53 protein-coding genes, 6 tRNA genes and 1 other RNA gene (1 of these 60 only partly in view) are annotated in these 57,671 nt (G+C 39.1%); 41 read left to right on the plus strand and 19 right to left on the minus strand.

Annotated features, from left to right (window positions below; all coding sequences use genetic code 11):
• The 5 genes from H5087_RS06485 to H5087_RS06505 form a co-directional block, all read left to right on the plus strand.
• Positions 1–469: the 3' portion of a hypothetical protein gene (locus tag H5087_RS06485; RefSeq protein ID WP_182671503.1), read on the plus strand. It extends 398 nt beyond the left edge of the window; the window shows 469 of its 867 coding nt (coding positions 399–867); the start codon falls outside the window, past its left edge; the stop codon is at positions 467–469.
• Positions 470–671: 202 nt separating this feature from the next.
• Positions 672–1,379, plus strand: a complete 708-nt coding sequence (locus tag H5087_RS06490) for a hypothetical protein (protein WP_182671504.1) — start codon at positions 672–674, stop codon at positions 1,377–1,379.
• Between the two features lie 278 nt (positions 1,380–1,657).
• Complete coding sequence (locus H5087_RS06495) at positions 1,658–3,400, plus strand: potassium/proton antiporter (RefSeq protein ID WP_182671505.1); 1,743 nt, start codon at positions 1,658–1,660, stop codon at positions 3,398–3,400.
• A 603-nt stretch (positions 3,401–4,003) separates the two neighbouring features.
• Positions 4,004–5,164 carry a reverse transcriptase family protein gene (locus tag H5087_RS06500; RefSeq protein ID WP_182671506.1) on the plus strand — a complete coding sequence of 387 codons (1,161 nt, stop codon included), beginning with the start codon at positions 4,004–4,006 and terminating at the stop codon, positions 5,162–5,164.
• Positions 5,164–5,859: a retron Ec48 family effector membrane protein gene (locus H5087_RS06505; protein ID WP_182671507.1), complete on the plus strand. Its 696-nt coding sequence runs from the start codon at positions 5,164–5,166 to the stop codon at positions 5,857–5,859. The genes H5087_RS06500 and H5087_RS06505 overlap by 1 nt, the downstream gene beginning before the upstream one ends.
• 90 nt (positions 5,860–5,949) lie before the next feature.
• On the opposite strand, the gene H5087_RS06510 is transcribed toward H5087_RS06505, so the two are convergent.
• Genes H5087_RS06510 through H5087_RS06520 form a run of 3 tightly spaced genes read right to left on the minus strand, consistent with a single transcriptional unit; the run spans position 5,950 to position 7,818 of the window.
• Positions 5,950–6,573, minus strand: coding sequence for a hypothetical protein (locus tag H5087_RS06510; RefSeq protein ID WP_182671508.1), 624 nt, complete (start codon positions 6,571–6,573; stop codon positions 5,950–5,952).
• The gene (locus H5087_RS06515; RefSeq protein WP_259397746.1) at positions 6,560–7,168 is read right to left on the minus strand and encodes a sigma-70 family RNA polymerase sigma factor; all 609 of its coding nucleotides are present in this window, start codon (positions 7,166–7,168) and stop codon (positions 6,560–6,562) included. Before H5087_RS06515 ends, H5087_RS06510 begins: the two co-directional genes overlap by 14 nt.
• Before the next feature lie 14 nt (positions 7,169–7,182).
• On the minus strand, positions 7,183–7,818 hold the full coding sequence (locus H5087_RS06520) for an energy transducer TonB (protein ID WP_182671509.1): 636 nt from the start codon (positions 7,816–7,818) through the stop codon (positions 7,183–7,185).
• 156 nt (positions 7,819–7,974) lie between these two features.
• Here H5087_RS06520 and H5087_RS06525 point away from each other — a divergent pair, with 156 nt between their 5' ends.
• The 3 genes from H5087_RS06525 to H5087_RS06535 all read left to right on the plus strand — a co-directional run bounded on the left by H5087_RS06525 (position 7,975) and on the right by H5087_RS06535 (position 9,574).
• On the plus strand, positions 7,975–8,481 hold the full coding sequence (locus H5087_RS06525; RefSeq protein ID WP_182671510.1) for a DUF3087 domain-containing protein: 507 nt from the start codon (positions 7,975–7,977) through the stop codon (positions 8,479–8,481).
• A gap of 34 nt (positions 8,482–8,515) precedes the next feature.
• Positions 8,516–8,965: a low molecular weight protein-tyrosine-phosphatase gene (locus H5087_RS06530; protein ID WP_182671511.1), complete on the plus strand. Its 450-nt coding sequence runs from the start codon at positions 8,516–8,518 to the stop codon at positions 8,963–8,965.
• 99 nt (positions 8,966–9,064) lie between these two features.
• Complete coding sequence (locus H5087_RS06535; protein ID WP_024607634.1) at positions 9,065–9,574, plus strand: hypothetical protein; 510 nt, start codon at positions 9,065–9,067, stop codon at positions 9,572–9,574.
• Positions 9,575–9,642: 68 nt separating this feature from the next.
• Here H5087_RS06535 and H5087_RS06540 read toward each other — a convergent pair whose 3' ends face one another.
• Complete coding sequence (locus H5087_RS06540; RefSeq protein ID WP_182671512.1) at positions 9,643–10,758, minus strand: energy transducer TonB; 1,116 nt, start codon at positions 10,756–10,758, stop codon at positions 9,643–9,645.
• A 249-nt stretch (positions 10,759–11,007) separates the two neighbouring features.
• On the opposite strand from H5087_RS06540, the gene ribA reads away from it, so the two are divergent.
• The 6 genes from ribA to csrA all read left to right on the plus strand — a co-directional run bounded on the left by ribA (position 11,008) and on the right by csrA (position 17,080).
• Positions 11,008–11,631 carry a GTP cyclohydrolase II gene (gene ribA / locus H5087_RS06545; RefSeq protein WP_002961931.1) on the plus strand — a complete coding sequence of 208 codons (624 nt, stop codon included), beginning with the start codon at positions 11,008–11,010 and terminating at the stop codon, positions 11,629–11,631.
• Between the two features lie 81 nt (positions 11,632–11,712).
• Positions 11,713–12,501 carry a BPSS1780 family membrane protein gene (locus H5087_RS06550; RefSeq protein WP_182671513.1) on the plus strand — a complete coding sequence of 263 codons (789 nt, stop codon included), beginning with the start codon at positions 11,713–11,715 and terminating at the stop codon, positions 12,499–12,501.
• Positions 12,501–12,953, plus strand: coding sequence for a regulatory protein RecX (locus tag H5087_RS06555; RefSeq protein ID WP_002961933.1), 453 nt, complete (start codon positions 12,501–12,503; stop codon positions 12,951–12,953). The genes H5087_RS06550 and H5087_RS06555 overlap by 1 nt, the downstream gene beginning before the upstream one ends.
• A 19-nt stretch (positions 12,954–12,972) precedes the next feature.
• Positions 12,973–15,573: an alanine--tRNA ligase gene (gene alaS, locus H5087_RS06560; RefSeq protein ID WP_182671514.1), complete on the plus strand. Its 2,601-nt coding sequence runs from the start codon at positions 12,973–12,975 to the stop codon at positions 15,571–15,573.
• Between the two features lie 6 nt (positions 15,574–15,579).
• A complete protein-coding gene (locus H5087_RS06565; protein ID WP_024597680.1) occupies positions 15,580–16,797 on the plus strand; it encodes an aspartate kinase in 1,218 nt (405 codons plus the stop codon).
• Positions 16,798–16,888: 91 nt separating this feature from the next.
• Complete coding sequence (csrA, locus tag H5087_RS06570; protein WP_004587515.1) at positions 16,889–17,080, plus strand: carbon storage regulator CsrA; 192 nt, start codon at positions 16,889–16,891, stop codon at positions 17,078–17,080.
• A 50-nt stretch (positions 17,081–17,130) separates the two neighbouring features.
• On the opposite strand, the gene H5087_RS06575 is transcribed toward csrA, so the two are convergent.
• The 3 genes from H5087_RS06575 to H5087_RS06585 form a co-directional block, all read right to left on the minus strand.
• Positions 17,131–17,598 (minus strand): YcxB family protein, encoded by a 468-nt coding sequence (locus H5087_RS06575; protein ID WP_024597681.1) that lies wholly within the window; start codon positions 17,596–17,598, stop codon positions 17,131–17,133.
• 134 nt (positions 17,599–17,732) lie between these two features.
• A complete protein-coding gene (locus H5087_RS06580) occupies positions 17,733–17,924 on the minus strand; it encodes a hypothetical protein (protein ID WP_002961938.1) in 192 nt (63 codons plus the stop codon).
• Positions 17,925–17,982: 58 nt separating this feature from the next.
• Positions 17,983–18,156 (minus strand): DUF1328 domain-containing protein, encoded by a 174-nt coding sequence (locus H5087_RS06585; RefSeq protein WP_002961939.1) that lies wholly within the window; start codon positions 18,154–18,156, stop codon positions 17,983–17,985.
• A gap of 519 nt (positions 18,157–18,675) precedes the next feature.
• Between H5087_RS06585 and H5087_RS06590 the strand changes: the two genes are divergently transcribed.
• The 5 genes from H5087_RS06590 (at position 18,676) to H5087_RS06610 (ending at position 23,162) form a co-directional block, all read left to right on the plus strand.
• Complete coding sequence (locus H5087_RS06590; protein ID WP_182671515.1) at positions 18,676–18,921, plus strand: OadG family protein; 246 nt, start codon at positions 18,676–18,678, stop codon at positions 18,919–18,921.
• An 11-nt stretch (positions 18,922–18,932) separates the two neighbouring features.
• Entirely contained in the window at positions 18,933–20,714 is a 1,782-nt protein-coding gene (oadA, locus tag H5087_RS06595) for a sodium-extruding oxaloacetate decarboxylase subunit alpha (RefSeq protein WP_002961941.1), read from the plus strand.
• A gap of 13 nt (positions 20,715–20,727) precedes the next feature.
• Complete coding sequence (locus H5087_RS06600) at positions 20,728–21,858, plus strand: sodium ion-translocating decarboxylase subunit beta (protein WP_002961942.1); 1,131 nt, start codon at positions 20,728–20,730, stop codon at positions 21,856–21,858.
• Positions 21,859–22,000: 142 nt separating this feature from the next.
• Complete coding sequence (locus H5087_RS06605; RefSeq protein ID WP_024604017.1) at positions 22,001–22,972, plus strand: aldo/keto reductase family oxidoreductase; 972 nt, start codon at positions 22,001–22,003, stop codon at positions 22,970–22,972.
• A gap of 13 nt (positions 22,973–22,985) precedes the next feature.
• On the plus strand, positions 22,986–23,162 hold the full coding sequence (locus H5087_RS06610) for a hypothetical protein (protein ID WP_007583822.1): 177 nt from the start codon (positions 22,986–22,988) through the stop codon (positions 23,160–23,162).
• 82 nt (positions 23,163–23,244) lie between these two features.
• Here H5087_RS06610 and H5087_RS06615 read toward each other — a convergent pair whose 3' ends face one another.
• Entirely contained in the window at positions 23,245–24,558 is a 1,314-nt protein-coding gene (locus tag H5087_RS06615) for a peptidoglycan DD-metalloendopeptidase family protein (protein WP_182671516.1), read from the minus strand.
• Positions 24,559–24,881: 323 nt separating this feature from the next.
• Between H5087_RS06615 and tyrS the strand changes: the two genes are divergently transcribed.
• On the plus strand, positions 24,882–26,081 hold the full coding sequence (tyrS, locus tag H5087_RS06620) for a tyrosine--tRNA ligase (protein ID WP_007585427.1): 1,200 nt from the start codon (positions 24,882–24,884) through the stop codon (positions 26,079–26,081).
• Positions 26,082–26,144: 63 nt separating this feature from the next.
• Here tyrS and H5087_RS06625 read toward each other — a convergent pair whose 3' ends face one another.
• From H5087_RS06625 to folE2, 4 genes are all read right to left on the minus strand, one after another.
• Positions 26,145–27,089: a regulatory signaling modulator protein AmpE gene (locus H5087_RS06625; protein ID WP_182671517.1), complete on the minus strand. Its 945-nt coding sequence runs from the start codon at positions 27,087–27,089 to the stop codon at positions 26,145–26,147.
• The gene (mtnN, locus tag H5087_RS06630; RefSeq protein ID WP_182671518.1) at positions 27,090–27,797 is read right to left on the minus strand and encodes a 5'-methylthioadenosine/S-adenosylhomocysteine nucleosidase; all 708 of its coding nucleotides are present in this window, start codon (positions 27,795–27,797) and stop codon (positions 27,090–27,092) included. It abuts the gene before it with no gap.
• A 122-nt stretch (positions 27,798–27,919) separates the two neighbouring features.
• A complete protein-coding gene (locus H5087_RS06635) occupies positions 27,920–28,516 on the minus strand; it encodes a DUF2726 domain-containing protein (RefSeq protein ID WP_182671519.1) in 597 nt (198 codons plus the stop codon).
• Positions 28,517–28,631: 115 nt separating this feature from the next.
• Positions 28,632–29,552: a GTP cyclohydrolase FolE2 gene (gene folE2, locus H5087_RS06640; protein ID WP_002962551.1), complete on the minus strand. Its 921-nt coding sequence runs from the start codon at positions 29,550–29,552 to the stop codon at positions 28,632–28,634.
• A gap of 231 nt (positions 29,553–29,783) precedes the next feature.
• Between folE2 and arcB the strand changes: the two genes are divergently transcribed.
• Positions 29,784–32,102 carry an aerobic respiration two-component sensor histidine kinase ArcB gene (gene arcB, locus H5087_RS06645; RefSeq protein WP_182671520.1) on the plus strand — a complete coding sequence of 773 codons (2,319 nt, stop codon included), beginning with the start codon at positions 29,784–29,786 and terminating at the stop codon, positions 32,100–32,102.
• Positions 32,103–32,118: 16 nt separating this feature from the next.
• Here arcB and arcA read toward each other — a convergent pair whose 3' ends face one another.
• From arcA to trmB, 4 genes are all read right to left on the minus strand, one after another.
• Complete coding sequence (gene arcA, locus H5087_RS06650; protein ID WP_002962549.1) at positions 32,119–32,835, minus strand: two-component system response regulator ArcA; 717 nt, start codon at positions 32,833–32,835, stop codon at positions 32,119–32,121.
• 490 nt (positions 32,836–33,325) lie between these two features.
• Entirely contained in the window at positions 33,326–34,930 is a 1,605-nt protein-coding gene (locus H5087_RS06655) for a sensor histidine kinase (protein ID WP_182671521.1), read from the minus strand.
• A 151-nt stretch (positions 34,931–35,081) separates the two neighbouring features.
• On the minus strand, positions 35,082–36,107 hold the full coding sequence (gene rsmC, locus H5087_RS06660; protein WP_024605357.1) for a 16S rRNA (guanine(1207)-N(2))-methyltransferase RsmC: 1,026 nt from the start codon (positions 36,105–36,107) through the stop codon (positions 35,082–35,084).
• A gap of 62 nt (positions 36,108–36,169) precedes the next feature.
• The gene (gene trmB / locus H5087_RS06665; RefSeq protein ID WP_182671522.1) at positions 36,170–36,895 is read right to left on the minus strand and encodes a tRNA (guanosine(46)-N7)-methyltransferase TrmB; all 726 of its coding nucleotides are present in this window, start codon (positions 36,893–36,895) and stop codon (positions 36,170–36,172) included.
• Positions 36,896–37,056: 161 nt separating this feature from the next.
• On the opposite strand from trmB, the gene mutY reads away from it, so the two are divergent.
• Together mutY and H5087_RS06675 are read left to right on the plus strand one after the other, a co-directional pair.
• Positions 37,057–38,118: an A/G-specific adenine glycosylase gene (gene mutY, locus H5087_RS06670; protein ID WP_182671523.1), complete on the plus strand. Its 1,062-nt coding sequence runs from the start codon at positions 37,057–37,059 to the stop codon at positions 38,116–38,118.
• A 35-nt stretch (positions 38,119–38,153) separates the two neighbouring features.
• Complete coding sequence (locus H5087_RS06675; RefSeq protein WP_182671524.1) at positions 38,154–38,426, plus strand: oxidative damage protection protein; 273 nt, start codon at positions 38,154–38,156, stop codon at positions 38,424–38,426.
• 48 nt (positions 38,427–38,474) lie between these two features.
• Here the strand turns inward: H5087_RS06675 and H5087_RS06680 are convergent, their stop codons facing one another.
• Positions 38,475–41,252, minus strand: a complete 2,778-nt coding sequence (locus H5087_RS06680) for a hybrid sensor histidine kinase/response regulator (RefSeq protein WP_182671525.1) — start codon at positions 41,250–41,252, stop codon at positions 38,475–38,477.
• Positions 41,253–41,583: 331 nt separating this feature from the next.
• Between H5087_RS06680 and H5087_RS06685 the strand changes: the two genes are divergently transcribed.
• The 9 genes from H5087_RS06685 to H5087_RS06725 all read left to right on the plus strand — a co-directional run bounded on the left by H5087_RS06685 (position 41,584) and on the right by H5087_RS06725 (position 48,717).
• Positions 41,584–41,659 (plus strand) — tRNA-Phe (locus H5087_RS06685).
• 71 nt (positions 41,660–41,730) lie between these two features.
• Positions 41,731–41,806 (plus strand) — tRNA-Thr (locus H5087_RS06690).
• 51 nt (positions 41,807–41,857) lie between these two features.
• Positions 41,858–41,933, plus strand: a tRNA-Phe gene (locus H5087_RS06695).
• Positions 41,934–41,990: 57 nt separating this feature from the next.
• Positions 41,991–42,066: transfer RNA gene (locus H5087_RS06700), tRNA-Thr, on the plus strand.
• A gap of 132 nt (positions 42,067–42,198) precedes the next feature.
• Positions 42,199–42,274, plus strand: a tRNA-Phe gene (locus tag H5087_RS06705).
• Between the two features lie 102 nt (positions 42,275–42,376).
• A tRNA-Thr gene (locus H5087_RS06710) sits at positions 42,377–42,452 on the plus strand.
• A 463-nt stretch (positions 42,453–42,915) separates the two neighbouring features.
• On the plus strand, positions 42,916–44,331 hold the full coding sequence (locus H5087_RS06715; protein ID WP_182671526.1) for a TolC family protein: 1,416 nt from the start codon (positions 42,916–42,918) through the stop codon (positions 44,329–44,331).
• Positions 44,321–45,637 (plus strand): efflux RND transporter periplasmic adaptor subunit, encoded by a 1,317-nt coding sequence (locus H5087_RS06720; RefSeq protein WP_182671527.1) that lies wholly within the window; start codon positions 44,321–44,323, stop codon positions 45,635–45,637. The genes H5087_RS06715 and H5087_RS06720 overlap by 11 nt, the downstream gene beginning before the upstream one ends.
• Positions 45,634–48,717 carry an efflux RND transporter permease subunit gene (locus tag H5087_RS06725; RefSeq protein WP_002962744.1) on the plus strand — a complete coding sequence of 1,028 codons (3,084 nt, stop codon included), beginning with the start codon at positions 45,634–45,636 and terminating at the stop codon, positions 48,715–48,717. Before H5087_RS06720 ends, H5087_RS06725 begins: the two co-directional genes overlap by 4 nt.
• A 130-nt stretch (positions 48,718–48,847) precedes the next feature.
• On the opposite strand, the gene ssrS is transcribed toward H5087_RS06725, so the two are convergent.
• A non-coding RNA gene (gene ssrS, locus H5087_RS06730) (6S RNA) lies at positions 48,848–49,030 on the minus strand.
• Positions 49,031–49,223: 193 nt separating this feature from the next.
• On the opposite strand from ssrS, the gene H5087_RS06735 reads away from it, so the two are divergent.
• The 5 genes from H5087_RS06735 (at position 49,224) to H5087_RS06755 (ending at position 54,453) form a co-directional block, all read left to right on the plus strand.
• Positions 49,224–49,787, plus strand: coding sequence for a UPF0149 family protein (locus H5087_RS06735; RefSeq protein WP_002962745.1), 564 nt, complete (start codon positions 49,224–49,226; stop codon positions 49,785–49,787).
• 28 nt (positions 49,788–49,815) lie between these two features.
• Complete coding sequence (gene pepP, locus H5087_RS06740) at positions 49,816–51,138, plus strand: Xaa-Pro aminopeptidase (protein ID WP_182671528.1); 1,323 nt, start codon at positions 49,816–49,818, stop codon at positions 51,136–51,138.
• 15 nt (positions 51,139–51,153) lie between these two features.
• Positions 51,154–52,341, plus strand: coding sequence for a 2-octaprenyl-6-methoxyphenyl hydroxylase (gene ubiH, locus H5087_RS06745; protein ID WP_182671529.1), 1,188 nt, complete (start codon positions 51,154–51,156; stop codon positions 52,339–52,341).
• Positions 52,338–53,504 carry an FAD-dependent monooxygenase gene (locus H5087_RS06750; protein WP_182671530.1) on the plus strand — a complete coding sequence of 389 codons (1,167 nt, stop codon included), beginning with the start codon at positions 52,338–52,340 and terminating at the stop codon, positions 53,502–53,504. Before ubiH ends, H5087_RS06750 begins: the two co-directional genes overlap by 4 nt.
• 127 nt (positions 53,505–53,631) lie before the next feature.
• Positions 53,632–54,453: a hypothetical protein gene (locus H5087_RS06755; RefSeq protein WP_182671531.1), complete on the plus strand. Its 822-nt coding sequence runs from the start codon at positions 53,632–53,634 to the stop codon at positions 54,451–54,453.
• Between the two features lie 211 nt (positions 54,454–54,664).
• On the opposite strand, the gene H5087_RS06760 is transcribed toward H5087_RS06755, so the two are convergent.
• Positions 54,665–55,864, minus strand: coding sequence for an alpha/beta hydrolase-fold protein (locus H5087_RS06760; RefSeq protein WP_182671532.1), 1,200 nt, complete (start codon positions 55,862–55,864; stop codon positions 54,665–54,667).
• Between the two features lie 375 nt (positions 55,865–56,239).
• Between H5087_RS06760 and rpsF the strand changes: the two genes are divergently transcribed.
• Genes rpsF through rplI form a run of 4 tightly spaced genes read left to right on the plus strand, consistent with a single transcriptional unit; the run spans position 56,240 to position 57,670 of the window.
• Positions 56,240–56,581, plus strand: coding sequence for a 30S ribosomal protein S6 (rpsF, locus tag H5087_RS06765; protein ID WP_002962750.1), 342 nt, complete (start codon positions 56,240–56,242; stop codon positions 56,579–56,581).
• Between the two features lie 43 nt (positions 56,582–56,624).
• On the plus strand, positions 56,625–56,942 hold the full coding sequence (gene priB / locus H5087_RS06770; RefSeq protein WP_004588456.1) for a primosomal replication protein N: 318 nt from the start codon (positions 56,625–56,627) through the stop codon (positions 56,940–56,942).
• A 12-nt stretch (positions 56,943–56,954) separates the two neighbouring features.
• On the plus strand, positions 56,955–57,182 hold the full coding sequence (rpsR, locus tag H5087_RS06775; protein ID WP_002962753.1) for a 30S ribosomal protein S18: 228 nt from the start codon (positions 56,955–56,957) through the stop codon (positions 57,180–57,182).
• A 35-nt stretch (positions 57,183–57,217) separates the two neighbouring features.
• Positions 57,218–57,670 carry a 50S ribosomal protein L9 gene (gene rplI, locus H5087_RS06780; RefSeq protein ID WP_002962755.1) on the plus strand — a complete coding sequence of 151 codons (453 nt, stop codon included), beginning with the start codon at positions 57,218–57,220 and terminating at the stop codon, positions 57,668–57,670.
• The last annotated feature ends 1 nt before the right edge of the window (position 57,671 follow it).

Raw genomic sequence — 57,671 nt, forward strand, 5'->3', positions numbered from 1 at the left:
CAATTATGAAAATTCTTTACGGGGAGTTCATCACGAGCTTAGTTCTTTAATTTATTTACGCTCCCCTTTTGTTAATCTTGCATGGCAAGGTCTTTTGCCTGAAAGTTGGAGTCCTGCTTCCTCGAATTATGAGGCTTTAACGCAAGATATAAGTATAGGGCCTGATTATGAAAATGGATTTTTATCTACCTACGGTAAAACTAATGTTGAGAACGACTTTAATATTTTCGCCGAATTTGCTTTTTCTGAGCCTGAAAAGCTACGAGACCTTGCTGCTAAGTATCCAACTATAGCTAAAAAGCTGAGTTTATTTATTACTGCATATAAGCAGGTTTTTCCTGAGTATCGGCAGAGCTTCGAAGAGTATTTCACTAATACGGGTTTAAGCGACGCTGCTATAAAACCTGATAATGTAGAGATTACAATCCACAGTGATTTCAGTAATATTAAGCCTCAAATAATTCACTAAGTAAACTTAGTAAAGGGCTTATGTTTTACATATAGTCATGGTTCATACTTAAGATATTCCTCTGTTAAAGAAGCATAAATCGAATACTCTGAAGCAGCTTTTTATGTACCTTGAATCATTGTAATAATAACTTCTTAGGATTTCTCTACCTCACTTTAAATGATATGATTTCGACAATTAAATAATAAATAAGGACATTTTTATGGATATTATGATTGGTCAGCAAGCTCTTAAAAAGAAAAATCAGCTAACTCAGTTATCAGAGCGAGCAATCGGTCGAGACTTCAAAGAGCAAGCAGCATTAGCTATACAAATGACACAATGTAGTGCAGCCGTTTATCGTCGATTACAACGAACTTATAAATCAACTGTAACGCCACGAGATGAAAAAAGAGTTAAAGCTGGTGGCTTAAGCACACAATCAGTTACTTTTTCAACAAGTAATAGTAGCCAAAAATCTTTTAATAGCTTACTTCCTGCAATGCGTGGAAGGGCTGCACCTACAAACACTTCAAAAACGTCAAATGATGTTGCAGTTGCTTCTAATCAGCCACAAGCAGTTAGCTTATTAGCTTTGTTACACCCAGTTATAAGCGGCGACATAATGAAAACGGGTAATGCTGTTGAAAAAACAGCGACTATATTAGGGTTAGTAACAACGACTGTTGGTTTTGTAGTTCCTGCCGGTGGAGCCGTATCATCAATTGTTAGTTGGGTAGGAAGTGGTGCTACGTATTCAGGTTTCTCAATGTCAAGAATTCGTCCTGATGCCCCAGACCGCGCTTATCACCAACTAACAAATTATATTTCATGGTTAGCTGCTTGGAATAAAAAAGCCTGTGAACTAATTGATATAGCAGATCCAAACGGACAATGGACGTTTCGAGATATTGAGCACGGATTTTCATAAGAATTAGGATTATTAATAATAGTTTTAAATATTTCGTATATCTTGTCATTGCTTAAATAGTCAAAAGCCTGCTTATTGCAGGCTTTTTTGTTTTTAAATTAAGACAGAGGCTAGTAATACCAAGCTTAACGACGCTCTAGCTATTAAATAAACTATTTAAATATAGACTTAAGTGCCCGCATTTATATTTTTTAGGTTATTGTATAGCATGAGCTTTAAGCTTTTTGGTAGCTATAAATTCTTACTTTTTAACTCATATAAGGCTGTAAACCCACACTATGTTTGTAATTGATAATATCATTCTCGTTAGTGCCATTTTAATTTTACTTGGAGTGATCTCGAGCAAGTTATCTGCACGCGTTGGCTTACCAGTGCTGGTGCTATTTTTACTTGTAGGCATGCTCGCAGGTGAAGATGGTATTGCAGGTATATCTTTCGACAACGCAGAGGCCGCACATGCTCTGGGTACTCTCGCGCTTGCTATTATTCTATTTGATGGTGGCTTACAAACGCCCACCAGTTCAATTAAACAAGTGTGGAAACCCGCGTCTGCTTTAGCAACCATCGGTGTGTTATTTACCGCTGTAATTACAGGCCTTGTGGCCACTTATATTTTAGACCTACCCATATTACAAGGTGTATTACTGGGCGCCATTGTTGGCTCTACAGATGCCGCAGCCGTGTTTGCACTTTTACGAAGTGCGGGTATTCACTTAAATAAAAAGCTTAAATCTACCCTTGAAATAGAAAGCGCCTCGAACGATCCAATGGCTATTTTTCTAACGGTTGGGTTGCTCGAAATGCTCGTTAATGACATGCCAGTAGGGCTGGGTTTACTACAGTTATTTGCTCAACAAATGGGTGTTGGCGCTATTTGTGGTCTTTTAATTGGTAAAATATCGGTTTGGTTTATTAATCGAATTAAACTAAATGCATCGGGTTTGTATTTAGTGATGGTAACCGCATTTGGACTGCTTTCATTTGGCCTTTCTGCAACGCTCGGCGGCAGTGGATTTTTAGCTGTATTTATAACGGGTGTTATTTTAGGTAACAGCAAATTTGTATATAAACGCGGTATTTTTCTGTTTCATGACGGCTTAGCATGGCTTGGGCAAATAACCATGTTTGTTGTATTAGGACTTCTTATTAATCCGTCGTCGTTGGTTGATGTATGGCTAGAAGGATTGCTTATTGCACTAGCACTCATTTTTGTTGCTCGCCCATTAGCGGTAGCGCCTATTTTAAAACTGTTTGGCTTTAATAATCGCGAAACCTTGTTTGTATCTTGGGTTGGCCTTAGAGGCTCAGTGCCCATTATTTTAGCTATATTCCCATTACTATTTGGTCTTTCAGGGGCAGAGCTTATTTTTAATGTTGTTTTTTTCGTGGTGTTAATTTCAGCCACGTTACAGGGCTCAACAATGCCGTGGATGGCTAAAAAACTAAATTTAGTAGAGCCGCCACCTGATTTGGCTGCTGCAACACTCGAAATCACAGCGCTAAACGATATTGATATAGAAATTGTAGAATACACCTTAAGTGATGTTTCTCGGGTTTCTGGGCGCAGCTTGTCACATGCTGCACTTCCTGAGAGTGTAGTTGTTGCTATGATCACACGGGGTCCGTCAATCATACCGCCACGAGGCTCAACTAAGTTAAAAGCAAATGACCATTTATTTGTTGTTTTAAAACCAGATAACAGACCTTTTGTTGATTTAGTTTTTACAGCAACCGATAAAACAAACCACCAAGATAGCCACTTAGCCCACAACGAACTTAAAGTGAAAGGGGTAACGTTGGTAGGCGATATATTTTACTCTTACCACATGCAAATAGACGCCCCAGAGGGCATAAGCTTGGAAGAAGTGATCAACCAAAAGCTTTCAGGAGAGGTCATTAAAGGCGATATTGTTGTTATTGGTAATGTGCAAATACGCGTTATAACAATGGTGCATACACGCATAGTTACCATTGGCTTAAAGTACTTAAACAATCCAGAAAAACGACTTTTAAAGCCGTAATCATTAACAATGATTTATTTAGCGCTAGGCTCTCGTTTATAGCGTACGTAGGTTGGGTTGAGTGGCACGAAACCCAACGATTCTCCAATGCAATGAGCACACCGAAAGCTAGTTATATGTAGTGTTTATTGTAGGCGAACAGCTTGCTGGTTTGCTTTGTATCAGCCCTATGTTTTTTGCTTACTTAATTACAAGAATTATTGTTTCGTACATTACAATTGTTTAAATAGTTATAACTACGGGGCCCCTGAATCCAATATGAATTAGAGAAAAAGCTTGCTAGAAGATGGTATTACAAATATGATTATTTTAGCACGTGCGTACCGCTCGTTCTTTGCAGCCATATAATAAAGTAGAAAAAGATGTCCTTCAAAAGAGGACGGTACTTAATGTACTTTACGGGAACACCCCCAAGGCCGCCAGCCCAAGTGTACGGTAGTGGCGCTTCGCTTACTACTCGCCCCCTTAAGGGCCGGCAGCAGCACCTTCGGTGCTGAAACGAACTGGTTCGAAGAAACGTATGCAGTTGTTTTCTGCTAAATATGGTGTAAAAGAGTATAGTTTCTTCATTAAACGAATTTCGTTGGACCAGTTTATTTTCAAATGGATTATTGTAAATACCCAAAAGCCCCGATAAAGACAATTAATAATTTGTCACTTCATTTAGGTGTCCAAACTAGCGACATCAATAAAGCTTTGCTAATTCCTGCAGACTCTCGTTATAAAGATCCTTCTTCCCCTGCATATAAAAAAGACGGCACAAAAAGGCTAATAAAAAGCCCTAGAGATCCCATAAGAACATTACAACGAAAAATCAACACTACCTTATTTTGTCATTTAAAATGGGCTAACTACCTATATGGTTCGATACCTAAAGGGAAAGAAGGAGATGTTAAGGATTATATAAATGCGGCGGCGATTCACTGCCAGAGAAAGAGTATTTGTAAATTAGATATAGCCGATTATTTTAATAATATAACTGAACATCACGTCAATAATTTATTTAATGATTTTTTCCGCTTTTCAGAGGATGTCTCAAAGGTTCTTACCGACATTGTCTCTTATAAATCAAACTTAGTTCAAGGAGCCTTAACATCAAGTTATCTTGCAATGCTTCTTTTTTGGGATTTAGAACCTCAATTAGTAACTAGATTGAAATATAAAGGAATTAAATATACGCGGCTAGTTGACGATATTACACTTTCAAGCAATGTTCATGACTTTGATTTTTCTTTGGCAATAAAGTTAGTTGAAGATATGCTCAAAGAGAAAGATCTTCACTTAAATCAAGTGAAAATACAGTCTAGCTCAATATCTACTCAGTTACTTCTTGTTCATGGTCTAAATATAAATAATAAATTACCTTGTTTGCCTAAAGGTGAGTTAAAAAGAATTCGAGCTGCAGTGCATTCTATTTCATGTGTTACGGATGAAAAAATGCGAAGAGAAAATTGGTTTAGAAAAGACTATGAAAAATGCTTAGGTCGAGTTTATAAGTTAAAATCATTTGGAAAAAATAAAAGCTTTAATAACTTAATCAATAAATTAAATAAAGTACGCCCTTTAGCTTCATCAAAAGATTTGAAGTACGCTAAAAAAAGAGTGCAGAGTTTAAAATCTGACTATAAAAGAGGCAAAAAGAAAGAGTCTTTTGCGTATAGGAAAAGATATTTTTTTGCGCAGTATAAAATTGGCTTTTTGAAAGTAGAGTTCCCGCAAGCCTATTTTATATTAAGAAGTGAACTAAAAAAGGTTAAGCCATAGTGAAATTTTCAATAAAAAAAGCCTTGTATTTTTATTCGGCAATTCTATTTGTTTTTACTTTTCTAGTTATAGGTGAGTTTTGGGCGAATAAAAATTTAGAGTTTGAGTTTTGCTTATCTCAACGGTGTATAAGTCTAATTGCTAAGCATTTTGAACAAACTTTATCTTTTTTCAACTGGCTTATAACCAGTTCGGCTATTTTAATTACAGCGGCTTCTTTATTTATTAACTTCAAAGCATATGAAAATGCTAAGAGTAATAGTGATATGAGTAATCATTTGAGCCACTTGTCATTTTTCAATGGATATATTGAAAAGGAGGTGGTGAATCTAAAGCATGTATCTATCTCAAGTATCAATAAAAATAAATTATATTTCTATATGTTTCCAAAATCTGTAGGTGGGGTATTGGTTGTTTGTGATAGTTATAAAAGCAAAATACAAAGTATAAGAAACCATTTAATTGATTCGGCAAAAGCTTATAAAAGGCAAGGTGGCAATTTTGATTATCGTATCCACCAAACTACTTTAATAAATCTTCTCAATGACTTAGGTATTAGCATGATTAATATGCATAAAAAGGATTTTTATATTGTTGAGACGGAATTAATATATCTTTTAGATTCCGTTAGTCAAACTTTTTCAAGATTTGAAGATATAGTGGTTTTAGGAAAAATTAATAGGCATTATTCTTAGTTCTGAAAGATAAGGTGTTTAGCAGCAATTTTTTAGGGCACCATGAATAAATAAATATTTATAACTTCTATGAACAATAAAAGGGTCCACCTAAGCCCCACACTGCCTAACCCCAGCCCCCGCATGTTTAAGTGCAATAATCTGCCCCTTACCATTATGTGCCATAGCCAACATATCACCGGTATTTATATTACTTTCAACCGCGTGTTTACCTTTTAAATCACTCAACAGCGAATGCTTAATTTGCACGAGTACTTCATCATTACAGCTGGCTATGTACCAGTCGTTATCTACCTTCACTAGAGTGCCGTATTCTATGTGGCGTTGTTGGTGGCGACGTAAATCGTTAGCTAATTGACTATCAAGCGCGTGTTTTTGCTCGTTTATGGAGCTTGCGTAGCTACCAGCTTGGTTTATTTCATGTGTTTTTATAATTGAATAGTCGTGAATGTCTATGGTGTTAAATACGCTGTTAAGCACGGTTTTAGGCGCGTGGTTAATGCTATCGTTATTATCAAACACAATAAAAGCAAATACACCCAGTGCACAGGCAAGGCTGGTTAGCTGCAGCGTAAAGCTGAACTTTTTAGGCTTTGTGTGCGTGGCCTTTTTAAGTAGCGTTTTTTGCTGATCACTTGTAAGTGTAGTGCGCGCTTTTCGCTCTTTAAAGTGTTGTGTGAGCTTTTGATCAAACGGCTCATCAGGCTTGTTCATTGTTTGCTCCTAATAAACGTTTAAGATTTTGCTTGGCATAGCGCAGCCTTGTTTTAATGGTCTCAAGGCTGCTTTGCGTTATAAGTTCTATGTCGGTGAGCGAAAAGCCTTCTTGTTGTAATGTTATGGCTTCGCGTTGTACAAAGCTGAGTTGTTTTAGGGCGGCGTCGAACGCGTTATAGCTTATGTTTGAGCTGCCTATATGCGAGTCTTTGCTAGTTAAGTCACTGCTATTTAAGTCGCTTTCGCTTTTATCATTTTGTGCTGCTAAATGCGTGTTTTCGTCAAGCTCTACAAAGTGTTGTTGCCTGCGGTATTCGTCAATAAGTGTGTTGCGGGCAAGTTTAAATAACCACGCTTTGGGTGTGGTTTGGGCTTGGTAAAGGTGGCGTTTTTCGATTACTTTTAGCCATGTTTGTTGGCTTACGTCGTATGCTAAATGCGTATTAGATTGCGTAACAAGGTAGTGGTATAAGTCGTTACTGTAGAGGGCAATAAGCTGCTCTAAGTAACGATTATCGCCACTTTTTGCGTAACTTGCCATGCAGTCCTTGCTTGGCGTTTCAAATAACCATGACTTAATACTTAGTAGCATAGGCGTTTAGTCCGTTAAATAGAGTTATCTAATTTAAAATCGAGCTGTACAGTTTGACCTGTTTGTAATTGTGCCACACCTTCAATTACTTTGGGGCGATATTTCCAGCGTTTAATGGCTCTTATTGCTTCGCGGTCAAAGGTACGTTTTGGCTCGGCGTTAATAACTACTGGGTCGATTACTTCACCGGTGGGCGAAATACTAAAGCTTAGTTGCACCCAACCTTCAATACCATCGCGCGCTGCTGTAGTTGGGTATTTAGGGTTTATGCGCACTATGGGTGTTGCATCCCCAGTAGGGCGATTAATAGTATTGTTAATGTCGCCACCAAAATCGTCAATCGTAACTGGCGTAAAGTCGCTAATTGCCAGCACAGGATCGGATGATGTATCAAGCGGTGGAGCTTTTTGCGGCACTTTAGGCATTGGCGGTGGCGGCTGTATTTTTTGTATATGCCTGACTTTTGAATCCTCAGGCGCCTGAAAAATCTCTACTATAATATCGCCCCCTGGTTTAACCGGTGCGCGTTGCTCGCCACTTATTAAATATTGCATAAACGCAAAAGCTGCAAAGGTCATTGCGGCGCCGCCGATAACGGCAGTCGATGTTTTAATAAATACTGGGTTGTTAGGTACTTCGAGTGTGTGCATAAGCCGCTCCAAATTTTATTGACCACTACTATTAGGGTGTTTTCAAAGCTATAACGGGTGGCAAATCAAAAAGGGGTGAAATAATTTTATAAAAAATGTGGGGTTTAGTTACAATAGCCATTCGCATTCTTTTACTTATTAACTTTTTAGGCTGTTATGCAACTCATTGAAATAAATAAAGCGCGTTACCGTAAACATTTAAACCGTGTTATTGCAGGATGCGGTATTGGTTTGGCTGTAGGCAGCTTGGCTATATCGCAAACGCTGATTGCTTTATTTCCTGATGAAAGTGGCAGCCACTTTCATTGGAACTTAATAGGCGTTGCTATTACAAGCGTTGGGCTTGCGTGGTTACTTAATAAATACCGTACACATAGCTTTATGACTGAAGTTGTTTATGTGTGGGAGCTTAAAAAAGCACTTAATAAAATAACCCGTAAAATAGCTAAGTTAAAAGCCGCTGGCCGTGAAGGTAATGCTGATGCGTTATTAGCGATTCATTATAGCTACGCGGGCTCTCGGTTATTGTGGCAGCTAGACGATAATCTAATCATTATGGACGATTTAGCCATTAAACAAGCTGAGCTTGAATCTGTTGCAGCACAACATAACGTAACGCTTAATGTTGAAGATTACGATGAAAGCATTTTAAAACAGTTTTAAAGCTTAGGTTTTTAAATTAGTTAAAGGAGCCTTAATGAAAAAAGTACTCATAGTGTGTTTAGGTAATATTTGCCGCTCGCCAACCGCAGAGGCGGTATTAAAAGCCCGCGCTAAAAAGCTAGGTGTTAACGTTAACGTTGATTCGGCGGGCACTATTGGCTATCACGAAGGTAAAACGCCTGATAGTCGCTCAATGGCAGCAGGGGAGAAGCGCGGTTACAGCTTTAAAGGTATTTATTCACGTAAAGTACGTACAAGCGACTTTACTGAGTTTGATTTAATTTTAGCGGCCGATACGCAAAATTTAGCTGATTTAACAGCGCAATGCCCTGAGCATTTACGCTATAAGCTGGCGCTATTTTTAGAATATGGCGAGCAAGCCCAAAGCGCTATTCCCGATCCTTATTATGGCGGCGATGATGGCTTTGAAAATGTGCTCGGTTTAATAGAAGCGGCTAGCGATAAAATACTCGCTAAAATTTAATCCCTATTTTATTACTAAAGCTAAATTTAACGAGCTTTTAGTCGTATTGCATGGCGTTCCTAAAGTAAGTACATTTTATGCTTACTCAAAGGGAACTTTATGAAAATAAAAATATTACTACTCACTTTATCTATCGCTTCTTGTTCTACTTTTGCTAACGATGTTAGTTTTTCGATTGGGGGTGGCTATCCTTATTTAGTTATTCCTGAAGTGTCTTTGTCGGCTAACGACGACACACAACGCTGGTATGCAAATTATAAACTAGGCCTTGATGATGGATTTTCTGCAGGTTTTGAACAAGCAGTAAGCGATAATAAAAAGCATGCTTTTGGCGCGCTTGTGGGCGCTATTGGTGCAAGAGATACAGACCAAGAGTGTGAAGGTTCAACTAATGATGTAGCAACTGACTTTGCTAATACGCTAGGTTGTGTAATTGGCGGTATTTTTGATGAAGAAACAACAAACGGAATAGGGCTTACGTACAGCTATAACTTTAATGGATTGAACAGCGCTGGTTTTAGATTAGAGCTAGATGTGGGCTATGGTAAAGCAAGCGACAGCAACGAAAAAAGAGCCGATGGAGGTATTAGCGTAAGTTACGAATTTTAACTACGTAGAATTTGTACTAGTTGGTATTAAAAAAAGGCGCTTAAAGCGCCTTTTTTAATGAGCCGCTTTTAGTGGCGGTTAATTTTAAAGTCGAGTTGTACCTGAGAAATAGCGCTAACAGGTTTGCCATTTTCAAACTTTGGCGCGTAACGCCATTGCTCAAGCGCTGCTTTGGCTGATTTTTCAAATGCGCTGCCGCCTTCAGAGCTAAGTACTTTTGGGTTTTTTACAAAGCCAGCTGCGTCTACCTCAAACTCCATAACAACTCTACCATCGGTACTAAACCTGGCTTTGTTAACTGGGTATTTAGGATTAACACGGTAAAGCGGCGTTTGCTCTTGCGATTCTTTCCATGGCACCATTTGAGCGATAGCTAGGCAATGTTTAGTTGCTTCTTCGCTTTTACCTTGTTTTTCGTACAGACCTACAAGCTTTGAATGAGCTGTTAGCTCTGCACTGTGATCAAAGTTTAAGTTACTATCGAATACAGTAACTATACGATTTAGCCTTTCAATCGCTTGATTGTATCTTTTACGACCCTCTGCGAATGAGGCCATTAAAAAATCGGCTTTTATGCGCTCTAGTGAGTTTTCAGGTAAGTTTTCTTGGTAGTATTCGTCGGCTTCTTCTAGGTAGTTTTTAGCCTCACGATATTTTTTAGAACTAAACTTTTTAGCCAGTAGCGTTGCAGCTTCAAGTTTCATGTCGGCTACAAACTTAGGGTTATTTTGTGTTTTAGCTATACCTATTACTTGTTCTAAAAAGTTAGCTGCTTTGTAAGCTGATGTTGTGTAGTTAGCTTTTCCGAGCAGTGCATCAACTGTTTCTATTGATTGTTTGCCGTGATTAGCCGCTAAAATAGTATGTGCTTCATCATAAAGTGCAAAACGTTGTTCGTATAGCTCATCGCCGTAGCCTTTAATAGCTTTAGCGTAGTTAATAGCTAAGTTAGCAGTATTGTCGTCGCTTTTACCGTAAACGGCTTTACCTGATGTGTAAGCAAGTTTGGCAGCTTGTTGTACGTTTTCGTCTGCTTTAACTGCTGCTAAATAGCTTTGGTATGCTTGGCTAAATACTATTTGAGGATCGCTTGCTTGGCTGGCGAATGCTGTAGTGCTTAAAGTTGTTGCGCTTAAAGCAGACAAACTTAAACCTATAAATAAAGCGAGTTGCTGACGTTTCATAATAATCCCTATCGTTGTTTAAAATACAAAATACCAAACGTGCCTGTAGGTGTCACTGATTAAGGTAAATCAACGTAAATAATATTGGCGGTTATTTGTATTAATTTATTGCTTAACAATCATTGAAAATAACGCCTGTCGTCGCCATATATTTGCCATAAACAGTCTTGTACTACGGTGTATTTATCCTATTTTGTGATACTATCACTTTATTGTCGTGTCGTAGTTATTTAAATATTTGGATTTGTCGTGGCGCAAGTAAGAGCAAGAGTCCAGCTTAAAGTTGGCAGAAATAGTGATATCCCTGCAGAAATAATCTCATTTACTGATTTAAAAGATGGTAAAGAACATATTGCTATGGTGTTTAACAACGCCGATACAGAGCAAGATGTACCGCTAATTCGTATGCATTCAGAATGCTTAACGGGTGATGTATTTTACTCATCACGTTGTGATTGTGGTGAGCAGCTAAATGAATGTATTGAAATGATGCACGAGCAAGGCGGTATTTTATTGTATTTACGCCAAGAAGGCCGTGGCATTGGTTTATACAACAAAATAGACGCTTACGTATTGCAATCGCAAGGTATGAACACCTACGAAGCTAATAATCATTTAGGCTTTGCTGATGATTTACGTGACTTTTCGGATGCGGTATTAATGCTCAATGCGCTTAATTTAAGTCACGTTAAATTAATGACTAATAATCCTAAAAAGCTTAATGCATTAAAAGATGCCGGTATTAATGTTGATTCGGTTGTGGGCACTCATGCGCACATAAAAGCGGGTGTTGCGGGTAATAAATCGTACCTAGAAACAAAAATTAAGCATGGCGCGCATATGTTAGATATTAAGAAAATTAAAAAACCTTAATCATTTAATTACGTTTCGTCTATTAATCCCCCCTTACGCCAAGTTATACTTGGCGTGTTTCGTTTTAAATTAAGAGCAAGTATGTCTACACAATTACGAATTTTTAAAGCCGATGCAGGGCTAAAGTGGTTAAAAGCCGGATGGCTTATTTTTAAAACCCAGCCAGCAACCTTTATTTTTATGCATTTATTTATTGGCATTGTAGGGCTGCTGTCTTTATTTTTACCGCTGCTGCAAGTAGTAGCAGCACTCGCTACGCCATTTTTAACCGCAGGGTTTTACCAAGCGGTGCTTAGTAAGCAACAGGGCGGAAAAATTATGCTAGCCGATATTCTCAAGCCATTTACGGCTAAGGGAAATCGTTTAGGGTTATTACGTTTAGCACTTTATCAAATGGGTGCGGGCATTTTAATGGCGTTACTTGCTAATGGCTTATTTGCCGATGCAGTGGCTGTTATGAGCCAACCAGGACTTGATCCAAACGTAGCACTTGAGCAAATGCTTGAGAGTATTTCGGGCGCGAATGTCATTTTGTTTTTTATGGCAATGCTAATTTATTTAACGGCGTTTGCTTACGCTGTACCGCTTGTTTATTTTAGTAAAGAAACACGTATTTTAATGGCGCTTAAAAAATCGTTAATGGTGTTTTATCATAACATTTTGCCACTTGGCGTTTTTGGCCTTATTTGCGCATTATTTATGGCGCTTTCGATGTTCTTATCGTTCTTACCACTGTTGATTTTAATGCCGATTTGCTACATTAGCTTTTTTGTATCTTATCAAGCCATTTTTATGCCTGTTGTACCATTAAGTGACGACATTAATGTTAAGCCACTTAGCAGTGAAACAAGCGGACGTTTTGACGCTTAATGGATGATAAATTAAAGCAAAAACTAAAAAACTATGTACTTTGGTTACTAGGGCGCCAAGAATATTCGCGTCGTGAGTTAACGCTCAAATTACAGCAAAAAGAAGCGACAGAAGAGTTTATTGAAACGCTGCTTGATTGGTGCGAAAAGCACAATTTTATTAACGAGCAGCGATACTGTGAAGGCTTTGTAAGAAAACACATATTTAAATGCCACGGGCTTAAGCGAATACAAAGCGAAGCTATGGGCAAAGGGATTGATCGTTCGCTACTTGAAATGGTAGTTGAAGAGCTTGAAATAGATTGGTTTGAGCTTGCGCAGGATGCGTACAATAAAAAATATTCGAATACACCGCCAGATCTCGATTACAAAGATAAAGCTAAGCGCGTGCGCTACTTAATGTATCGGGGTTTTAGCTACGATGAAATTAATTTTGCAATGCAAGCACAGTAAATACAGGTGAGACTTTCAAATGCAGCACATGACTACCGCACAAATTAGGCAACAGTTTTTAGACTTTTTTGCCAGCAAGCAACATCAAATAGTACCTTCTAGCTCGCTTATACCGGGTAACGATGCCACGTTGTTATTTAATAATGCCGGCATGGTGCAATTTAAAGATGTATTTTTAGGCGCAGAAAGCCGCCCTTATACACGTGCGACAAGTTCGCAGCGCTGTGTACGTGCTGGCGGTAAGCATAACGATTTAGAAAACGTAGGCTACACTGCTCGCCACCATACATTTTTTGAAATGTTAGGTAACTTCAGCTTTGGCGATTACTTTAAGCAAGACGCGATTAAGTTTGCGTGGGAGTTTTTAACTGAGGTTGTTAAATTACCTCAAGAAAAACTGCTTGTTACTATTTATCACGATGATGAAGAAGCGTTTGAGTATTGGTCAAAAGATATTGGCTTAAGTGAAGATCGTATTATTCGTATTGCGACCTCAGATAACTTTTGGTCTATGGGCGATACCGGTCCATGTGGTCCGTGTTCTGAAATATTTTATGATCACGGTGAGCATATTTGGGGCGGACCTCCGGGCACTGCAGAGGAAGACGGCGACCGTTTCATCGAAATTTGGAACCTTGTATTTATGCAATACAACCGTCAAAGCGACGGTACTATGCTGCCTCTACCTAAGCAATCTGTTGATACGGGAATGGGCCTTGAGCGTATTTCTGCAATTTTGCAGGGTGTGCATTCAAACTACGAAATCGATTTATTCCAAGGTTTAATTGCAGCAGCTGCAAGTGTTACTAACGCGCAAGATATGGACGATAAGTCACTACGCGTAGTGGCGGATCATATTCGTTCGTGTGCGTTTTTAATCTCTGACGGTGTTATGCCATCTAACGAAGGGCGTGGTTATGTGCTACGTCGTATTATTCGTCGTGCAGTGCGCCACGGTAATAAGTTAGGTGCGCAAGGTTCGTTTTTCTATAAATTAGTTGCTGCGCTAATTGAGCAAATGGGGCAAGCGTACCCAGAGCTTGCTAAGCAACAAGAAATTATCGAAAAAGTATTACGCATTGAAGAAGAACAGTTTGGTAAAACACTTGAGCGTGGCTTAGCTATTTTAGAAGAAAGCTTAAGTGACCTTAAAGGCGATATTATACCGGGCGACTTAGTATTTAAACTTTACGACACGTATGGTTTTCCAGCTGATTTAACGGCCGATGTTGCGCGTGAGCGCCAGATGACGATTGATCATCAAGGCTTTGAAGAATGCATGGCTGTACAACGTAAAACAGCGCAACAAGCGGGTAAGTTTGGTGCTGATTACAACGAGCAATTAAAATCAGAAAAGCTTACTGAGTTTAAAGGCTACGACAGCACACACCATAGCGCGACAGTGGTAGAAATTTTTGCCGGTGGCGAAGCTGTTCAGTTATTAGAAGATGGTCAACAAGGTATTGTAGTATTAGACCGCACACCGTTTTACGCTGAATCAGGCGGCCAAACGGGCGACACGGGTACTATTACAGTTGCTGGTGGCGAATTTAATGTTACTAATACCACTAAACTTGGTAATGCTTTTGCTCACCACGGTACTGTGCAAGGTCGCATTGGTGTTAACGATAAAGTGGATGCGACTATTGATAATGCACGCCGCGATAGCATTAAGAAAAACCACACAGCTACACACATTTTACACGAAGCACTACGCCAATTATTAGGCGACCATGTAGGCCAAAAAGGCTCACTTGTTCAGCCTGATCGTTTACGTTTTGACTTTTCGCACTTTGAAGCGGTTACTAAAGATGAGCTACGTGAAATTGAGCGTGTAGTTAATGACGAAATTCGTCGTAACTTTGCACTTAATACTGAGCTTATGGCTATTGATGATGCTAAAGCGAAAGGTGCTATGGCGTTGTTTGGCGAAAAGTATGATGACGAAGTGCGTGTAGTTACTATTGGCGACTACTCTATTGAGCTTTGTGGTGGTACTCACGTTGAGCGCGCAGGCGATATTGGTTTATTCAAAATAGTATCTGAAAGCGGTATTGCAGCAGGCGTTCGCCGTATTGAAGCGGTAACTGGTGCTGATGCAGTTGCTTATGTTAGCGAGCAAGAGCAACAATTACATGATGTAGCTGCTTTAGTTAAAGGCGATAGCGCATCGGTACTTGAAAAAGTAACCGCGTTACTTGAAAAGTCTAAAGGTCTTGAAAAGCAAATTGCGCAACTTAACGATAAGTTAGCAAGTGCAGCGGGTGCATCTTTACTTGATTCGATTGTTGAAATTAACGGCGTTAAGCTACTTGTAGCAAATGTTGAAGGTACTGAATCTAAAGCACTGCGCGGTATGGTTGATGACCTTAAAAACAAAATTGGCTCAGGTGTTATTGCCCTCGGTGTTGCCAGTGGCGACAAAGTAAGCCTAATTGCTGGTGTAACTAAAGACTTAACAGGCAAAGTAAAAGCCGGTGAGTTAGTTAACCACATGGCAGGCCAAGTAGGTGGAAAAGGTGGCGGTCGTCCAGATATGGCACAAGCCGGTGGTAGTGAGCCACAAAACCTTGCTGCTGCACTAGATAGCGTTACAGCTTGGTTAACTGAGCGTACTTAAGCCTAAGTGGCGCTTATTGTTCAAAAATTCGGTGGCACTTCGGTCGGCTCAATAGAGCGAATTGAAGCGGTCGCCGACCTTGTTGTAAAAACCAGACAACAAGGACATCAAGTGGTTGTGGTGCTCTCGGCTATGTCGGGAGAAACCAACCGCTTAATTAATCTCGCCAAACAAATTGATACTCGCCCGAGTAGCCGTGAACTAGATGTACTTATTAGCACCGGAGAGCAGGTTTCTGTATCACTACTTGCTATGGCCATTATAAAACGTGGCCACTCTGCTGTGAGCCTATTAGCCGATCAAGTCAATATTTTAACCGATAACATGTTTGGTAAAGCTCGTATTGCAGAGGTTGCTGCTACGCGTTTGAAGCATGAGCTTGAGCATAATCGTATTGCTATTATTGCTGGGTTTCAGGGGCGTGATGTTGAGGGCAATATTACAACGCTTGGGCGCGGCGGCACCGATACATCGGCTGTAGAAATAGCAGCGGCTATAAAAGCTGACGAATGCCAGATCTATACAGACGTTGACGGCGTATATACTACAGATCCTCGTGTTGAACCTAACGCGCGCAGAATGAGCCAAGTTACCTTTGCCGAAATGCTAGAGCTGGCAAGTTTAGGGGCGAAAGTTTTGCATATTCGCTCAGTAGAAGCCGCAGGAAAACATAATGTGCCACTTAGGGTGCTTTCGAGCTTTAATCCCGATGAAGGTACATTAATAAGTTTTGAGGAGAACGATATGCCAAGCAAGGTTGTATCGGGGATTGCGTTTAATCGTGACGAATGTTTAATTAAGGTACAAGGTGTGCCAACGGGCACGCAATATCTTTCAAAAATATTGAAACTTTTTGCCGAAAATGGCATCGAAATAGATATGATTAATCAAGTTAATCATAACTTTGAAAAAATAGACTATGCTTTTACTGTGCACTCGAATGATTATCTGCAAGCACTTGAATTATTGAGTGAAGATCAAGCTCAGCTCAGTGCTCAAAATATAAGCGGATTGCAAGCAGTAGCTAAAGTTTCTGCTGTTGGCATGGGTATGAAATCACATTCTGGTGTCGCTAGTTTATTTTTTGATGCATTAGCGCAGGAAAATATTAATGTGGTTTTAGTCTCGACTTCAGAGATTAAAATTTCAGTTTTAATAGATGAAAAGTACTTAGAGTTGGCTGTTCGTGCATTACACAAGGCATTTTTAACAGAAAATGGATAGATTGCGAGTTTTTACTTACTTTTCAGTCTAATTTTCATTAGTATGTTTAAGCGGAATCTTATAATTTTTATTGGAACATGGGAGCAAGAGAATGCTAATACTAACTCGTAGAGTAGGTGAAACCCTAATGATTGGTGACGAAGTAACAGTTACTGTTCTAGGTGTTAAAGGAAATCAAGTTCGAATCGGTGTTAATGCACCAAAAGACGTATCAGTGCATCGTGAAGAGATTTACATGCGCATACAAGCTGAAAAGTCGAACCCTAATCCGGGCAATGCTTAATCAACACGTATACGTAGTTGAGTAATTAACTCAACTAGACTAAAAGCCACTCACTGAGTGGCTTTTTTGTTTATAAAAGCGAGTGTTTCAGGATTAAGTATTTGTTTTGATATGTACTGCATACCACTTTTATTTTTAATAATAATACCTTGCTGGGTGTCTATTACTTCGCTTATATTTTGCCATTCTAATTGATAGCTTTTGTAATGATTAGAAGATTTAATACCTTCTTCGTCAAAGGTAAGTGTTACCTCAGAGCCTGATGCTCTGCTGAGCATTTGTCTGGTTACCCACCATGGTCTGCGATAGTAAAAAGCGACGCACTCGAGTACCGCTAACATGATCATGAACGATCCTAAGTAATGATCGTCTAAAACATAAATGCCAAATAAACCAAGCGCAACTAACAACACAAGTAAAAAGTATTTAGGTTTTGCACGCTTACTATAAGGGAGTGACTCATCAAAACACTCGTAAAAGTAGGGTTTATCTAATGTGTAGGTGGTTGTGAATGCCATTTTGCCTTGCTTTAAATATCGTTTTTTTTATTTTAACAAGCTAACTGCTAAATGAGCAGCTTTATAGTTAGTGATTTTATTACTGGCACAAAAAAACGGCTCGAAAGCCGTTTTTTTTAGCGGTACAAGAAGAATTAACAGTTAGTTTCTTCAGCGTTCACGCCTTCTTTAACATTTTCACATGCATCTTCAACAGAGTTTTGCACGTCAGTTACTGCTTCGTCGATACGTTCGCCAGCATCTTCTGCATGGTTGTCTTCACAACCCATCATGAAAAAACCTGCAAATACTGCGATTAGTGCTGCTTTTAAAGTTGTAGAGTTCATAGTGTAATTCCTTGTAAGTATTAATTAAATTTTAGTGTTTGTCAGTTGAATGCTTTATCTACCTGGGTGATTTACCACGTAGTGCACCTGAAACTAATGAAATCACTAAAAGTACTAAAAAGATAAAAAATATAATTTTTGCTATACCAGCTGCGGCACCTGCGATGCCACCAAAACCTAACACTGCAGCGATTAAAGCAATAACTAAAAATGTAATTGTCCAGCGTAACATTGTTTTCTCCTTGGTTATCAAATTTGCTCATAATAACTAATGCCAGTTATATGCCAAAGTTTATTTTGTATAAATATCAATTGCTTATGGTTTTTTGCTGTTATTCTAGTTATTAGTTGGTTAGTAACTTTTACGCTTTGTTATGTAAGTTATTCACACTGTTGCAAATAACTGCTAAATATTCACTAAATAGACTTGTTTTGGTAAGACCAATTAACAAGTGGTGTGTGGCTTTGCATTTAATATTAAGAATTAGTGTTTATTTTTACTTAGCTTGATAGTTAATTAACAACTTCCATATAACTATTAGCTATAGTCGTTATTTCTTGTATGTATTGTAGAGCGCGTGATTGCTGAGTTATAGCATGTAAATTAATTGAGTGTTATGTTGTTTATTGTTTAATTGGTTTTACCAATTTACAAGATGTAGACAAAGCGATTAGTTTTGTTATTATCCAGTGAATAAATATTTAATTAAATCGATTTTTTATTTTCGATATGGGTTTCAAGGGGAGAAAAATGGATATAGGTGCTCTACTCACAACGGCTGGTAACTTAATGCTTACTGGCATGGTTGGGGTGTTTGTATTTCTGTCGATATTAATTGGTGCAGTAACGCTTATGTCTAATTTGGTGACGCGCTTTAGCGAACCTGACGTGGCGACACTAGTTAAATCACCATCTTTTAAATCTCAAGGTGTGCCTAATGAGCACATCGCTGCTATTAGTGCTGCCATTGCTCAGTACAAATCAAATAATAAATAAGGGGCACACACATGGCTAAATTAAAATTAACAGAATTGGTATTACGCGATGCTCACCAATCATTATTAGCAACGCGTATGCGCCTAGACGATATGCTACCGATTGCTAGCAAATTAGACGATGCGGGTTATTGGTCTATTGAATCGTGGGGCGGTGCTACATTTGACTCGTGTATTCGTTATTTAGGCGAAGATCCTTGGGAACGTATTCGTGCACTTAAAAAAGCGATGCCTAATACTAAACAGCAAATGCTATTACGCGGTCAAAACTTATTAGGTTACCGCCATTACGCTGATGACGTAGTTGAAAAGTTTGTAGAACGTGCACATAAAAATGGCGTTGATGTATTTCGTATATTTGATGCAATGAACGATGTTCGCAATCTAGAAACAGCTATTAAAGCGGCTGTAAAAGTAGGCGCTCACGCTCAAGGTACTATTTCGTACACAGTTAGCCCTGTTCATACACTTGATATGTGGCTAACTCTTGCAAAGCAGCTTGAAGATATGGGTTGTCATTCAATTTGTATTAAAGATATGGCGGGTTTATTAAAGCCGTACGATGCTGAAAAACTAATTAAAGCACTTAAAGAAACTGTATCTATTCCAATTGCTATGCAGTGCCACGCTACAACAGGTTTAAGTACTGCTACTTACCAAAAAGCAATTGATGCTGGCATTGATATGCTCGATACCGCTATTTCATCAATGAGTATGACTTATGGACATTCTGCAACTGAAACTATTGTATCGATAGTTGAAGGGACTGAGCGTGATACTGAGCTTGATTTAAACCACCTAGAAGAAATTGCTGCTTACTTTAGAGATGTACGTAAAAAATATGCGGCATTTGAAGGTAGCTTAAAAGGGGTTGATGGGCGTATTTTATTAGCTCAAGTACCTGGTGGCATGCTTACAAACATGGAAAACCAACTTAAAGAGCAAGGCGCAGCCGATAAGCTTAATGAGGTTTTACTTGAGATCCCACGTGTACGTGAAGATCTTGGCTTTTTACCTTTAGTAACACCAACGTCGCAAATTGTTGGCACTCAAGCGGTACTTAATGTGCTAACGGGTGAGCGTTATAAAACCATTACTAAAGAAACTGCTGGCGTATTAAAAGGTGAATATGGCTTAACACCAGCACCAATGAATAAAGAGCTACAAGAGCGCGTGCTTGATGGAGCGGAAGTTATTACTTGTCGCCCTGCTGATAACATTGCACCTGAGCTTGCAACGCTTGAAGCTGAGTTATTAAAAGAAGCACAAGAGCAAGGTTTAACACTTGCTGATGATCAAATTGATGACGTATTAACTTATGCATTATTCCCACAAGTTGGTTTGAAGTTTATTAAAAACCGCAACAACCCAGATGCATTTGAGCCAGTACCTTCTGTTGAAGATAAAAGCAGTAAAGCACCTTCTAAATCAGTTTCAAATAGTAACAAAGTGAAGGCTGAGCAGTACAGTGTAAAAGTAGATGGTAAAGTTTATGACGTAGTAGTAGCGCAAGGTGGTGAACTTAAAGAAGTAACATTAAAAGACTCTGAGCACATTCCTCAATCTGCTTCGGTTGCATCAGGTGAAACACTTAACGCGCCTCTAGCCGGTAATATTTTTAAGATTAAGGTAAAAGCTGGGCAAGTTGTTAACGAAGGCGATGTAGTGATTATTATGGAAGCCATGAAAATGGAAACTGAAATACGCGCTACGCATACCGGAACAATTGCTGAAGTGTTAGTTAGTGAAGGCGATGCTGTAACTACCGGCGACGCTATGATTGCATTAGCTTAGGAGTAAATAGAGGATGGAAGGTATTTTAAACCTCTGGAATGCGACAGGCATTGCTAACTTTACAATCCCATCGTTAATAATGATTGCGGTAGGGTGTTTATTACTGTTTTTAGCGATAGCTAAAGGCTTTGAACCACTATTATTACTACCTATTGGTTTTGGTGCAATTTTAACAAATGTACCAGTGGCAGGTTTGTCAGACCCAGGTGGGCTTTTGTACTACGTTTATTATGTGGGTATTGATACGGGGATTTTTCCGCTGTTGATATTTATGGGAGTAGGGGCGCTGACCGACTTTAGCGCACTTATTGCAAACCCACGTATGTTGTTATTAGGTGCGGCTGCACAGTTTGGTATTTTTGCTACATTGTTTGGCGCTATATTACTTAACTATGTGCCAGGTTTTGAATTTACTCTACAGGACGCATCGGCTATAGCCATTATAGGTGGTGCCGATGGGCCAACAGCAATATTTTTAGCATCAAAACTGGCACCTGATTTACTAGGCGCAATAGCAGTAGCTGCGTATTCATATATGGCACTTGTGCCAATTATTCAGCCGCCAATTATGCGTGCACTAACAACCCCAGAAGAGCGTAAAATAAAAATGCCAGAGCTTCGCAAAGTATCTAAAAAGGAAAAGATTATTTTTCCACTTATGGTGCTTAGTTTAACGGCTATGTTTTTACCGGCTGCTATACCGCTGGTAGGTATGTTTTGTTTAGGTAACTTAATGCGAGAGTCGGGTGTTGTTGATAGATTAAGTAACAGTGCTCAAAACGAAATCATCAATGTTACAACTATATTTTTAGGCTTAGCTGTAGGTTCAAAGCTTGCTGCAGATAAGTTTTTAACTGTTGAGACGATTGGTATTTTAGTGCTTGGTGCACTGGCTTTTGCAATTGGTACGGCATCTGGCGTATTTATGGCAAAAGGACTTAACCGAATATCTAAAACGCCTATAAATCCATTAATTGGGGCGGCAGGTGTATCGGCTGTGCCAATGGCGGCACGAGTAGTTAATAAAGTTGGCCTTGAAAGTAACCCACATAACTTTTTACTTATGCATGCAATGGGACCCAACGTAGCGGGTGTACTTGGTAGTGCAGTTGCTGCGGGTATCTTATTAGCACTTGTTGGCTAAAAATGTAATTTAAAATAGATTAACCATTAAGCGCAGTTTACTGCGCTTTTTTTTGTTCTTAATTTCTTCGCCTCTTAATGGTTTCTTGTTTAGTGCTTTTTGTTTACAGTAACAGCTCTTCAACATTTTAAGGATAGTTATCATGCTTCACACACCTTTAGCAAAGCACTTGCCTCATGTTAGTAAACTTGTATTTGGATGTATGGGTCTGGGCGGCGGTTGGAATAAAGACGCAATCACTGATGCACATGTTAAGCAAGCTCATGAATGTATAGATAACGCCATTGAAGGTGGTATTAATTTTTTTGACCATGCTGATATTTATACTTTTGGTAAAGCAGAACAGGTTTTTGGTAAAGCATTAAGTGAGCGACCAGAGCTTAGAGAGCACATGTATATTCAATCTAAGTGTGGGATTCGTTTTGAAGATGACTTAGGGCCAAAGCGTTATGATTTTTCATCAAAGTGGATTGAGCAGTCAGTTGAAGCATCATTAAAACGATTAAATACAGATTATTTAGACGTACTTATGCTGCATCGCCCTGATCCACTCATGGAAGTTAACGAGATTGCTCGTATATTTAGTTGCTTAAAAGAAAGCGGTAAAGTGCGCAATTTTGCAGTGTCTAATATGCAGCAGCACCAAATGAACTTTTTACAACATGCGCTTGATATGCCAATTGTGGCTAACCAAATTGAGGCTAGTTTACAAAAACATCAGTTTGTTGATGAAGGTGTATATGCCGGTAACAGTGACGGTAAAGATCTTAATTTTACGCCAGGTAGTATTGAGTACTGTCGCCATTTTGAAATCCAAATTCAAAGCTGGGGTAGTTTATGCCAAGGCTTGTACAGCGGTAGTGATTTATCAAACGCATCTCAGGCAGATATCAACACCAGTCTTTTAGTTAATAAGCTGGCTGCACTTTATGAAACCTCTGCTGAGGCAATTGTACTTGCATGGTTGCTTCGCCATCCCGCATCTATTCAGCCAATTATTGGAACAACTAATGCTAAACGGATTAAAGCCTCTTGTGATGCTGTAAACGTAGAGCTAACTCGTGAGCATTGGTATGCACTTTATGTAAGCGCTAAAGGCCACGAATTACCATAAGTAGGGCTTTAATATGAACATATTCGTTATTTTAATTGGTTTGTTTGTTGCGCTGGCGATACTTATACCCTTGCTTGAAAAGTATCAAAGTAAAATAGGGCTCAACGGCGCAACCAAATACAGTAAATATATTTGGCCATTAGTGATGGTGTCTTTAGTTATTCAGCTCATTTATGTACTGATGTACTGATGTACTAATGGTTTATAGCGTATACAAAAAAGCCTTTGCAGGTTAAACCTGCAAAGGCTTTTTTAATGTTTATTGATAAACTTTATTTAAGTGCTAACTGTAGCTCGCGATTGCGCTCAAGCTGGGCAATAAAGTTATCAGCAATAGGTTTAAACTTGGCAAGTTCTGAGCGAGGTAATGGCTCTGACTTAGGGAGTTTTACAGTTTTAGGATTACGGTGAACGCCATTTACTAAAAATTCATAGTGTAAATGTGCACCAGTAACACGACCTGTAGAACCTACAGTACCAATTTGTTGGCCCTGTTTAACTTTTTGGCCCGTTTTAACTAGCTTCTTATTTAGGTGTAAGTACTTAGTTACATATTGCGTGCCATGGCTAATAAATACGTAGTTACCGTTGTACTTGCTGTAACCGGCTTTAATTACTTTACCGTTACCAGATGCAACAACAGGTGTGCCAGTGCGTGCAGCAAAGTCGATACCACGGTGCGCTCTAACTTGCCCAGTAACAGGGTGTAAGCGGCGAGGATTAAAGCTCGAACTAATATACTTAAAGCTTACAGGTGCACGTAAAAATGCTTTTTTCATGCTACGCCCTTCGGGCGTATAAAAATTTCCGTCGGTATGGCGAATAGCTGCAAAGCGCTGACCTTGGTTTACAAATTCAGCTGCAATAATCTTACCGGTACCAATAAACTCGCCATCAACATAGTGAGACTCGTAAATTAAGCCAAATACATCGCCTTTACGAATGTCGTTTGCAAAATCAACATCCCAACCAAATATGTCAGCAAAGTTCATTATTTGGCGTTCGCTTAAACCTGCTGCAATTGCTGAAGTCCAAAAGTTATTAGATATTTCGCCGCCAGCGGTTTTGGTTAGCGTTTCAATTTCTTTGCTATCAATAGCTGTATCGTAGTTACCTTCTTCGTTTAAGGTAACAAATAAAGTATCTGTTTTTGAAATCACATAGCGCAGTTGAGCTAAGGAGCCATCTTCAGCTGTCGCAAAACTAAGTATTTCACCTGGGTGAATTTTAGTAAGTTTGCGAGTCTCTGCATTAGTGTTAATTAGTTTATGAAGCGTTTGAGCCGAAAAACCAGCACGCTTAAAGATAATTGCTAAATTGTCGCCATTTTTAACTTTATGATCGACAAAATCGTATTCTGGTAACTTTTCTGCTGCTTGCTTTGAATTTAACTCAGTTAATTTTTCGTTGTTATCAACTTTAACTTGTAACTCATAGCGCTTACCAATTTCTAGTGCATTTGCACTATTGTCTTTGGATGCAGTGGCTTTTTCAGAAGGAAGAAAGGCTAAGCCAACAATAGCAGAAACCAAACCTAGAATAAGCAATTTGTGTTTTTTGGGGAGCGTGTGAACCACGTGAACCATAACGTGCCTTTTTCTGCTGTCAAGATAATAAATACATAATATTGCAGGATATACTTAATAATGTACGAATACTAGTGTTTTGTAGATTTAAACTGACCTTAAACTACGCTAAAATCGGGCTTAGAAAGCCTTTTTTAACGCTCTACCTAGCTAAGACTCAATTGATTTAGTTTAGTTGCATGAATCACTTAAAAAGTTGTTTTAATTAGGTAGAAATTTGTTATGTTAGCTACATCTATTTATTCGGTTTAAACCTTTATTAAACCGTGACTACGCAAGTAACTAGTCGCCCCTTCGTCGGCAGAATTTTGGAGTAATACACAGTGGATTTACAAACCGCTCTAGCAGAGATAAAACGCGGTGCAGAAGAAATATTAATTGAAGACGAACTAGTTGAAAAACTAAAGTCGGGCAAGAAGCTAAAAATAAAAGCAGGCTTTGATCCTACAGCGCCTGATTTACACTTAGGACACACTGTACTAATTAATAAAATGAAAACCTTTCAGGATTTAGGTCATGAGGTTATTTTCTTAATTGGTGACTTTACTGGCATGATTGGTGACCCAACGGGGAAAAACGTAACGCGTAAACCACTTACTCGTGAAGATGTACTAGCCAATGCCGAAACATATAAAGAACAAGTATTCAAAATTCTAGATCCTGCTAAAACCACTGTTGCATTTAACTCTACTTGGATGGAAAAGTTAGGCGCTGCAGGCATGATTAAACTTGCTGCAAACCAAACCGTAGCACGTATGCTTGAACGTGATGACTTTAAAAAGCGTTATGGAAGCGGCCAACCAATTGCAATTCATGAGTTTTTATATCCACTGGTACAAGGTTGGGATTCGGTTGCACTAGAGTCAGATGTTGAACTAGGTGGAACTGATCAGCGCTTTAATTTGTTAATGGGCCGTGAGCTACAAAAAGTAGAAGGTCAAAAGCCGCAAACAGTATTAATGATGCCATTACTTGAAGGTACTGACGGCGTTCAAAAAATGTCTAAGTCGCTTGGTAATTACATTGGTATTACTGATGCGCCTAACGATATGTTTGGTAAAATAATGTCAATTAGTGATGTGCTAATGTGGCGTTACTACGACTTATTAAGTGCGCTTTCTATTGAAGAAATTGCAGCTCAAAAAGAACGTGTTGAGCAAGGTACGAATCCGCGCGATATTAAAATTGAACTAGCTAAAGAGCTAATTGCTCGTTTTCATAGTGAAGCTGATGCACAAGGTGCACATGATGATTTTATTCAGCGTTTTCAGAAAAAAGCGTTACCAGATGAAATCCCAGAGCTAACAATCACTATTGCAGAAGATACTATTTTAATTGCTAACTTGCTTAAAGAAGCAAATTTAGTAGTAAGTACATCAGAAGCAATGCGTATGATTAAGCAAGGTGCAGTTAAACTTAACGGTGAAGATAAAATAACTGATACCAAACTTGAAATAGCAAAAGGCACAACGGCTATTTACCAAGTAGGTAAACGTAAGTTTGCAAACATCACTGTAGCTTAAGCACAGTTTAAAAACTAAAAAACCAGCCTAGGCTGGTTTTTTTGTGCTCGTATTTTGAGCCCTTTAAATCAATTTTAATATTTCAATACTGGCTATTACTAACAACCAAAATACACGGGCCTGATTTAACCTATTAATTATTACAGGTACATCCTCGGGTGTAGGTAGTCTATCAGTACCAATACGCATTTTATTAAAGCGAGTACCTAAATAAACTGCAGGCCCGCCCAGCTGCACGCCAAGTGATGCAGAACATGTGCATAAGAGCCAGCCTGTATTTGTTTGATAAAAATGCCTGCCATAATGCTTTATATAATGCATGCTTTGTTTGCTTGCTCGACTTGCTGCAATAGTTAAAGCGAGTAAGCGCATCGGAATATATTCAATAATAAACAAGAGTGTTTTAAGCGGTTTTAAAAAGTAACTATTTGGGGGGATATCACTACGCCAGGCTTGTTGTATTAAAGTAAGTAACCGATAGGCGAGGGCAGCAATAGGACCAAATGCTAAAAATATGAATATGACTACGAAATAGTATCGAGCGGTGCGCAGTATTAAACTCTCAATTAATGCTTTGATAATACCAGCTGATGAAAGTCTATTAACTTCACGGGCAAGCAGTGGCTTTAGTAATTCGCGCGCTGTGGATTTTTGATTTTGTTTAGTTAGCTTTGCAATGCGAAGTGCTTTTTTATCAATGCTCTTACTTTCTAAGCATAAGTATAAAATAAGGCCAGCGAGTAATTCAGGATAAAAAGCAAACTCGAGTAGCAACACTACAATAATGAGAATGACACTTAAAATAAGTGAGCTTGCGAGTATAGCTGCCAAATATTGATAGCTTTTAGGTTCTTTGCTTTTGTATATACGTTTGCCAATAGCACTAAAAACAGCATTTAACGCCGTATTAGGATGATACCAGCTAATAAGGGGAATAAAGCGCTCAGCAAGGAGCGCTAGTATAAAGGCAATAAAGTCCAAGTGATTTTGAACAATATTGCTAAGCATTTACAAAGATACTGCTGTTAGTTTTTCTAAAAGTGCAACAACCATTTTAGATGAGTTGATTGATGCTGTTTCTAGGTATTCTTCAAATGATTGTGGTGACTCTTTACCAGCAATATCAGACATTGAGCGAATTACAACAAATGGTGTGTTTAGCGTAAAACACGTTTGTGCAATAGAAGCACCTTCCATTTCAACAGCAAGCATTGTAGGAAAATCACTACGTGCTTTATCAATGCGTATAGGGTCACACATAAATGTGTCACCAGTACAAATTAAGCCAACGAGTGTTTTAACATCACTGATTTGTTCGATTGTTTGCTGTGCTGTTTCAACTAATTTAGGGTGTGCTGCAAAGCCTGCCGGCATTTGTGGTACTTGGCCAATTTCGTAGCCAAAAGCAGTTACGTCTACATCGTGGTGACGTACTTCTGACGAAATTACTACATCGCCAACACTTAGCGATGGATCGAATCCACCGGCTGAGCCTGTGTTAATTATGCAATCAGGTTTGAAGTTATCGATCAGTAAGGTAGTTGCAATAGTTGATGCGACTTTACCAATACCAGATTGAACAAGTGTCACCGTGTTACCAGCCAACTCGCCAGTATAAAAAGTGAAACCTGCTTTAGTTAAAATTTGTGGGTTTTGCATAGCTTCACGTAAAATTTTAACTTCTGGCTCCATTGCGCCAATAATACCAACATTCATAAAGTTTAATTCCTGAGTTTGAATCACTTGATTATACGTGAAGTTAACAATAAAAAACAAAAAAGCGAGCTTGTTTATGAGCTCGCTTTAAATACTTTTTAGGAGAGTATTTAATTCGTTTTTTAAATTTCAGCTAACGCGGTGGTTTGCGCTTTAGCCTGAGAAGGTGAAAGTACCGCTGGCTTATGTGAGCGATTACGAACAGGGCGCTGAGTTTGTGTTGCTGCAGGCTTACCAAGTTTAAACATAATTGCATCGCGTACTTCAGAAGGGCGGTAGCCCGATTTAACTTTCATACGAATATGTGGAATGCCCGCAGACTCTAGTGCACCGTTTACAAACCAGTCGCGTTGAGCTTTGTGGCCATCTTTGTTGGCATTGTTAACTAGGTCAACAGCAGCAATGATTGTTAGTTTTTCTTTGTCGATTAAAACAAAGTCGAGTTGCTTATTTTTAGCTTTAGCTAAAGCAGCACGTTTAGACTTTACTGAAAGGCCTTGCTTACAGTCAATAACGTCGATTAACTTAACACGACTAACAATTTTATATTGATCGCCAACAGCACGCTCTAGAAGATTTAAAAAAGCGCCTTCAACCTGCGTAAAAACAGTTTGCTTGCGAGTAAAAGGATACGGGTTTCCGCCATCGTCATTAAATTTTGACGCAACAACAGAGGCCCCGACAACTAATACTAGGATTAAAAATAAAGCGAATTCCATACGGTAACTCCATAACAACAAATTGACACTGCTCAAATAAAGCAATTTACGTGCCTAAAAAGTATGGGTTATAAAATAATTACCGACTGGTATACAAGCAATAGCTACACAGCGATTAAGCTTTGTAGCCTCCTTTAATACCTTTTACTGCAATAGCAACAGCATCGTGTGCATGCAGTGACTCATAGTGGTTTATTTGCAGCCAATAATCACTGTAATTGTTTGCCTCTAGCAGTGCTTTAATTTTACGCGCTGCATCTTCACAAAACATAAGGTTTTGACCATTCAAACGGGCAAATTCTTGCTCGTCTTCACGTTTTACTGCTGCTTGTACTGGTGTTTTAAGCTCAGCTTCAAGGGTGTTAATTAGCGTAACTACGTCAAATTCTTGAATGTTGCTATCAAGCTTTACTTTTACGTTGGCAATAGAGCGCTGCGAGTGGGGAGTAGCTACAATGCCTTGTGTAGTGCCTAGCCATTCGTGCACATCTTTTTGGCTTAAGGTTTCTTGGTTAAACTTTTCGTTAAACGCGTTTTGTATAAGCTGTCGCGCAAGTGCAGCAGAGCATGGGCACGTTGAAGAATAAGTAACATCTACGGTTAGCTCGTAGCTAATAACGTTATTTTCAATTGTACTGGTAAGTACAACGGGGTAGCTTTTCCAGCCCGCTTTACCACTTAATAGTGACTTACGGCGTAGCGGTAATTCAAATTTAAATTCAATTTGTGCTTTATCGCTCAGCCCTTCGTGGCTAGTTATAAAGGTATCGAGTGCCTGCGCTATCGTTTGCGGATTGACTTGCTGCTCGGTTGAAAGCAGATCAAGTGCCAAAAATAGACGTGACATATGAATGCCTTTGGCATCTTCTTTATGTAAATTTACAAATGCACGAGCTTTGGCGTTTACTGTAACTGGAGATAAGTCTCGGGATTCAAAAATAAATGGCAGTTCTATTTCGCCCATGCCAACCCAGTCTAATTTACCTGTTTGTAAAGCGGGTGCAGTGTCTGCTATATCTGGCATATTGGTTTGCATGTGCGCTACTCGTATTTTGGGGATAATAAAGCGGGGCATTTTACACTAAATAATTTATTGCTGAAATGATGAGTTTAATAGATGAGCTAAATCAAACATGAAAAATTCTGTTTTTATCGCACAACGTGAGTAGTGGTAGGAGAAAAATGCTAAAATTTGGGAAAATGGTATGTTTGTACATACGCATTGCCTTCTTTATATTAAGTACACAGCTAAGAGATAAAATTACGTATGACCGATTATTCTTTGAGCCCTTGGGCTCGGGTACTTTCCAGCTCAATAACGCGATTTGGTGAATTTAAAACCGCTGCTATTTGTTACACTTTATTTTTAACTGTATCTCTTATTTTATCGAGCATGTTTTATTATGTGGCGATAGGCGAATTACACCTGGTTGATATTTTAGCCGTGGTATTTTTTACGGCTGTAGTTTCTCCTTTAATTATAAGTGTGTTGCTTAATTCAATTCGACAACTAGATGCCTCATATGCTTATTTAGATAGCGCCACCAAGCAAGAAAAGCTTTTAAATCAAACCTTAAAAGATAACATTAATCGTCTAAATATCGAAATTGATGAGCGTAAAATGGCATTTCATGCCAAGCACCGCGCTATTGAAGAACTACGACGAGAAATTGCTGAGCGTAAAAAAACACAACAAGAACTTGCTCAACAAAGCATGCTGCAGCGCTCAATAGTAGATTCATCTCCTGATTTGTTTTATTACCGCGATAATAATGGCGTGTTTGCTGGTTGTAATAAAATGTTTGAAGAAGTAATGGGCAAATCAAGTAGCGAACTAATTGGCAAAACGGTTGAGCAAATATTTCCTAGTCACTTTTTATCTGAAGTTTTGAAAACCGATAAAGAAGTAGAGCAAAGCCATAAAGCGCTGACTATTGATGTGGGTTATGAGGTGAATGGTGAAATGCGTTGGTTCGAGCTGCGTAAATTGCCTTTTATAAATGATGACGGTGACTACATTGGTTTACTGGGCTTTGGTCGTGATATCACAAGTCGTAAGGAGGCCGCTCAAGCGCTCGAAACGGCCTATAAAGACAAAGGTAAGTTTATTGCTACATTAAGCCATGAACTTCGAACACCGCTTAATGGTATTGTTGGTTTAACACGAATGCTGCTTGATACTGACTTAAACAAACAGCAGCGTAGTTGGGGTAATACTATATTTTCGAGTGCTGAAACGCTCGGTAATATTTTTAACGATATTATTGATTTAGACAAAATAGATAGAGATCAGCTCGATATAGTGACCAACTCTATTAACGTGTCAGACTTTATAAATGACGTTGTTAACTTTGCGGGCTTAATCGCGGAGCAAAAAGAGCTAGAGTTTGATATTAAGCGCAATGGGATGCTGGATATTTACGCACAGCTCGACCCAACTCGCTTACGCCAAGTTGTTTGGAACTTAATTAATAACGCCGTTAAGTTTACACAGCAAGGAAAGGTAACTCTTGAATGTAGCCGAGAGAATAGAGTTGAAGGCCCGTGGTTAGTTATTAAAGTATCGGATACCGGCCAAGGTATTCCGCCAGAGCAGCTTGCTCATATATTTGATATGTATTACAAGGCGCCAGACTTAAACGGGACTAACGCTATAGGCTCAGGTATTGGTTTAGCTGTAACTAAGGCGCTTGTAAGTGCAATGAAAGGAATAATTACAGTAAATAGTACTGAGGGCGAAGGGAGCTGCTTTACAGTGCAGATACCGCTTAGTTTATGTGTAGCACCAACAGAGCAAAGTTATGTTGGTCGTGGTTTGTATATTTTACTAGTAGAAGATGTACCTCTTAACGCCGAAATTGCTACAAACTTATTAGAGCAACGCGGGCATGAGGTATTGTGGGCTGAAACCGGTGAAGATGCACTCTCGTTTGTCGAAACCGAAGATGACTTAGATTTAGTATTACTTGATATGCAATTGCCTGATATAAATGGTGACGTAGTTGCCAAACAAATACGCTCAGACAGTCACTTTGATAAATTACCCATTGTAGCTCTGACCGCCAATGTTCGTAGTGCTGAAGAAGAGCTTGAAGGTATATCAATACAAGGAGCGCTTGCTAAACCAATTAACACAGTGAAGCTTGATAAAATGCTGGCCGATTTATTTGGAATTAAGCAAAGTGAATGCACAGAGCCACTGTTAAAAGTAAGTGAAGAAGCCCTTAAAGGCATTGATGCACACTTATTAGATATAGAAACAATAGAAGACTTTGTCAATTCAATGGGCTTAGTTGTGTTTAGACGCAGTAGTCAGCTATTCGAAAAGCTAAGTCCACAATATCAGCAAGAGTTACTTACTTCATTAAATACTGGTGATAGAGAAGAGTATGAATCAGTAGCGCATAAACTCAAAGGTGCGGCTGGCTCAGTAGGTCTTAATGATGTGCAGCTTCATGCCAAAATAATGGAACATGGTGCGATTGATGAATCTGATGAGGTGTTAAAGCAGTGGTTAGATATTCTGGCAGATAAAATAAATGAAGGACAAAAAGCCCTTCATTTATTTTTACAGCAATTAGAGTGAAACTAATTAGCTCTAATTAAGCGTCAATTTTACCAATGAAACGGTAACCTTCACCATGGATGGTGCTGATTAACTCAGACGTTGAGTTATCACTTTCAAAATGCTTACGAATGCGACGAATAGTAACGTCAACAGTACGGTCATTTGCGCGAAGCTCACGGCCTGTCATATGCTTAATTAATTGCTCACGGCTGAAAATGCGACCTGGAGAATCAAGCATTAAACGAAGTGCTCTGTACTCACCTTTAGGTAAACGCTTAGCGTCGCCATTTGGAGAAGTAAGACAACGGCTGTTTTCATCAAGTTCCCAACCATTAAACGTAATAACACCATTTGTTTCTAGTGCTGACTCTTCACCACCTAAGGCAGTACGAGTAATAAGGTTGCGAGCTCTGATAGTTAATTCACGCGGGTTGAACGGTTTAGTAACGTAGTCATCTGCGCCAATTTCAAGACCTAAAATACGGTCAACATCGTTATCACGACCAGTTAGGAATATAAGACCTACTTTACGCTTTTGGCGTAATTCACGGGCTAAAATAAGACCGTTTTTACCAGGAAGGTTGATATCCATAACTACAAGATTAACGTCATCGTTATTTGTAAGCTTGTCATGCATATCATCGCCATCAATGGCTTCAATAACTTTGTACCCTTCAGCTTCAAATAAACTAACTAGGTTCAGTCGAGTTACGTCTTCATCTTCTACGATTAGAATGACTGGCGTTTGCATTATTAATTAACCTTTTGGAATATATTATTTATAAAAAATCGGTGACTAATTTATAACCGATTACTAGAGATTATAGGATTATACCCATTTGTTAACAAGGAAAAAACAAATTGGATAAAAATAAAACAGTAGGGTGTCCAAAGTCTGCTAAAAAGGACAGTGCAAAAACTACTGTTTAATTGATATATACATGGATGTAGCTATTTGAATCATAAAGTCGAAGCCATTTTCCTTTGATAATTGACATATCATTCAATCAAACAAGGTACTTAAAATAATCAGACTAATTCAAAGCAAAACTATATCACTTTTTAACCTTTCATCAATGTATGTGATACAGCAAAGATAAAAAAGTTCATAAATCGCTTGGTAATATTTATTTAAAGCAATTAAATAATGTTACGCACTTATCACATGCCTCATTAATGAGGTCATTAAATGCTAATTCAAGGATAAATTTTAAATATATGCACTTTTTAATGGTCTTTATTTAAGGAATAGTAATTATAAAGCGAGCACCGCGTTTTTCTTCAAGATCAAACATCACTCTTCCGCCAAGTGCTTGTGTTACTAGGTTATAAACTAAGTGCATGCCTAAGCCACTTGCGCCTTGCCCGCGCTTTGAAGTTACAAATGGGTCAAAAATTCTATTTTTAATATTTTTGTCAACGCCCTGACCATTGTCAGAATAAACGATTGTTAATTTTTTCCCGACGAGTTCTACGTCAAAGCGAATTTCATTGTTTTCTTTACCTATAAATCCATGAATTACAGAGTTCATAAGTAACTGCTGAAAAACTTGTTGTAGAGGTTCAGATTTACTATGAATAGCCAAGTCGGTCGGACAGTTGATAGTGACAACAGGCTTTTTGGGCAATAATTCAGATTGAATCGACGTTAAAACATCACTTATTAATTTGTGCACATTAATATAGGTATTTACACCGTCATCTTGAATAACCGCTACTTTTTTAAAGTTAGATATAAGGTCAGCTGCACGATTTAAGTTGCGGTAAATTAAATCTAAGTTTTCAATACCTTCATCTATAAAGCGTTTTAGATGGCTTGAGGTCAGTTTTTTGTCATCAAAGCTTTGCTGTATGTCTGCTAGTTTATCTCTAAGTAACGTAGAACCTGTAATACCTAGCCCTATTGGTGTGTTAACTTCATGGGCAACACCTGCAACCATTTGCCCTAAAGATGCCATTTTTTCGTTTTCAACAATTTGTGTTTGGTATTGATGCATCCGCTCAAGAGTTGATAAAAGCTCTTGATTTGCCTCTCTAAGGGCGATTGTTCGTTGGTTTACTTTTTCTTCAAGGCTTAGGTTTAGTTGTTTGATTTCTTGCTTATCTTTTTCGTGGCGTTCAAGTTGTTTTTTTGTACGCGTAAGCATGATATTTAAACTATTTGAAAGAGCACTTATTTCTTTTACATCAGTTACTGGTGCGCGTGCATCGTAGTTATGATTTTTAGACACATCCTGCAATAACATGCTTAATTGCTCTATTGGCTTAGCTATACGTCGTTGAACTTTAATAGCAATAAAGTAAACAACCGCCAGAATTAATAATGTTAATAACACGTCTATTAATATTTTTCTCTCAATATAAACCTCTAAACTCTCGAGGCTTCCTCGCATATACACATAACCTACTACTTGTTCGTTATCGTAAATAGGGCGGGTTAGCTCAATATGGTCACTCGTAATTCGTGGTGTTTTTAGCTCTTCTACACTGTCTATTCTTAGTGGCACAGGAGGTGTTTTTTTAGCATTAAAGCTAATAAAGAAAACAGGCTTTTGGGATGCTTTTTCTATTGAGTAAATATGTATGTTTTTTACAAGAGGGATCTTTTCAAATGACTTGAGGCGTTTTTCTTCTGTTTTACGATCATCTTCAATTACCGATTGCCCAGCATCAAAAGCTACAATTTCAGAAAGAATAACAAGCTTATTAACTATTAATTGCTTTTGTTCTTTCACGCTTAAATACGTAGAGATAGAAATAGATAACGATAAGCAAATAGCTGTAATAAGCATGATCAAATTAATGAGTGCTTTTCGAATGCTACTTTGATGAACTTTTTTAGGCATTATTTCATTATCGCCTGAGTTAAATTTAATTATTTAGAGTTTTAGTTTAGCAAAGACGTGGAAAAATGAAGGAAAAAAACTAAATTAATTCTTATATTTATTCGAAAGTTAGCTTGAGCACGTTTGTGCTCAATCATTTTACAAATTTAAATTAGCTGCTATATACAGCAAATTTATTGTTCTTAAATACAGTTTGATAGCTTTCAAACTGAGTTTCTAAAATAGGCGGGTACTTTAAAAAGCTGTTAGCAACAATATTTAGCTTCCCTAATTTAGTTAAATGCTGTTTTGCATTAGCTAAAAATGTTTCTGCTACTGTGTAGTCGGTTGCAATACCAGTATGAAAAGGTGGATTGCTAATAATTAAATCAAACTTGCCATTAATGCTTTTAAGGCCGTCACTTAATATAGCCTCACCATTGATGTTGTTAAGCTTTAGGGTTTGCTGTGTTGCATAAGTTGCCAGCGCACTTACATCACTACACACAAACTCAAGTGCTGGATTATGAAGCCCTAAAAAAGTTGCTATTAAACCTGCGCCACAACCAAAGTCGAGAACTTTGCCTTGCTTAATTGTCGGTGCGTTTTCCAGTAGAACTTTCGTTCCTATATCTAAACTACCGTGATTAAACACTCCAGGAACACTAATAGCTGTAAATTCAGTGTCGGCAACATTAACAACAAACTTTTTATGGTAAGTCGTAATATCAAAGTGAGGGTGCTTAGAAATTTCAGCAAATGAGTAAAGAACGCAGTGCTTAGCTGAATCAATCTTGTTACTAAACTCAGCTTTACCAGCTAGTTGCTTTTCAATTGACTTAACACCACTTTTGTTTTCGCCTACCACTAATAGTTCGGCATCATCAGTAATAGCAGATCGAATATTATCAAGTGCCATTAATAACTCTGGTTTTGATTTAGGGTAGTAAAGAATAACTAAATCGTAGTCGTTACCAGGTATTGTGTGGCTTACATGAACATCAACATCTTTGGTGTTTTTAGCAAACTCTCCGTTAGCATGGTTGTAGCTAAACGCAGTTACTTTGCTTTGCGGATTAAGTCTTTTAAGCTCTGTTAAAAAGCCATCTTGAACAAAGTTGACCACCAAGATAGATTTTCCCGTTAGTGCCTCGCTATTACGAAGTAACAGTAAACTTGGGTTGGTTAGTACGCTCATAAATGGCTTTGCCTTACAGTATATTTAGTTTTATAAAAGTAAAAGTGAGTAATTAAATTTAATTATTCTGTGCGCTCAAACATTAAATCCCACACGCCATGACCTAGGCGATGTCCGCGCTGCTCAAACTTAGTAAGCGGGCGTAAATCTGGACGTGGAACATAATCATTTGTTTCTGATTGGTTTTTAAAACCAGGAGCTACGTTCATTACTTCGAGCATGTGCTCTGCGTAGTTTTCCCAATCTGTTGCCATATGAAAAACACCACCCATTTTAAGTTGGGCTCTTAGCTTTTCAACAAACTCAGTTTGTACAATACGGCGTTTGTGATGACGCTTTTTATGCCAAGGGTCAGGGAAAAACAGCTGTAGTGTTGTTAAGCTTTCATTAGGTATACAATCTGCAAGTACTTCAACTGCATCGTGTTCAAAAATGCGTAAGTTGGTAACGCCTGCTTCATCGGCATCCATTAAACAAGCACCAACGCCTGGGCGATGTACTTCAATACCAATAAAGTTTAGGTGAGGGGCATTTGTTGCCATTTCAACAAGCGACTTACCCATACCAAAACCAATTTCTACTACTACATCGTTGTTGTTGCCAAAAACTTCGCTTAAATCAAGCATACCGTTTTTATGCTCTAGGCCCATTGTTGGCCAGCATTTTTCGATTGCAGCGGCTTGGCCTTTGGTTAATCGACCTTCGCGTTTTACAAAACTGCGAATGGTGCGGATGTATTTACCTTCTTGCTTAGCTTGCTCAAGGTTAGTGTTGCTTGATTCACTCATATTATTGGCCTGACAAAAACAATGTGTTTAAAAATGGTTGCATATTATCCCTGACCGAGGCCGCAATCACAAGTATTAGCTGGTTTTACACCCCGTATAGCTTGATCTTTTTGTTAACTGCAATAGACTGAGCCGCTATTGGGCATCAGTAAAAGTTAAAAATGTTGGATTTAAATAAAGAACAGTCACACTGGTTTTCTAATCAAGTTGTTGATTGGTATCACCTTCATGGGCGTAAAACACTCCCGTGGCAGCTAGGTAAAACACCTTATAAAGTGTGGGTGTCTGAAGTGATGCTGCAGCAAACCCAAGTTATTACTGTTATTCCATACTTTGAAAAGTTTATGCAAAGCTTTCCAGATATTATCGCTTTAGCTGATGCGGATGAAGATTTAGTACTGCATCACTGGACCGGCTTAGGGTATTACGCACGTGCGCGTAACTTACATAAAACAGCCAAAATAGTACGTGACAAATACCAAGGTGAGTTTCCGAAAACACTCGATGAAGTAATGGATTTACCTGGAATAGGGCGCTCTACTGCAGGGGCTGTTTTATCATTGTCGCTTGGGCAGCATCACCCTATTTTAGATGGGAACGTGAAGCGAGTTTTAGCGCGCTATTTTATGATTGAGGGCTGGTACGGCGTTAAAAAGGTCGAAAACCAGCTTTGGCATTTATCAGAGCAGTTAACGCCTAAAGATAATGTTACTGAGTTTAATCAAGCTATGATGGATTTAGGGTCGAGCGTTTGCTCACGCAGCCGGTTTGATTGCGATGCTTGCCCATTAAACTCAGGCTGTGGTGCTTTTAATGCAGGTAAAGTAAAAGAGTTTCCACATTCTAAACCTAAAAAAGCAGTTCCTAAAAAGAGTTGTCATCAGTTAATTATTCAGTGTGGTGATAAAGTGCTTATGGAAAAACGTCCTAACAGCGGTATTTGGGGCGGATTGTTTGGCTTTTTTGAATTTAATGAGTATGAAGAGCTTCAAATATTTTTAGCTCAGCAAGGCCTAGAGGCTAGTTTAGTAGAGCTTGAAGCGTTTATTCATGTGTTTTCACATTTTGAATTGAGGATTAACCCGCATGTCCTCAATGTTAAGAAAACTCCTGATGTGGTAAACGATAAGCAATTAATCTGGTATCCGCTTGATCAATCAATAGAGGTTGGCCTAGCAGCGCCAACTAAAAAGTTGGTTAAACAAATTACAGCAATAGTATAGAATAGCTCCATATTTAGCGTTAGAGAGAATCAATCATGGCACGTACAGTATTTTGTCAAAAGTTACAAAAAGAAGCCGAAGGGCTTGGCTTTCAGTTATACCCTGGTGAAATTGGTGAAAAGATTTTTAATAACATCTCTAAAGAAGCGTGGGCTCAGTGGCAACATAAACAAACAATGCTTATTAACGAAAAGCATTTAAATATGATGGACCCAGAACACCGCACATTTTTAGAAGAGCAAATGGTTGGTTTTTTGTTTGAAAACAAAGATGTAGTAATTGAAGGTTATCGACCGCCTGAAAAGTAATGTTTTAAACATAAGAAAAGGGCTATTAAGCCCTTTTTTTATGTTTATTTATTCATTTAACTCATCTTCTTGCTCAGATATTTTAATTTGTTCCTTTAAAAATTGAGCAGCTTTAGAGTATTCAATTTCCAGCTTATCTCTTAACTCTATTAATTCATCGGTTGTGAGTTCACCTTCTTTACATTTATCTTCAAATGCACTTGAAAGTTCTGCCACCGTTTGGGCACCAATTGTCTTGGAGATCGATTTTAATTGATGACACCCTTCAATAATCTCATTTAAGTCGTTAACCATAACGCCGGAATTAATACTCTTAATTAAGCCTTGGCTTTGTTCTAAATACATTTTGAAAAAACGAATTTGCTTAGCGTCATCACCGTTTACATATTTAGCAACAGCTTCCATATCAATAGGTAGTGCCATAGTTTGATGAATAACTACATTTGGGTTTTGGCTTTGTTTATCGCTCCAACGTTTTAGAGTTTCTTCTAACGCGTTTAGCTCTATAGGTTTGGTAATGAAGTCGTTAATACCTACTGCTAAACAGCGCTCTTTTTCGCCTTTAAGTGCGTTTGCTGTTACTGCAATAATGTAAGGCTGTGCATCAATCGATTCTAATAGCTCTGCTTCATTACGGATTTTTTCGACCATATCGTAACCCGACATTTTAGGCATGTGTAAGTCGGTTAAAATAAGTGAGTAATCACCTTTTCTCCACATATCTAGGCCTTCTTCACCGTTGTTCGCTATTTCAACGCCAAAGCCCAGTATATGTAGTTGATCGGTGAGGACTTGTTGGTTTAGAAGGTTATCTTCAACAAGTAAAACCAATTTGTTTGAATTACGTGCCTGCTCAACATTTAAATAGTTATTAAGTGTTTTGGTTTTTTTAATTTGCTTAGGTGTATGTAACCCTGCAGCCACCAATATAGAAAGCATAAAGTTAGATTTACATAGAGGAGAAGCATTAATATAAAAAATGTTTTTATGATTTATAGCTGCTTCATCAAGCTTACTTAGTACTACAACTTGTTGGTTATAATCCTCTAATGAATAAAATAAACGTCTAAGCAGCGCATTAGTTTTATCCATATTGTCTATGCCATCAGCCACCCAAATAATATCTTGTGAATGCTGGTGCTCTTCAATTTCTTCTTCTGTGTGTGCATAAATTATTTTAGCGCCCATGAACGATAAATAACGGTACATTGTTTTTTCACGTTCTAGGTGATTACTAACTACAACAATTTGCTTACCATTTAATGCACCTTTATGTGCGTACTTAATTTTACCCGATGTGCTAAACGGCAGCTCTACTGTAAATTCACTGCCAATCCCGGTATGACTAGTTACATGAATAGTACCTAGCATAAGCTCAGTTAAGCTTTTACAAATAGAAAGACCTAAACCGGTGCCACCATATTCTCGGGTAATTGAGTTTTCGGCTTGAATAAATGGATTAAATATTTCGCGAAGTTGCGCCTGCGACATGCCTTTACCGTTATCAGTTACGCAAAAGCGTAAGGTAAAGTGATCAGTCGTATTATGAACCACCTCTACTGATATTTTTACATGGCCTTGGGTTTTTTCATCAGTGCTAGTGAATTTAATTGCGTTGCTACATAGGTTATAAAGCACCTGACGTACACGCACACTATCACCGGTAAGGTTGATTGGAATATCTGGTGCTATTGCTAGCTCTAAATCAAGCTCACGTTTTTTAGCAACTGATGAGAGTACTCGAGCAACTTCTTCAATGGTATCGGTTACCGAAAATGGGATCGGGTCAATATTTAGCTTTCCAGCCTCAATTTTAGAAAAATCTAAGATATCATCCAAAATGCTCAATAACGAAAATGCTGATTCACGAATAATTGTACTTAAACGATGTTGAGCGCCATCAAGTTCGGTCTGGCGCAGTAAATCAATAGTGCCTATAACACCATTCATCGGTGTTCTTATTTCGTGGCTCATTGTGGCTAAAAAGGTCGTTTTGGTTTCGCTTGCTCGCTCTGCTTTTAATGTGGCTTGCTCAAGCGCTATAGTACGATTTTGCACTTCGGCTTCTAGGCCATTTTGTAATTTATAAAGCTCTTTTTGTGCGGCGTCATTCTCACTCATCGCAGTCTGTACTTTTTGTAGTAGTAAGTTAATGTTTTTTGCCACTACACCTAAACCAATATCAAGCTGCTCATCAACACTACTATTGTAATTAGCATTTTCGGTGATTGCCTGCAGCTCTTGTGTAAGAGTGTCAGTACTTTTTCGTAAGCGACTATTAATGTACATATTAAACATTAAAGTAAATATAAATAATGCAGCTACGCTTGCTATAGCAATAATGTAGGCAATAACTTGAGAGTTTTGAGCGCTTAAAGGAGCGGTTGGTAGGTTTTGCTTAATAATAAGCTCGCCAATAGGTTGATCGTTTAACAGCAGTAAGTGATGTAGGATGCCTTCTTCTACTAGATGCTTTTCAGTTTTAATTGAAGCGATAGCAGGTTTACTACTGCTATATACCAATTGAGTACCTGATGTTGGATTGAAGCGATATAGAGTATATTCAAAGTCATCATCTAATAACGACGTTAAATCAAGTAACTGCCTTACTTTACCTTGACCATACATAGTTAATGCATCAACCATAGGTAAGTCTAATCTATCGGCAAGCGTTACAATATTAACAGATGATGCAGATTGGGCTGTCTTAACTTCAGTTTGTGAATAAAATGAGTGGGCAATAATAGCAAGCGCTGTTACTGCAATATTTATGATTAAAAAAAGAGGTAATAAGCCTTTGACTGGCGATGAAAATTTACTCTGCATTGATTGTTTCCAATTGATGTGATTTTACTACGATAAGTCCCTATCGTACGTATCTAAGCTAATCGTAACATTTACAAAAAATAATTCACTACGGTTTTAGTCTGATTTATTTATATTTATAGTTCGATTTGTGGTAAAAATGAACGTTATTAATAAAAAATACACTGAGTTGTCTGAAAACCGTTCAAACAGTTATAAAGAATAAAAAAAAAGTTGACTTGTAAGGGCAAAACTCGTTTAATACGCCGCACGCCCAGATAGCTCAGTCGGTAGAGATGAGTGGGAATTGCATTAAAAATCCTTCAAGATTTTTAATTAGCACTGTTTAAGTGCCTCGATAGCTCAGTTGGTAGAGCAGAGGATTGAAAATCCTCGTGTCCCTGGTTCGATTCCGGGTCGAGGCACCATTTATTAAAGTAGTGGTGTTTAATCAACAGTTTAAACATTATTACGCGTGCCTTAGCACACAGTTTTGTGTGCCGACTTAGCTCAGCTGGTAGAGCAACTGACTTGTAATCAGTAGGTCAACCGTTCGACTCGGTTAGTCGGCACCATTTATATAAAGTTAATTGTAAAGTATCACAATTAATTAGCACAGTTTATGTGCCTCGATAGCTCAGTCGGTAGAGCAGAGGATTGAAAATCCTCGTGTCCGTGGTTCGATTCCGCGTCGAGGCACCATTTACTTTAAGTTCTCAATCTTTAAAATTGAACGTGCCTTAGCACACAGTTTTGTGTGCCGACTTAGCTCAGCTGGTAGAGCAACTGACTTGTAATCAGTAGGTCAACCGTTCGACTCGGTTAGTCGGCACCATTTATTTAAAGTAGTTTGAAAAGAAAAACTGTAATCAGTAGTCTGTTCAAATTACCCGTCGACTCGGTTAGTCGGCACCATTTATTAAGTTAAAGGTTAATTTTATTAATCGGTAACTAGCACAGTTTATGTGCCTCGATAGCTCAGTCGGTAGAGCAGAGGATTGAAAATCCTCGTGTCCGTGGTTCGATTCCGCGTCGAGGCACCATTTATTGAAAAGCCTTGCTTATGCAAGGTTTTTTTATTTTAAGTGCTTTATAAAAGTTCTCAATCTTTAAAATTGAACGTGCCTTAGCACACAGTTTTGTGTGCCGACTTAGCTCAGCTGGTAGAGCAACTGACTTGTAATCAGTAGGTCAACCGTTCGACTCGGTTAGTCGGCACCATTTATTTTAGGTAACTTGAAGCAACTGACTTGTAATCAGTAGTCTGTATAAGTTACCCGATCGACTTTGTTAGTCGGCACCATTTATTTAAAAGCCTCGCTTATAGCGAGGCTTTTTTGTTTTCAACTTGAGAATTAAAAATACCCATAGTTAAGAGCAAAGCAACTGACTTGCAATCAGTAGTCTGTATAAGTTACCCGCTCGACTCGGTTAGTCGGTACATTTATTTAAAGCCTCGCTTATAGCGGGGCTTTTTTGTTTTTGTATATTTAATCTCTTAAACACATTACAAAAAATTAATTTTTTATTGTTAAAAATTGCTGATCATTTGCTCATTTTTACCGTATAACTGGCTATTATGTTAGTTCATCGCTAGCTATGTAATGTTATGTAAAGTAGGTTGAGCAAAATTTGCCAAAGTGCTTGAATTAACCTCATAAATAGCAGTAATTTAGGTTTAATTATGATTTGGCAATGCAAGCCAACCCTATTGGCAATTAGTGTGATGCTGCTTAGCGGCTGTGCGAGTAATTTGAACTCGTCGCAGCGCATGCAAGCGCCTAATAATATGCCTCAGCAATGGCAGCAAGAAGCATCAAGCTCAGTGTTAAAAGTACAAGAGCAATGGCTTACACAATTACAAAATCCTACGCTTAATAAATTTGTACAACAAGCACTTAAAAATAACCAACAGCTTTTGCAAACGAGTTATGATGTTGAAATTCAAAAGCAGCAACTTATAGTCTCGGGCGCTGCACTTTGGCCAAGCCTCGATTTATCAACACGTACAAGCCGTAGTAAAGACAACCGCCCTGTAAGTTACGACAACGCAAGCTCAGCTAGTTTAAACTTAACTTACGAGGTTGATTTATGGGGTAAGCTCTCTGACGCCAAGCGCGAAGCTAATCTTAACTATTTAGCTCAGCAGGCACGGTTTGAGCAAGCTAAACAGCAACTTGTTGCTGATGTGGTAACAGGTTGGTTTGATGTGGTTACGGCGCAGCAATTACTGGATTTATTTAAACGTCGCGAAGCCAACTCACAACAAAATCTCGATATTATTGAAGCTGGCTATCGCCAAGGCATAAACGAAGCGCTCGATGTGTATTTAGCGCGTAATGAGCTTAATAATGAACGCTCTCGCATTGCCACTCAAACAGCGAGTTTATCGGCGTCAGCACGTTCACTTGAGCGTTTACTTGGTGAATACCCAAAAGGCGCTATTACTGCTAGTAGTGACTTACCTGTTATTAATACCGATATTCCTCTAGGATTACCTTCTGAACTTATTACGCGAAAACCTACTCTACGTGCAAGTTGGTATGAGCTTTTAGCAGCCGATGCATCATTGGCATATGCGCACAAACAACGCTTTCCAAGTTTAGATTTAACTGCTTCATTAAGCGATAGCACCGACAGAGTAAGCGACTTGTTTTCTCCATCAAGCCTTGCATGGTCTTTATTAGGTAGTATTTCAGCGCCACTTTTTGAAGGAGGGCGCTTAAAAGCCAACGAAGAGATAGCGCGTCTTAATACTCAAAAGCAAGAGCAGCTTTATTTACAAACGCTTTATGACGCGTTTGGCGATGTTGAAAATGCAATTTCGCAGCAGCAGTCTCTCAAAGCTCAATATACAAGCACGTTAGAGGCACAAGAAAACGCACTTGCTGCAGAGCAATTGTCATTTGAGCAGTATCAAAGTGGCTTGGTAACTTACACGACAGTGCTTGATGCCCAAGATCGCTCTTTCGATGCGCAAAGCTCCTTAATCGATATTAAAAACCAATTAATAGCCAATAGAATTAACCTACACATTGCCCTTGGTGGTGATTTTGCAAAGCCCTCAAGTGAACTAAAGAGCAATAACGATGAAAACTAAAACAGCAAAAATTATTATTCCAGCGGTGGTTATTGTTGCCACAATTTTAATTGTTATGTTTATTAAGGGGAATCCACCAGAGGCTAAACGCTTTGGGGCACCTCCTAAGGCATCAATAAGTGTGGCTGCGCTTGAGCTAAAACCACAAAATTATCAAGTTATGATAGACAGCTACGGTACGGTAAAACCACGTACACAAAGTTTGTTAGTGGCTCAGGCATCTGGACAAATAATTGAAGTAAGTGATGACTTTAGAGAAGGCGGTTTTTTTGAAAAAGGCGATGTACTTTTAAAACTAGACGACAGAGATCATCAGGCTGAAGTTAAATCTGCTCAAGCCAATTTATTAACTGCAGAGCAAGGTTTACTAGAAGAAAAAGCGCGTGGGCAACAAGCTATTACCGATTGGAAGCGCCTTGGCGGTTCAAATCAAGCAAGCAGCTTAGTACTACGAGAACCACAACTAGCAGCCGCTGAAGCTGAGGTTTTATCGGCTCAGGCTGCACTTGAAAAAGCGATGCTTGATTTAGAGCGCACTAAAGTAACGGCACCATATGCGGGACGTATACTTAGCCGCAGTGTTGATTTAGGGCAAGTTGTTACTAACAACACACAGTTAGCTACCATTTACGCAATCGATAGCGTTGAGATTCGCTTACCAATTAAAAATAAAGATCTCCCATTTGTAAATTTACCAGAGCAGTATCGCGATGGTGCTAAAAACCAAGCGGGTTCAATTGTTAAATTTACTTCTGACTTAGTAGGTGAGCAAACGTGGCAAGGTCAATTAGCACGCACAGAAGGTGCTATAGATGAAGGCGCACAGCAGCTTTATGTAGTTGCTAAAATTAATGACCCGTATAAAGCAACAGCAAATAACCAGTACCCCATAAAAATTGGGCAGTATATAAAAGCGCAAATTACCGGCAGAACAGTATCTAACGCACTTATAATTCCTAACAGTACAATTTATCAAGGAACGTACGTTTACATTGTTGAAGATGGCGTACTTAAGCGCAAAGACATCACACTAGCTTGGCAAAATGCGACTCAGGCGATGATAAAAACCGGTTTAAACGCAAATGATAAGCTTGTTATTACTCCACTTGGTCAAGTAAGTTCAGGAACTCAAGTAAGTATTTTAGGTGAACAAAGCGCAGATCAACCTAAAAGCCGTGGAGCGAATGGGCAAGGTAAAGGAAAGCGCCCGACTCCAGAGCAGCTTGAACAAAAAGCAAAAGAGCTTGGTATTAGTGTTGAAGAGTTAAAAAAACGCCGTCCAGCAAAGCAAGGAGATAAGCCATGATAGCTTGGTTTGCCAAAAACCATGTTGCAGCTAACTTATTGCTAGTAACACTGCTGCTGTCGGGGCTTTTTAGTTTATCGACTAAAATACCGCTTGAAGTATTCCCTTCATTCGAAACCGACATGATAAGCGTGAACGTAAGTTTGCGTGGCTCAACACCAGAGGATGTAGAGCAAGGCGTAACAATTCGTATAGAAGAAGCCGTACAAGATTTAGAAGGTATTAAGCAAATATTTAGCCGCTCTTCTGAAGGCTCAGGCTCTGTAACAATTGAAGTTGAAACGGGCTACGACCCGCGTGAGCTTTTAGCTGATATTAAAAGTCGTGTAGATGCAATTAATACCTTTCCAGCCGATGCTGAAAAGCCAATAGTCGCGCTTGCGGAGCGAATTCGCGAAGTTATCGCGGTTACCGTATCAAGTGATTACGGCGAAAAAGAAACCCGTGAATATGCAGAAACAGTACGCGATCAAATTCTACGCTTACCAAATGTGACGCAGGTAGAGCTAAGTGGTGTTCGTGATTACGAAATTGCCATTGAAGTAAGCCAAGACGTTCTTCGCCAGTACGATTTAAGCCTTGCACAAATATCGAGTGCCATTGCTAATTCAAGCTCTGATATTTCTGCTGGTAACTTAAAAACTGAAGGTGGGGACGTACTTATAAGCTCTAAAGGGCAAGCATATCGTAAAGATGAATTTGCCAATATTGTTGTTAAAAACCAAGCTGACGGCACGATTATTCGTTTAGGCGATATCGCAATAATTAAAGACGATTTTGAAGAAACCCCAGTACGTACTCGCTTTAATGGTAAGCAGGCTGCATTTATCGACGTATATCGAATTGGTCCGCAAAGTGCGATTACTGTTGCTGACGAAGTTAAAAACTACATAAAAGAGCAACAAAGCTCCCTTCCACAAGGATTTGAACTAAGTTACTGGGATGATGATTCGGAGCTGGTTAAAAGTCGAATTGCCACACTAACGACCAATGCCCTACAAGGCGGTATTTTAGTACTTGCTTTACTTACTTTGTTTTTACGCCCTGCAATTGCATTTTGGGTATTTATTGGTATTCCGGTTTCGTTTATGGGCGCGTTTATAGCGATGCCTATTTTTGGCGTAACCCTTAATATTATGAGCTTATTTGGCTTTATATTAGTACTTGGGATTGTTGTTGATGACGCCATAGTTACTGGCGAAAATGTCTATACCCACTTAAAAACAGCTAAGTCGGGGGAGCAAGCTGCAATTTTAGGTACTCAAGAAGTCGCAACACCAGTAACATTTGGTGTATTAACTACCGTTGCCGCCTTTTTACCTTTGGCCTTTATTGAAGGGGCGCGCGGTGCTTTGTTTGCACAAATACCGGTAGTGGTTATTCCGGTATTATTGTTTTCATTGATTGAATCTAAATTTGTACTACCCGCACATTTAAAATATATAAAACTACGCCACGAAAAAGGCGAACCTTCAAAGTTTGATGTTATTCAACAGCGTTTTGCAGATGGATTTGAAAACGCGATTCTAAAATATTACCAACCCACTTTAAATTTAGCACTGCGCCATAAATTGGCTTCGGTAAGTTTGTTTGTTGGTGTGTTTATAATAATTTTAACCATGATCACTAGTGGTTGGACTAAGTTTGTATTTTTCCCGCGTATACCAAGCGAAACAGTCCGCGTTAACTTAACACTACCAACAGGTACGCCATTTGAAGTCACTAATAAATACGTAATTGATATGTCGCAAAAGGCGCAGCAATTACAAGAAAAATACCGCGACCCAGATACAGGTGAAAGCGTTATTTTAAATATATTAGCCACAACAGGCGGGCGCGGTGGTGTATCTAATTCAGGTTCTGTACGCTTTGAAATAACACCGGCTGAAAAGCGTGAATCAGACATAGGATCAAGAGAGCTTGCCAGCGAATGGCGCGATTTAATTGGTGTCATTCCAGGCGCTGAAAGCTTAACGTTTAGAGCTGAAATTGGCCGAAGTTCTGACCCAATTGATGTTCAGCTTAGCGGGACTTCGTTGACTATTTTACAAGACGTGGCTGATCACATTAAAACCCGTTTATCGACCTACCCAACGGTATTTGATATTGCAGATAGCATGTCTGATGGTAAAGAAGAGTTACAAATAGAGCTTACGCAGCAGGGCTTAGCGCTGGGCTTAAATAGAGTTAATGTTGCAGGTCAAGTGCGTAACTCGTTCTTTGGCTCGCAAGTCCAACGTATTCAGCGCGGGCGTGATGATGTACGTGTAATGGTTCGCTTGCCTATAGACGAGCGCCGCTCAGTTGCCGATTTACAAAATATACTCATCAATACACCTACTGGTGGTTCGGTGCCGTTATCGCATGTTGCAACCCTTACCGCAGGGCAAAGCCCGTCAACTATTAACCGAATAGACCGCTACCGTACTTTAAATGTAACAGCGGATATCGAAAAAAATAACACCAACATGACCATACTTCAGGCTGACCTAACGGAGTATTTAGATGAATTAATGCAGCAATATCCTGGAGTAGATTACAAACTAGAAGGTGAAGCTAAAGAGCAGCGAGAGTCGTTTGGCTCATTGGCTTGGGCACTTGTGTTTGTATTTTTCATAATTTATGCGCTATTAGCGATACCGCTTAAGTCTTACTTACAGCCAATTATAGTAATGAGTGTAATTCCATTTGGCATGATAGGTGCTGTAGTCGGGCATTGGATTATGGGCATGGATTTAACCATTATGAGCTTGCTTGGTATGCTCGCCTTAACTGGGGTGGTAGTAAATGACTCCCTTGTACTAGTTGATTTTATCAATAAAAAGCGCAGTGAAGGCGGCAAATTACTAGATGCAGTTAAACTTGCCGGTGCATCGCGTTTTCGTCCTGTAATGCTAACAAGTTTAACGACCTTTATTGGTTTAATGCCGTTATTATTTGAAAAAGCGACTCAAGCGCAGTTTTTAATACCTATGGCGGTAAGTTTAGGGTTTGGGATTATTTTTGCGACCTTTATTACTTTATTGTTAGTGCCAATAAACTACATGATGATGGAGCGCTTTCAAGGTTGGTTTAAGTAAATAAGCGTAAGCATTTAAAATTTAGCTGTAAGTAAGAAATTGCTTGCAGCTTTTTTTTGCCAAAAATTATAAAAATAATGTACGAAGGTATAGCAAAAAAATGAATAAGAGGGAGTATAAAAATAAGAAGGTGTTCCCCAAGATACGGTACCCGGTTTCAGTCCTGAAACCAGAAGGTTTCAGGGCGGAAATCTGCGGTTTACCGTAGGCTTCTCGGTACATGCCGAGCTTGCACAATAGTAGACGAACAGAAATCCTGGTATAAAATTTATCGGCTCAGGGACTTAACCAAGCTCCGGTACCCCAGGGAACAATTTAAGTATATAAGACATAATCCAATCCTTAAACCCCAAACGTAAAAAATTAAACCGTTCGCTTAGTTTTCCCGCACCTTTAACTCGTCATTTACTTTATCGCATGGTTTTTGAGCTTGATCATACAATTAATTGGAGTTGCTTTTTATCGAGTGGTAGCATTGCCTTAACTTGCAAAGCGAAGATTCGATTATGAACGATTTACCCGATTACGAAAAAGCTCAACTGCTTTTAGAAAAAAACGAAATATTTGTATCACCTGCCGAAGCGCATGGTGTAATTAGTGGTTTACTTGCGTGTGGTTTAACCATTGACGACAAAGAATACTTAGGTCTTTTGAGCGATGTGTTTAACGATGGTGAATCATTTAGTAACGATTTAAAGCAATTTTTTGGCACTATTTATAAGCAAGTAGTTGCGAGCTTTAATGATGACGAGTTTCAGTTTGATTTATTTTTACCAAACGATGACGAAACACTCATCGATCAGGCTAATGGCCTCGTATCATGGGTAGCAGGGTTTATGCTTGGTTTTGGCTTAAAGCAAAAAGATTACGGTAAGTTATCAAGCGATGTTAAAGAAGTTATTACTGACTTTAGCGAAATCACTCGCCTAGATACCACTTTTGAAGAAACCGAAGAAGACAGCCAAGCGCTGCACGAAGTGATTGAATATGTGCGCGTATCAGCACTACTTTGTTTTGCAGAGCTTGGTAAAGAGCAAAACACGCAAAGTACTAAAAAAACACTTCATTAGTTTAAAAAGTTAAACGGGTTGGTTAATAATGGTTGAAGTACAAAAGTCAGAATTTAAAGCACGCCGTGAGCGTTTACTTGCGCAAATGGATAAAAATAGCGTTGCTATTATTCCCGCTGCGAGCGAAGTGACGCGTAGCCGCGATACCGAATATGCATTTAGACAAGATAGCGACTTTTTCTATTTAACAGGCTTTAACGAACCCGACGCTGTACTTGTACTATGTAACAACAGCGATGCACCCAGTACTTTATTTTGCCTAGATAAAGACAAGCTTGCCGAAATTTGGCATGGCCGCAGAGTTGGCTTTGATAAAGCTAAAAGCGACTACTTGTTTGATGAAGCTTACCCGTTAAGTGAATTAAACGATAAGCTGCTCGATATACTAAATGAAAAAGATGCGATTTATTTTGCACAAGGTGCTTATCCTTCATTTGATACCAAAGTGTTTACGTTACTAGGTACACTTCGAAGTGGTGCGCGAAAAGGCCTCAAAGCACCGAGTACTTTAAAAGAAATACGCGGCCTTATTCATGAAATGCGTTTGTTTAAATCGCCAAGCGAAGTAAATGTTATGCGAGAAGGTTGTGAAATTAGTGCGCGAGGGCACATGCGCGCTATGCGTTTTTCACATGCTGGGGCTACTGAATTTCAGTTAGAGGCAGAGCTGCATCATCATTATGCAATGAACGGTGCGCCGCACCCGGCGTACGGCACAATTGTTGGTAGTGGCGACAACGCCAATATTTTACATTACACGCAAAATAGCGACGTATTAAAAAATGGCGACCTGGTACTTATAGACTCTGGTTGTGAGCTACAAGGTTACGCCGCCGATATTACCCGTACTTTTCCAGTAAATGGACAATTTAGCGAAGAGCAAGCCGCGCTTTATAATATTGTTCTTAAAGCGCAAGAAGTTGCTTTTGATGAAGTAAAACCAGGTGGTTACATGTCGCATGCTAATAAACTAGCAATGGAAGTAATGACTCAAGGTTTACTTGATTTAGGTATTTTAACCGGCGACTTTGACGAGCTAATGGCAAAAGGTGCATGTAAAGAATATTACATGCACGGGCTCGGGCATTGGCTTGGTTTAGATGTACATGATGTTGGCGATTACAAAGTAAATAACGTTGAGCGTGCATTTGAGCCCGGTATGGTACTCACCATAGAGCCTGGGCTTTATATCAGCGAAGACTCAAGCGCACCGCAAAAATATAAAGGCATTGGTATTCGTATCGAAGATAACTTGCTAGTTACCGAAACCGGCCATGAAAACTTGACCCTAAGCGTGCCTAAAAAAATTAGCGATATAGAAGCACTTATGCAAAGTGCTAAAAACGTATAAAGCTCGGAGAGTAAAGTGGCTAAGCAGTTTGATGTAGTTGTTATTGGCGGTGGTTTAGCGGGAGCAAGCTGCGCGTTAAGTGTTGCTAAAACTAATCCCGCGTTAAATATTGCCGTTGTAGAAGCGAATCAAGTAACCGGCGACTACCACCCAAGCTTTGACGACAGAAGTATTGCACTTGCTCAGCAATCGGTAGAGTATTTACAAAGCCTCAATTTATTTGAACAAAATGCTCCTTACACCGCAGCAATCAAAAAAGTGAGCGTGTCTGATAGAGGCCACTTTGGCAAAGCGCACATTAATTGCGACGAATTTGCTAAACCTTCACTTGGTTACGTAGTAGAAGTTAACCCATTTGGCCGAGCGCTTCACCTGCGTTTAACGCAGTCAAATATTACGCTTTTGTGCCCCGATAGCGTAATTGCCATTGAGCAAGCCCTGCATAGCAATACACTCACCCTGCAAAGCGGCGAGCAATTAAGCGCAGCGCTATTGGTTATTGCTGATGGTGCACAATCACCCACACGTAATTTACTTGAGCTTGGCTTTAATACCCAGCCTTATGAACAAGGCGCAATTATTGCTAATGTAGAAGTGGCTGGTGGGCATAATAATCATGCCTTTGAGCGTTTTACACAAAGCGGGCCTATGGCGTTATTACCCATGAGCAATAACCGTTATTCGTTGGTGTGGTGTATGAACCAAGAACAGGTTGAACAGCACATGGCACTTAATGAACAAGACTTTATAAGTGCCCTACAAAGTGCGTTTGGTTATCGCGGTGGTCAATTTACTAAAGTAGGCATGCGCACGAGTTACCCGCTCGTTTACGGGCAAGTCGAGTCTTTGACTGCGCACCGTACAGTGGTTATTGGTAATGCTGCACATGCTATTCATCCTATTGCAGGACAAGGTTTTAATTTAGGCCTTCGCGACGTGCAAGTAGTTAGTAATTTAATAGCAAACAGCCAACACGATATAGGCAGCTATGCGTTTACACGTGAATATTCAAAAAAGCGCAGTGATGATATAAAAACCGTAATGAGCTTAACCGATGCACTTGTTAGAATTTTTTCAAATTCATCGCGATCGCTCGCATTGGGGCGCAGTATTGGGTTGTTCTCGATGGATTTATTTCCCGCATTAAAAGCGCCATTAGCCAAACAGTTAATGGGGCAAGTTAAACAAGGTAGGCGTTTATGAAGCAAGCACAGGTTTGTATTGTCGGTGGTGGCTGTGTAGGGCTAACACTGGCACTTGGATTGGCAAAAGCCGATATAAGCGTCTTTGTACTCGACGGCGCACCAACACAAGCGTTGCCAACTGACGAATATGGTTTGCGCGTAAGTGCGCTAAGCATTGCAAGTCAAACCTTGCTTGAGCAATTAAACGTATGGCCCGAAATTATAGCACAGCGAGCGTGCGCTTATACGCATATGGACGTACGTGATGCCGACAGTTTTGGCAAAATAGCGTTTAATAATGAACAACTTGAGCTTGATCATTTAGGCCACATTGTTGAAAACGACATTATCCGCTACGCGCTTATAAAAGAGCTAGAGCAACAAAGCAGCGCAACACTAATGTTTGATACGCAGTATCAGCAAATACATCAAAGCGAATCAGATGTATTTATAACGCTTAAAAGCGGCGAGCCAATTATTGCAAAACTGCTGGTGGCCGCTGATGGGGCAAACTCAGCTATACGTAAACAATTTAATATGGCGCTTAGCTTTAAAGATTACGATCACCATGCGCTAGTTGCGACTGTTAAAACTAAAGAGCCGCACGCGAATACCGCACGCCAAGTGTTTTTACCAACCGGGCCGCTGGCATTTTTACCACTGAGCGATGCAAATACCCATTCAATAGTATGGTCTACCAGCCCAAACCACTGCGATGAGCTGCTTGCAATGGACGACAGCAGCTTTAATAAAGCCGTAATGGCAGCCATAGATGGCCAATGCGGGCTATGTGAAGTGCAAAGTGCGCGCGCAGCTTTCCCACTTAAAATGCGCTACGCCCAGCAATGGGTTTCAGGCAAAGTAGTGCTTATTGGCGATGCTGCACATACAATCCATCCACTTGCAGGGCTTGGTATGAACTTAGGCCTAAAAGACGCCGCTTATTTAATTGAGCTACTCACAAGTGATAGTAAGGAGTTTGCAAGCACGCGCACACTTCGCGATTACGAACGTACCCGTAAGCTCGATGCGCAAAAGCACATAGCCATGATGCAAGGGCTAAAAGAGTTATTTGAAGGCGCAAACCCAGTTAAAAAACTAATACGTGGAGTCGGCCTGTCACTCGTTGATAACCTAGGCCCAATAAAACACCTTTTCGCCAAAGAAGCGATAGGCAAATAAGCAGGTTGTGAAGAGCGAAGCGAAACCAAACGAGAAAGTAAGTGGTCAGTTTTTAGCTGTAAGTTTCCAGCAAAGCTAGTTTGTAAGTTGCGTTTGAAAATATTTTATAGAAAAGTAAAGAAGCTATATGAGTTTAAAATATTTATTTTTTGCATTGTTTATGACTTTGCTAGTTTATATGGTGATGGTGATATTAACTAACCCACTGATTGGTGAGTCGTTTAAATATTTAATACCACCTGTTATATCTGTTGTTGGTGCTTATTTGTTCACTGAGTACAAAGCAAAAAAAGAAAAGGAAATAGATGTATTAAGAAACAAGCTTTTCATACTTTCCAATCTTGAAAGTAAATACCATTTATTGCTTAACATGAAATCAGCATATGCGGAAGAAAAATCAAATCCTCTCAGGTGTGTATTGCTAAGAGGTTTCGTAACTGGATTACCTAAAACAGAAAAGCTATCTCAAGAGTTTTTAACAAAAATAATATCCGATAAAGATGACTTTAGTTTTTATAAAAAAGTATGTGCTCTTGAGCATAATTTGCAGCTCATCTTTAATTTATTTGAAGAAAGGCAGAGTTTGCATGAATCGACGAGAAAAGAAGTAAATAATAAAAACCTGTTTTTCCCTATACATAGAATCATAGAAATTGATTCAGCTACTCTTGGCACTCTCTTCACCCAAACAGAGCAACTTTTAACTCTTATAAATTCGCAATCTTCAAAATTAAAGGATTTCTTTGGTCGTAGTGATGTTATTAGTGTAATTGGCTCTAAGTCTTTGGAAGATTCAAAGTTATATGATTTTATTGATTTAAAGTTCGAAAAAATACATTTTACTCGTAAAACGTTCAATGTATGGGTCGAGCATGTTAAATCTAATAAAGCTTTTTATGAGAAAGACCTACAAGGTTTGTATACTAAAAAAAATGTAGTTTTTCATTAGGCTAGCTTTATAAGCTCTAAAAGTTATTTATAGTTATAAAGGGAAGCTTTGAAACAGATTAACAGCTGCGCTTTTCACGCGAGCAAGCTCGGCGTCTACAATAAATCTTAATACCGAGTTTGGTTCTAACTGTAGGCATTCAGCTTGCTGACGCGACGAGCGTAGCTCGTAATTACTATCGTTAGCTAAAAAGCGCTTTGCGTTAAATCAGTTACAAATTCTTTTGTGCTTCATTCACCATATCTTTGAGCGCATCAATTAACATTGGATCTCGCGAGTTTTGCTTAGCAAGTTCTAATGCGTGTTTCATACTAGTGACGGCCTCCTTGAACTGCTTATTTGCAGTATAGCCTTGCGATAAACGCATGTGAGAATAGGCTGCATTTGGGTAATGGGTAGTAAAGTGTTTAAGCGTGGTAACAGCTTTAGCTGTGTTACCAAATTTTTGCTGGCTATGAGCAAACTCTACATATACATCTTGTGGAATTTTAAGCTCAAACCCATACTTATCACTCAGTGCTTGGTAGTAACCTGTAATAAGCGATACATCAGCAAATCTTCCGTGCTCGTCAGTAACGCTAAAAATTAGGTCGCCAAATAAGTGAATTAGGCTATCGCTAAGCGCTGGTAGTATGGTGCCCATATGGCTAAAAGTAGGGTAATGGTTATATTCCCATTTTAGCTGTGTGGGCATTTGTTGCTCTAAATTTACTAAAGTATTTAATACACCTGTATAAAAGCGTGACCCTTCACTTGCTACACTAATAAATAACGATTGACCGCCTTTAGGATTTTTAGTGTATTTTATAATATTATTTTTTAATTCTTCATCACTCCACCAACTGTTTGGGCTTATAGCTATATAGTTATTAAATAACTCAGGCTGATTAACTAAAGTATAAAGCGCTAAAGTACCTGCATTAGAGTGGCCAATTAAGGTGTTGTAGCCGTTAGTTGAGTAGTTAGAATTTATGTATGGCATAAGTTCGTCAGACACAAACTTCAAAAACTCGTCAGTTTGCCCCGCTTCAGGCCATTTATTTTGAACAAAGGTTTGAAACTCTGTTTTAGGCTCACCTTCTACTTTTGGTAAATAATCGCGAACACGGTTAGTTGTATCAATACCAACGAGCATTGCGTTAGGTATCTGCTCGTAATCAACAAGGGATTTAATAACACCAGACGCCGTATGAAAGTGCTCAACACCATCAAGTAAATAAATAACATAAAGCGGCTGATCGTCTTTTACAGTGTCAGGTATGAAAATTTTAATGGGTCTGTCTTCGTTAAGTATTTTTGATTGTAGAATGACTTTTTTACCAACGGTTATGTCGGTTGTATTGGTTTTTGCGTGGCTTAAAAATGGTGTACTAAAAGTAAGTATTAATACAAGCGATAGTAAGAGCTTCATAAATATCCTTATTTACTAATGTATTGCTTAATAATTGCACGGCTTTAAGTTTGAGTAAATACTTATATTTTGAGGCAGGTGTTAGACTTAAGTAATTCAAAGCTGCGCTTTATACGCGCGCAAGCTTGGCGTATATGATAAATATTAAACTGCGAGTTTAGCTTTTCCTTTAGGCCTACGGCTTGCTAACGGGATGAGCGAAGCTCACAATAATTGCCTTTAAACTCTTATCTATAAAAGCTTAAAAAACCTGCTTGCTTAATTATCCGTCTAAGCGTAAAATGCGCGCTCATTTCGGCTTTTAAACTATTAATTCCTTGCCTTAAACCGACCGGCCGAAACGGTAGAAGGCTCTATTAACCGTAAGGAATATCCATGCGTCATTACGAAATCGTATTCATGGTTCACCCTGATCAGAGTGAGCAAGTAACTGGTATGATCGAACGTTATACTGGTTCTATCACTGAAGCTGGTGGTACTATCCACCGTCTTGAAGACTGGGGCCGCCGTCAACTGGCTTACCCAATCAACAAGCTTCATAAAGCTCATTATGTTCTTATGAACGTTGAAGCACCTACTGAAGTAATCAGCGAGCTAGAAACTACTTTCCGCTACAACGATGCAGTGCTTCGTAACTTAGTTATGCGTACTAAAAATGCTGTAACTGAAGCGTCTCCTCTTGCAAGAGAAGAGAAGAAAGAAGCACCAGCTGCTTAATTGTTTTGAGTCCTAGCATGGCATGTAGTCAGCAGTTATTATAATGGTTAGCCCATATATGAATCAGCTGGTTATATCTGGGGTAGTTTGTAAAACTCCCAAGTTTAGCCAAAGCCCTGCTGGCATCCCGCATTGTATTTTTGTTGTAGAACATAAATCGATGCAAACCGAAGCAGACCTTAACCGTAATAGTTATGTGAGGCTTCAGGTAGTTGCTAGTGGAAAGCAAATGCAACAACAGACTCAACATTTGCACGTTGGGCAGGCATTGCAAGTGAGTGGTTTTTTAAATCGCCACGAAGGTCGTAACGGCCTTAGCCAATTGGTTTTGCATGCTCAGCATATAGAAAGAATTATTTGAGGAATTAATCTCATGGCACGTTATTTCAGACGTCGTAAGTTCTGCCGCTTTAAAGCGGAAGGCGTACAACAAATCGATTACAAAGATCTAGCTACTCTTAGAAACTATGTTACAGAAAGTGGCAAAATCGTACCTAGCCGTATCACAGGTACTAGCGCTAAATACCAGCGCCAGCTAGCAACTGCTATTAAGCGTGCTCGCTACTTAGCCCTTCTTCCATACACTGACTTACATAAGTAAGCAGCGGATTAACAGTTTTTAAAAGGTGTAGAAACATGCAAGTTATTCTACTAGATAAGATCGCTAACCTAGGTAGCCTAGGTGAACAGGTTGTAGTTAAATCTGGTTTCGCACGTAACTTCCTTTTCCCGCAAGGTAAGGCAGTTCCTGCGACTAAAGCTAACATTGAAACGTTTGACGCTCGTCGTGCAGAACTTGAAGCGAAAATCGCTGAACAGTTAGTTGCTGCACAAGCACGCGCTGAAAAACTAGAAGCATTAGCAGAAGTTACATTAGTATCTAAAGCTGGTGACGAAGGTAAGTTATTCGGTTCAATCGGTACTCGTGACATCGCTGACGCTATCTCAGCTGTTGGTGTTGAAGTTGCTAAGTCAGAAGTTCGTTTGCCTCTAGGTACTATCCGTGAGACTGGTGAATTTGACGTATCAATTTCAGTTCACTCAGACGTAACGGCTACTATCAAAGTAATCGTAATCGCTGAAGCTTAAT

The sequence above is a fragment of the Pseudoalteromonas sp. SR43-7 genome (assembly GCF_014163785.1).
In the GTDB taxonomy this organism is placed as follows: Bacteria; Pseudomonadota; Gammaproteobacteria; order Enterobacterales; family Alteromonadaceae; genus Pseudoalteromonas; species Pseudoalteromonas distincta.

What these genes read in the sequence shown, in the direction of transcription:
- H5087_RS06735 (WP_002962745.1), top strand. Translation starts at nt 49,224, where the DNA reads ATGAACGATTTACCCGATTACGAAAAAGCTCAACTGCTTTTAGAAAAA.
- rsmC (WP_024605357.1), bottom strand. Translation starts at nt 36,107, where the DNA reads ATGAGCGTACTAACCAACCCAAGTTTACTGTTACTTCGTAATAGCGAG.
- mtnN (WP_182671518.1), bottom strand. Translation starts at nt 27,797, where the DNA reads ATGAATGTTGGTATTATTGGCGCAATGGAGCCAGAAGTTAAAATTTTA.
- H5087_RS06585 (WP_002961939.1), bottom strand. Translation starts at nt 18,156, where the DNA reads ATGTTACGCTGGACAATTACATTTTTAGTTATTGCTTTAATCGCTGCA.
- H5087_RS06490 (WP_182671504.1), top strand. Translation starts at nt 672, where the DNA reads ATGGATATTATGATTGGTCAGCAAGCTCTTAAAAAGAAAAATCAGCTA.
- priB (WP_004588456.1), top strand. Translation starts at nt 56,625, where the DNA reads ATGGTTAGCCCATATATGAATCAGCTGGTTATATCTGGGGTAGTTTGT.
- H5087_RS06535 (WP_024607634.1), top strand. Translation starts at nt 9,065, where the DNA reads ATGAAAATAAAAATATTACTACTCACTTTATCTATCGCTTCTTGTTCT.
- H5087_RS06590 (WP_182671515.1), top strand. Translation starts at nt 18,676, where the DNA reads ATGGATATAGGTGCTCTACTCACAACGGCTGGTAACTTAATGCTTACT.
- alaS (WP_182671514.1), top strand. Translation starts at nt 12,973, where the DNA reads ATGCAGCACATGACTACCGCACAAATTAGGCAACAGTTTTTAGACTTT.
- rplI (WP_002962755.1), top strand. Translation starts at nt 57,218, where the DNA reads ATGCAAGTTATTCTACTAGATAAGATCGCTAACCTAGGTAGCCTAGGT.
- arcB (WP_182671520.1), top strand. Translation starts at nt 29,784, where the DNA reads ATGACCGATTATTCTTTGAGCCCTTGGGCTCGGGTACTTTCCAGCTCA.
- pepP (WP_182671528.1), top strand. Translation starts at nt 49,816, where the DNA reads ATGGTTGAAGTACAAAAGTCAGAATTTAAAGCACGCCGTGAGCGTTTA.
- H5087_RS06755 (WP_182671531.1), top strand. Translation starts at nt 53,632, where the DNA reads ATGAGTTTAAAATATTTATTTTTTGCATTGTTTATGACTTTGCTAGTT.
- H5087_RS06610 (WP_007583822.1), top strand. Translation starts at nt 22,986, where the DNA reads ATGAACATATTCGTTATTTTAATTGGTTTGTTTGTTGCGCTGGCGATA.
- H5087_RS06540 (WP_182671512.1), bottom strand. Translation starts at nt 10,758, where the DNA reads ATGAAACGTCAGCAACTCGCTTTATTTATAGGTTTAAGTTTGTCTGCT.
- H5087_RS06680 (WP_182671525.1), bottom strand. Translation starts at nt 41,252, where the DNA reads ATGCAGAGTAAATTTTCATCGCCAGTCAAAGGCTTATTACCTCTTTTT.
- rpsR (WP_002962753.1), top strand. Translation starts at nt 56,955, where the DNA reads ATGGCACGTTATTTCAGACGTCGTAAGTTCTGCCGCTTTAAAGCGGAA.
- H5087_RS06525 (WP_182671510.1), top strand. Translation starts at nt 7,975, where the DNA reads ATGCAACTCATTGAAATAAATAAAGCGCGTTACCGTAAACATTTAAAC.
- rpsF (WP_002962750.1), top strand. Translation starts at nt 56,240, where the DNA reads ATGCGTCATTACGAAATCGTATTCATGGTTCACCCTGATCAGAGTGAG.
- oadA (WP_002961941.1), top strand. Translation starts at nt 18,933, where the DNA reads ATGGCTAAATTAAAATTAACAGAATTGGTATTACGCGATGCTCACCAA.
- H5087_RS06600 (WP_002961942.1), top strand. Translation starts at nt 20,728, where the DNA reads ATGGAAGGTATTTTAAACCTCTGGAATGCGACAGGCATTGCTAACTTT.
- H5087_RS06515 (WP_259397746.1), bottom strand. Translation starts at nt 7,168, where the DNA reads ATGCTACTAAGTATTAAGTCATGGTTATTTGAAACGCCAAGCAAGGAC.
- mutY (WP_182671523.1), top strand. Translation starts at nt 37,057, where the DNA reads ATGTTGGATTTAAATAAAGAACAGTCACACTGGTTTTCTAATCAAGTT.
- H5087_RS06520 (WP_182671509.1), bottom strand. Translation starts at nt 7,818, where the DNA reads ATGCACACACTCGAAGTACCTAACAACCCAGTATTTATTAAAACATCG.
- H5087_RS06750 (WP_182671530.1), top strand. Translation starts at nt 52,338, where the DNA reads ATGAAGCAAGCACAGGTTTGTATTGTCGGTGGTGGCTGTGTAGGGCTA.
- csrA (WP_004587515.1), top strand. Translation starts at nt 16,889, where the DNA reads ATGCTAATACTAACTCGTAGAGTAGGTGAAACCCTAATGATTGGTGAC.
- H5087_RS06655 (WP_182671521.1), bottom strand. Translation starts at nt 34,930, where the DNA reads ATGCCTAAAAAAGTTCATCAAAGTAGCATTCGAAAAGCACTCATTAAT.
- H5087_RS06510 (WP_182671508.1), bottom strand. Translation starts at nt 6,573, where the DNA reads ATGAACAAGCCTGATGAGCCGTTTGATCAAAAGCTCACACAACACTTT.
- arcA (WP_002962549.1), bottom strand. Translation starts at nt 32,835, where the DNA reads ATGCAAACGCCAGTCATTCTAATCGTAGAAGATGAAGACGTAACTCGA.
- H5087_RS06715 (WP_182671526.1), top strand. Translation starts at nt 42,916, where the DNA reads ATGATTTGGCAATGCAAGCCAACCCTATTGGCAATTAGTGTGATGCTG.
- H5087_RS06725 (WP_002962744.1), top strand. Translation starts at nt 45,634, where the DNA reads ATGATAGCTTGGTTTGCCAAAAACCATGTTGCAGCTAACTTATTGCTA.
- H5087_RS06555 (WP_002961933.1), top strand. Translation starts at nt 12,501, where the DNA reads ATGGATGATAAATTAAAGCAAAAACTAAAAAACTATGTACTTTGGTTA.
- H5087_RS06625 (WP_182671517.1), bottom strand. Translation starts at nt 27,089, where the DNA reads ATGCTTAGCAATATTGTTCAAAATCACTTGGACTTTATTGCCTTTATA.
- H5087_RS06760 (WP_182671532.1), bottom strand. Translation starts at nt 55,864, where the DNA reads ATGAAGCTCTTACTATCGCTTGTATTAATACTTACTTTTAGTACACCA.
- H5087_RS06605 (WP_024604017.1), top strand. Translation starts at nt 22,001, where the DNA reads ATGCTTCACACACCTTTAGCAAAGCACTTGCCTCATGTTAGTAAACTT.
- H5087_RS06530 (WP_182671511.1), top strand. Translation starts at nt 8,516, where the DNA reads ATGAAAAAAGTACTCATAGTGTGTTTAGGTAATATTTGCCGCTCGCCA.
- H5087_RS06575 (WP_024597681.1), bottom strand. Translation starts at nt 17,598, where the DNA reads ATGGCATTCACAACCACCTACACATTAGATAAACCCTACTTTTACGAG.
- H5087_RS06720 (WP_182671527.1), top strand. Translation starts at nt 44,321, where the DNA reads ATGAAAACTAAAACAGCAAAAATTATTATTCCAGCGGTGGTTATTGTT.
- H5087_RS06635 (WP_182671519.1), bottom strand. Translation starts at nt 28,516, where the DNA reads ATGGAATTCGCTTTATTTTTAATCCTAGTATTAGTTGTCGGGGCCTCT.
- H5087_RS06615 (WP_182671516.1), bottom strand. Translation starts at nt 24,558, where the DNA reads ATGGTTCACGTGGTTCACACGCTCCCCAAAAAACACAAATTGCTTATT.
- H5087_RS06580 (WP_002961938.1), bottom strand. Translation starts at nt 17,924, where the DNA reads ATGAACTCTACAACTTTAAAAGCAGCACTAATCGCAGTATTTGCAGGT.
- folE2 (WP_002962551.1), bottom strand. Translation starts at nt 29,552, where the DNA reads ATGCAAACCAATATGCCAGATATAGCAGACACTGCACCCGCTTTACAA.
- trmB (WP_182671522.1), bottom strand. Translation starts at nt 36,895, where the DNA reads ATGAGTGAATCAAGCAACACTAACCTTGAGCAAGCTAAGCAAGAAGGT.
- H5087_RS06550 (WP_182671513.1), top strand. Translation starts at nt 11,713, where the DNA reads ATGTCTACACAATTACGAATTTTTAAAGCCGATGCAGGGCTAAAGTGG.
- H5087_RS06500 (WP_182671506.1), top strand. Translation starts at nt 4,004, where the DNA reads ATGGATTATTGTAAATACCCAAAAGCCCCGATAAAGACAATTAATAAT.
- H5087_RS06675 (WP_182671524.1), top strand. Translation starts at nt 38,154, where the DNA reads ATGGCACGTACAGTATTTTGTCAAAAGTTACAAAAAGAAGCCGAAGGG.
- H5087_RS06495 (WP_182671505.1), top strand. Translation starts at nt 1,658, where the DNA reads ATGTTTGTAATTGATAATATCATTCTCGTTAGTGCCATTTTAATTTTA.